A 56144-nucleotide genomic window follows, 5' to 3' on the forward strand; every position below is an offset into this window, starting at 1 on the left:
TCCCCCATGGCATCCACCGCCGTCCCGCGGCAGCGCAGCGCGGCGCAGCGCTGGCGGCGCCGCATCCCCGGCCTGATCATGGCCTCCCCCGCCGTCGCGGTCTTCCTCGCGATGTTCGTGATCCCGATGATCCTCGCCTGCGTGCTGAGCTTCACGAACTGGACCGGCTACAGCCTGAACTTCGACTTCGTGGGCTGGGACAACTACGCCAAGGCGTTCCGCAACCCGCGCTCCCTGAACGCCGCGATCTTCACCGGCGTCATCGCCGTGCTCGGCACCGTGCTGTGCAACGTCATCGGGCTCGCCATCGCCGCCCTGATCTCGGGGCCGGGACGTGCGAACACGCTGCTGCGCACGATCTTCTTCTACCCGTACGTGATCAGCGCGCTGATCATCGGCTTCATCTGGTCCGCGATGCTCGCACCGCAGGGTGCCGTGAACGGGATGCTGCAGGGCATCGGCCTTCCGGAGCTGCCGTTCCTCACCGATCCGATGTTCGCGAAGGCGAGCATCATCTTCACGATCGTGTGGTCGCACTTCGGCTTCAACATGATCCTGTTCCTGGCCGGCATCAAGTCGGTGCCCACCGAGTACTACGAGGCCGCCACCGTGGACGGCGCCAGCCGCTGGCAGCAGTTCCGCTCGATCACCGTGCCGCTCATCGCCCCGGTCTTCACCGTGAACATCGTGCTGACCCTGGTCGGCCTGCTGAAGGCGTACGACGTGATCCTGGCCCTGACCGACGGCGGCCCCGCCGGATCCACGCAGACCATCGTCTACCAGATCCTGAAGGACTCCTTCGCGAACTCCGCGCTCGGCTTCGGCGCCGCCCAGTCGATCGTGCTCCTCATCGTGACGGCCGTGATCGGCCTCGGCGTGACGCTCGTGCGCCGCCGCGCAGACCAGAAGGCGACCGACTGATGGCCACCCCGCTCACCAAGACCCCGCTGACCAGGACCCCGCTCATGAAGCAGAGCCGCAACCGTCCGTCCCTCCTGGCCGGCACCGCGCGGTGGATCGTCCTGGGCGTCTTCGCGATCACGATGCTGATCCCGATGTACACGATGGTGATCAACGCCTTCAAGCCGCAGAAGGAGATCATCGAGAACCCGCTGCTGATCACGCCGCAGAGCTTCACGTTCGACTTCCTGTGGGCCGCCGTCACCAGCAGCCGGTTCAACGTCATCGCCGCCTACGGCGTGACCCTGCTGTTCGTGGTGCTGGTCAACCTGTTCTGCATCCTGCTGTCCGCGCCGGTCGCCTACGTGATCGCCCGCGGCCGCTCGAAATGGCACCTCGGCCTGCTGCTGCTCTTCGTGACCGGCCTGTTCATCCCCGGCCAGGTCACCCTGATCCCGGTGGTGTTCGTGCTCAGAGTGCTGGGGCTGATCAACACCATCCCCGGATTCATCCTGTTCGAGACGGCTGCCACCCTGCCGGTGTCGATCTTCCTGTTCTCTGCCTACCTGCGCACCGTCCCCCGCGACATCGACGAGGCCGCCTCCCTCGACGGCGCGGGCCCCATCCGCGCGTTCTGGACCTGCATCTTCCCGATCATGAAGCCCGTCATCGCCACGATGGTGGTGCTGAACTCGATCGGCGTGTGGAACGACTTCGTCAGCCCGCAGATCATCCTGGGCCCGAGCTCCGGCATCTACACGGTCACCACCGGCGTGTACGCCGCGGTCGGCCAGTTCTCCACCGACTACACGCAGGTGTTCCCGACGCTGCTGCTGGCCGTGCTCCCCGCGCTGATCTTCTTCATCGTCATGCAGCGGCACATCATCGGCGGTCTGGTCGCCGGGGCCACGAAGGGCTGACCATGGCAGACGCGCACCTCTCCTCCCCGCTGCGGACCATCCCCGCCTGGGCCGTGCTGCAGCGCCGGCTGTTCGACGAGATCGAGCAGGCGCGCCGGCTGTTCCGCGACCGGTACACGCTTCCCGACGGCCGCCTGCGCGGTGTCGCCGAGTTCGAGGACCGCGACGGAGTCGACGACCTGTACGAGCCGTTCTTCAACTGGCCGGCGTTCTACCTGCTGGGCGGGCCGGACGAGGCGCTCGCCGACAGCAAGCGCGCCTGGGAGGGCGTGACCGCGCAGCTGACCGAGGCCGGCATGCTGACCGACGAGTACGACAACGGCTACGACTGGTTCCATCAGGGCGAGTCCCTGCTCTTCTTCGCCGGCATCTGCGCCGCCGACCCCGCCGACGAGGCGTACGCCGCACGCGCGCGCCGCTTCGCAGCGCTGTTCACCGACCCGGCGCACGGCAACTACGATGCCGGGCACAACATCATCCGCGCCCCGCACAACGGCGCCCTCGGGGCCCGCCCGGGTCTCGACGACACGGTCGTGCCGTACACCGCCGATCGCGCCGAGATGCGCCCCTACGGCCTGCCGATCCAGGGCCTTCCCGGCATCGACACGTGGGACGACCTGGCCGAACCCGCGAACGCGCTGCGGATGTCCGAGGAGATGCACCGCCGTGCGAAGGGCGACGTCGCGGTGAACCTCGCGGCGACGTCGCTGGCCGCCAACACCTGGCTGTACGACGGCGACGAGACCGCGAGCGCGTGGATCCGCCGCTACGTCGACGGCTGGCGCGAGCGCGCAGGCGCCGACGGCGTCATGTTCGACAGCATCGGCCCCGACGGTGTCGCCGGCTCCCTGCAGGAGGGCCGCTGGTGGGGCGCGCACTACGGCTGGGCGTGGCCGCACGGGTTCCACTCGGTCGCCATGAGCACGCTCATCGGCGCGGTCAACCACGCCCTGATCACCCGCGACGACACCGCGCTCGACCTGGTGCGCACCATGCTCGACGCCGTCCTCGCCGAAGCGCGCCCCGGTTCCGCCGCGGGCAGCACGTACAGCCTGCGCGGCGGCTGGAACGCCCGCTACGGCGCGGCGGCCGAGGACGAGGGGATGCTGGTCCCCTACCGCTACGGCGCGGACGGCTGGTTCGACTTCGGACCGCTGCAGCTGGACGTCCCGGTCTGGCTGTGGTGGTGGTCGCGCACGGATGCCGACCGCGCACGCCTGGAGCGCGCGATCGCCGGCATCCCGGCATCCGCCGACCGCGTCGCCCCGTTCCGCGACAAGGAGGAGGCCGGGCACGAGGCCGGCTGGTACTCCTTCCTCGCCGGCGATCTGCCCGACTACCCGCAGCGGGCGCTGGAGATGGCGCTCGGCCAGGTGGCCCGGCGCACGGCCATGATGCTCGGCGACGCGCAGGACCCGGATGCCGCGCACCTGCACTTCTGGCAGCGCGTGAACCCGGTGGTCACCGAGGTGCTCACGCAGCTCGTCGGCGGCGCGCCGCAGGTGCTCTACAACGGCGGGCTCGGCCACACCGCGCTGCGCTACGAGGACGTCGACCGCGGGCGCCCCGGTCTCCCGCAGGACGTCGCCGCGCTCGTGCACCGGCTGGACGCCGACGGCATCGGCATCCGCCTGGTCAACACCTCCGTCACGCGAACCCGCACCGTTCGGCTGCGGGGCGGACGGTTCGGGCTCGACCGGATCGTCGCCGCCTCCGCGCGCGTCGAGGACGCGAGTGCGTATCCCGGGGCATCCGGCACCTACGCCTCCCCGCTGGGCGCGTTCTCGACCGTCTCCGTCGAGTGCGACGACGACCTGGTGGTCGTGCTCCCGCCGGCGCACGGCGCCGACCTCGACCTGACCATCGCGCGCGCGACCGGTTCGCCGCGCCATCTCACCCCTGCAGCACCCCGCACCACCGAAGGACACGCATGAGCGCCGAACTGATCCGCCCCGACTTCGCACTCCCGGTGCGAGGGCCCGCGTACACCCGGCCCGACGCGGCGCTCGTGGAGGACTTCTCGGCCCTGTCGTCGGCCACCGCCTGCGCCAAGCTGCACCAGCTCGGCATCCGCCGCACCTTCGTCGACGGCCCGGCACCGCTGACCACCGGCAGCCGCGTGGTCGGCTCGGCGATCACCCTGCAGTTCATGCCCCAGCGCGAGGACATGGCCCTGCCGCAGGACGCCGCGGCCGGCGTGGAGCAGGAGTACGCCGAGCGGCACACCGCGCTCTGGCACGTGCTCGAGGCCGTGCAGCCCGGCGACGTGCTGGTCGTGCAGGCCTACGGGAGCCGGTTCTCCGGATGCCTGGGCGACATCCTCGTGCGGTACTTCATCCGCAAGGGCGGCGCGGGCATCGTCGTGGACGGGCGCATCCGCGACGCGGCGCGCATCCGCGAACTGGGCATCCCGGTCTGGTGCACGGGCACCACCCCGCACTACGCCTCGCAGTCCGAGCTCGCCCCCTGGGCGTACGACGTCCCGGTGGCGGTCGGCGGGGCGCTGTGCATGCCAGGCGACCTCGTGATCGCCGACGACGACGGCCCGGTCGTGGTGCCGCAGGCGATGGCCCCCCAGGTCGTGGCGTCGGCGCGGGATCATGAGGAGTGGGAGGTGTTCAGCCGGATGCGACTCGACGAGGGCGCGCGGCTGAGCGACTACTACCCGCTGACCCCCGACAGCCGTGAGGAGTACGAGGCATGGCGTTCCCTGCAGCCCTCCGCCCGCTGAGCGTCACTCCCGGCCTGCGGGACGACGCCGGCCTGGGCTGCGCGCCGATCGGCAACCTGTTCGCGCGGGTGCCCGATGCGGATGCCGTGGCGACCGTCGACGCCGCGCTGGCGCACGGAGTGTGGTATTTCGACACCGCGCCCCTGTACGGCGACGGCGAGAGCGAGCGGAAGCTCGGCCTGGCACTGCGAGGGGTCCCGCGCGACGAGGTCGTGATCGCCACGAAGGTCGGCCGGCAGCTGCTGGACGCCGAGGGCGCGCCCGTGACCGGCGGCGCGAGCGGGGCCTCGTCGGTCGCCGACCTCAGCCGCGACGGCGTATGGCGCAGCCTGGAGGGCTCGCTGGCACGGCTGGGAACCGACCGCGTGGACGTGCTGCACCTGCACGACCCGCTGGACGTCGAGGCGGGCATGGCGGGCGCGATGACGGCACTGGTCGAGCTGCGCGAGCAGGGCGTGGTCCGCGCGATCAGCGTGGGCCTGGGCCGACTGGAGCCTCTGGAGCGCTTCACCGCCGAGGCACCGCTGGACGTGATCATGGAGGCCGGGCGTCTGACCCTGCTGGACCGCACCGCCGAGGAGCGGCTGATGGACCTGGCCGCTTCGCGCGGCATCGGCGTGATCGCCGCCGGGGTGTTCAACTCCGGCATCCTCGCCGACCCGGACGCCGCGCCCTACTTCGAGTACCGGCAGGCGGATGACGCGCTGCTGGAGCGCGCGCGACGGTTGCAGGCGCTGTGCGGTGAGCACGGCGTGAAGCTGGCGGATGCCGCGGTGCGCTTCCCGCTGCGGCGGGGAGCGGATGCCGTGGTCGTCGGCGCCCGCACGCCCGCCGAGGTCGATGCGTTCGTCGCGGGCCTCGCCGCGGAGGTTCCCGAGGAGCTGTGGTTCGCGCTCGAGAGCGCGTGAGCATGCGCATCGTCGACGCGCACGTGCATCTGTGGGACGTCGACGCCTTCGCGATCCCGTGGTTCCGCGACGGGATGGGACTGCCACGGATCTCATCCGTCGCGGAGTACCGACGTGCAGCCGAGCCCTGCGGCGTGGAGGCCGCGGTCGCCGTGCAGGTCGCCGACTCCGTCGAGGAGGCGCGCTGGCTGACGGCCGTGACGGCGGCGGATGCCGTGGTTCGTCGCGCCGTGCTGCAGTACGAGCCGGCCGCAGGGCATCCGCTCGGCGCGACCGCGTTCGAGGGAGCGGATCTCGCCGGGGTGCGGGCGGCCGTGCCCCAGCGCGCGGCCGACCTCTCGGACGTGGCCGGGCTGGATGATCTGGCTGATGCCCTGGGGGCTTCCGGTCGCGTGCTCGAGCTGCTGCTGCGGCCCGAACAGCTCGGCGGCGCCGCCGCGCTGGCATCCCGGCATCCGGACACGGCGATCGTGCTCTGCCACCTCGGGCTGGGGCACGGCGAACCGGACACTGAGTGGCTGGGCGGCCTGACGGCGTTCGCCGAGCGGCCGAACGCGCACGCCAAGTTCTCCGGCCTGCTGTCCCCGACGACGACGGATGCCGGGCTCGCAGACCTCGCGGGCACGGCGCTCCGGCTGTTCCGCGCCGACCGGCTGATGTTCGGCAGCGACTGGCCGATGTCGGCTCGCACGCATTCCTATGCCGACGTCGTCGCCGCCACCCGGCGGGCGCTCCCCCACCCCGACATCGCCGGCTTCTGGGCCGGCACCGCCACGCGCCTCTACGGCTGAGCGTCTGAGACGAAGGGGCGCCGTCAGGCGGGGTCGAGCAGGGTGCCTGCGGCGTGGGCGCGGAACAGGTCGGATGCGGCCTGCGGATCGCCCGCCTCGAGCACCTCGAGCAGACCGCGGTGCCAGTCGGCGACCTCGTGCCAGTCCCCGGTGAACTTCGGGTCGCCGAGCACGTGCAGCGAACGCAGGCTGGGCTCCAGCAGATCCCACATCTTGGGCAGGTAGACGTTCCCGGATGACTCGATCACACCCCGGTGGAACGCGAAGTCCAGCTCGCGGAAACGGGCGAGATCGCCTGACTCGGCGGCCTCGTGCATCCCCGCGATGAGGTCGTCGAGCAGGCCGCGGCGCTCCGCGTCCAGCGCCCCGCACGCGAGCCGGCCGGCGAGTGCCTCCAGCTCTACGCGCGCGACCTTGGCCTGCGCGGCCTCCTCCGCCGAGTAACTGGCGACGAAGTTGCCCTGGTGACGCACGTGAGAGACCAGCCCTTCGTGCGCGAGCCGCTTGAGCGCGTCGCGCACGGGCGCCTGGCTGACCTGCAGCTGGCGCGCCAGCTGCGACTCGACGAGCTGCTCACCCGGGGCCAGCGAGGAGTCCTTGATCATCGCCTTGATCATGGCGTAGATCTGATCCGAGAGCAGTCCCCGCTGCAGGCCTGCTGCGCCCATCACGTCCGTCATAGCTTCCATTGTACTTTCATTATCGACTATCGCTAATGGCCCACGCGGTGCGCCAGGCATCGGCGATGAGGCGCGACGCCTCCGGGAACGGATGCACGCCGTCAGGGGCCAGCTCAGCGGCATCCCGCCCCGCGGCCGCAGCCGTGAGCACCTCGTGCAGCGGCACCAGCTGCGCTCCGAACTCGACGGCGAGCCGCCGGACGGCTCCGCGCTTCTCGTCGAGCTCCTCCAGCCAGCCCCGCTGCTCATCCCGCACCGGAAGCAGATACGGCTCCATCAGGATCAGCTCGGGGTCGAAGGCATCCACGGCGGATGCCAGAAGCCCCCGCAGCGTGTCCTCGAACCGGTCCGTGGGTGTCGGGTCGTCGCTGTCGAACCGTCGCCACACGTCGTTGATGCCGACGTACACGGTGAGCACCTGCGGCGCGGTGGGCATCAGATCCGATGCCCACCGCGCCGCAAGATCCACGGCCCGGTCACCGGCGATGCCGAGGTTGAGCACCTCGGCACCGCCGGCCTGCAGCTCGGGTGCCAGCAGCGACACGTACCCGTCTCCGAACGATCCGGGGTCAGTCCTGTCGCGTCCGGCATCCGTGATGGAGTCGCCGATGAAGCTCATCCGCATCGTGGCACGTCCACTTCCTCCTGCTTGAGCTTGGGGCGGACCGTGATGTTCAGCGTGGTCGTCGCGCCCAGGTAGGCGACGGTCAGCTTCTGCGCGTGATCCGGCTTGCTGCTGTCGAATCCGCTCACCATATCGGCAGTCACCTGATGCTGCGAGGTGCTGCCGTCGCTCCAGGCGACATCCAGGAGCATCCCGGTGGTGTCGAGCGCCTCTCCGCGCAGGTAACGCGTCTTGGGTGCAGCATCCGCCGACCAGCAGATCCCGGCGACGGTGGCGTCCTGCGTCTCCGCACTCACCGAGAAGGTGTTGGTCTTGCCGTAGTGGTACAGGTTGAAGAAGCCGTCGGCGCCGATGCGCAGGTTCGCCCTGGCGTCCCGCACGTTCCACACGGTCTTGCTGTCGACCCTCAGCACCACGCGGGTGCCGCCCTCCTCCGCCACGGCGCCGACCTCGATCTCGTGCGTGCTGCCGGGCGCGATCACCGTGTTGGGGATGACGTCGAGCATGGTCTGACCGGGGGTCCAGCTCTGGAACTCGAACGTGTCCTCCTTCACGATGAACAGGTAGCCGGTGTTGGAGTTCTGCCAGGCCGGGATCCCGGTCTGGTCCGAGCGCACCTGGAATCCGTACCAGCCGCCGTCGAACTTGCCGAAGTCCGCGCGGAACTTCAGCAGCGTCGACCCGAAGCGCTCGGCCTTGTAGCCGTACACGCCCTGCGCGGCGAGCTTCACGCCGTCCGCGTCGACGGTGATCCCGTCAGCGGTGCTCCAGTTCGCGGCATCCGTCAGCTGCCGGTCGAGCCGCACCGTCGGGTAGGCGGCGTCGGCCACGGTGACCTGCACGGATGCGGTGAGCGACGGGTCCGAGACGGAGGTCGCGGTCACAGTGGTCGTGCCGCCCCCGACCGCCGCGATGCGGCCGTCGTCCCCGACCGTCGCGATCGCGGGGTCGGCACTGGACCAGCTCACGCGGGTGTCACTGGCGTCCTCGGGCGCGGCCGTGGCCTTGACCGTGTGCCGCTCGCCGACGTTCAGCGCCAGCTTCTCGACATCCAGACTGATGCCGGTGACCGGCACCCCCGAGAGCGAGAACCCGATGTTGTCGAAGTCGAGCGAGGCGTAGCCCTCGACGTAGAAGCCCACTCGGCCCGCAGCTCCGGGCGCCGGGTCCTTGCCCTCGAGCACGATCGCACCGTTCACGACGATCCGGATCGAGCCGTCCTGCACCGCGATGCGCACGTGCGAGGTCTTCCCGTTCGGGAGCGCCTGATCTGCCGGCAGCACCTTCTCGGCGACGGTCTTCCAGTTGCTGTCGAAGATGTCCCACGTCGGCCCCGCCGCCGCGTTGCGGTAGCGGATGTACCCGCCCCCGTTCTGATTGCGGTTGTAGATGACCAGACCCGAGGTGGCGATGTCGCCGGCGGGCGGGGTGACGTCGAAGTCCAGCACGAACTCGGTGAAGTCGCGCGGGAGCAGGGAGTTCGCACCCTTCACGATCCGGTACACCTTGTTGCCGGCGGAATCGACCTGGATGCTGCGGTTCGGGTCGGTCGGCCAGCCGTTCGCACCCGACTGGAAGTCGGTGAAGTGCAGCACGCCGTCGCCCTCGGAGACGACGACCTCGATGGTCGCCTGCTTCGCGGGGTCGGACTTCGCGGTCGCCGTGATGGTCGTCGTTCCCGGGCCCATGCCGAGCACCAGGCCCTTGGCGTCCACCGTGGCCACGGCCGTGTCGGCCGAGGCGTAGGTCACGGCGGAGTCGGCCGCGTTCCACGGCAGCGGCACGGCGCGCACCCGCGCCTGGTCGCCGGCGTCGATGCGCAGCTGGTCGCTGTCGAAGGCGATGGCCTTCAGCGCCACGGTGTCAGGGGACTGCGACTGCCCGATGTGCCCGGACACGCCGATCTTGTCGAACGCGATCGCCTCGAACCCGGGGACCTTCGAGAAGACCTCGGAGTCGGCCTTGAGTGCGTAGTTGCCCTTGGCTGCGTCCACGAAGCCCGGGTCGGCGGTGGCGACCAGGTTGGTGCCGTAGTTCAGCAGGTTCTTGCCGTCCTTCGCACCCTGGTCGTTCAGCCCGGCGATGGGCTTGCGGTTGGGGTTCCACACCACGTTCTTCGCGAAGGTGCTGTGGTTCGGGTAGTAGTGGTCGTCCTCGAAGAAGTGACTCAGCTCGGGGTACTTCTCCAGGTACGGGGTGCCGACGAAGTCGTTGTTGTCGGCGAACACCTGCTTCCAGGCCGGCATGTAGTCACGGTCGACGACGTTGCCCTCCTGGTTCCCCATCCACTGCTCGTAGTTGTCGTAGGGCACGTAGGCGTCGATGAAGACGTTGTTGCTGGCGTTGATGTAGTCGGCCGATCCGCTCTTGATCGCGGAGTTGCCCATGTTCGCGAACACGTTCTTCTCGATGGTGAGGTCCCACGTGAAGTTGTCGGCGTAGATGCCCTCGACCCCTGCGATGCCCACGCCGATGTCATGGAAGTAGTTCTCGCGGAAGACGTGTCCGCGCTGCTGCGGGGTCTTGCCGGAGTTCATGTAGATCGCGCCGAGATCGTTGAACATCTTGCAGACGTCGTACACCTCGTTGCGCTCGAACAGGTGGTCGTTGCCGTAGACGATGATGCCCGGATGCGGGGCGTCGTGGATCTTGTTGTTCCTGGCGATGTTGCCGACCCCGTCGAACATCACGCCCGGGTTGTAGGCCTTGTGGTAGTACGCGAAGTCGGCGATCTCGGAGTTCTCGACCCGGTTGCGGCCCGGCTCGAGCGTGGTCTTGTCGCCGCCCTGCAGCACCACGCCGATGCCGCCGACGTGGGTGATCCGGGAGTCGGTGACGGCGTGGTCGCGGCCGCCGCGGTTCACGGGGATGCCGTCGTAGGTGTAGCGGCCGGGAGAGTTGATCAGCACGCCGCCGTCGGTGAAGTTGCGGATGTCGGCGTGCGACACCGTCACGTGCGAGCCGCCGAGGATGACGGCCGCCGTGGCGCGCCCGTACTCCATCACGATGTCGTCGAAGGTGACATACGAGGTGTCGTCGGTGCGCAGCATCGGCTCGCTGAGCGTGGTCACCGTCACGGCGCCCTCACCCGAGGTGAACGCCGCGTTGGGCATGAGGTACAGCTTTCCGGCGTCCCGGTCGATGTAGTACTCGCCCGGGGCGTCGAGCTCCTCCAGCAGGTTCTGCGCGAAGTGGAAGTCGGGGAACCAGCTCTTCATGATCCCGGACATCTCGCCGTAGCGCAGCGTGATGGTCTTGGCGGTCGTGTCGATCTTCTCGATCTTGTTGTACGACCACTCCCAGCTGTAGCCGAAGATGCCGTCCAGCCAGACGTCCTTCGCCTGGGTCCAGTACTTCGGGCGGTCGTAGCCGTAGGTGAACGTGCCGCCGCGGTCCTGCAGGTCGGCATCCTTGCGGGTGGGACCGGGATCGATGATGTCACCCATCTGCACGGTGGGGGTCGCGGCGTCGGCGTTGGGCCAGCGCGCGAGCGTCATGCCCTGACCTGCGATGTAGAGCTCCATCGGCGGCGTGGTGCTGACGTCGTTGGCCTTCCAGTAGCCGTGCCGGCTGAGCTGGCCGTAGTCGTTCAGGCCGAGCGCCTTCAGATCGACCTCGAGAACCTTGTCACGTGCGGCGACGTCGACGATGCGGCCGGTGACCGCGCTGTCGGTCACCTTCGCGAAGTCCTCGCGCGGCAGCTCGCGGCCGCCCGTCAGGGTCGCCTGCTCGCCCGGGTAGGAGCGGTAGACGATCGGATGCTCGGCCGTGCCGGAGTCCTCCTTGCCGAGCGCGAACGAGGCGCTGCGGTCGTACTGCCCTTCGCGCAGGAACACGGTCATGCCCTCGGGCAGGCCCGCGCCCGCCTTGAGCTGGCGGATGCGATCGCGCGCGCCTTCGAGCGTGGCGAGCGGCGCGTCGATGGTTCCCGCGGCGGCATCATCACCCCCTGGCGCCACGTAGAGGGCGGGTCCGTCGGCGGCGGATGCCGGGGTGGCGGTCAGCGCCGTCCCGATCACCGCCGCTATGGCGAATGCTGCCAGTGCACGCTTCATCGCGTCTCCGTCTGCTCGTGGTGAGAGTTGCTCTTCATGAGGGTTGCGTCGAGGGGACTGCGCCTCGGGGCCGGCCGGCGACCCGCCCGATCGCTGGGGCGATCGATCGAGAGCCTAGCTAATCGATAATCGCTAATCAAGCATCGATCCGGAGCAGGATCACGTCTTTGAAGCGTCGACACAATTCCTAACGTCTTTTCACATGTTCTCTCGTTACTTGATCGTGACGACGCGAGGTTGACGAAACGGTCGATCACCGGAAACACTGGAAACTCCGCCGCACAACACCCGGATGTCGCGGAGAGCCCGAAGGTCAAGGATGCCCCACTCATGACAGAACTTCTCAATAGTTCACAGCCAGTAGCAGGACGGCGCCCCCGGCGGATGTCGAACGGCATGTTCGCTCTGCTGCTGACGGCACCCGGTCTGGCCCTGCTGGCCGCGGTGGTCGTCTACCCGCTGATCACCGCGCTCGTCACTGCGTTCTTCAAGCAGAGCCTGGTCGTGCCCGGCCGCGAGTTCGTCGGGCTGCAGAACATCATCGACGTGCTCACCGGCGACTTCCCCCGACTGCTCGTCCAGACGATCGTCTTCACTCTCGGCACCACCATCGCGCCGTTCGTGATCGGCTTCGGTCTGGCGCTCGCGCTGAACTCCCGCATCCGGGGCGCGAAGGTGCTGCGCGGCATCATGCTCATCCCCTGGCTGATCCCCGGGGTCGTCGTGTCGTTCCTGTGGATGTGGATCTTCAACGCCAACTACGGCGTGATGAACGCCCTGCTGCAGTCCATCGGCCTCATCGACGACCCGCAGGCCTGGCTGGCGCACCCGGCCACCGCCATGATCGCCGTGATCGTCGCCAAGACCTGGCAGTCGTTCCCCTGGATGATGGTCATGCTGCTGGCCGGTCTGCAGACCGTTCCGCCCGAGCTGCACGAGGCCGCCGAGATCGACGGTGCCGGCACGGTCCGCCGCTTCTTCTCGATCACCGTGCCGCAATTGAGCGGCATCATCGGCCTGGTGCTGCTGCTCGAGTTCATCTGGAACTTCCAGCACTTCGACATCATCTACGTGCTCACCGGCGGAGGACCCGCCGGCTCCACCCAGACCTTCGCCACCGCCGTGTACGAGACCGCGTTCACCGGCTTCGACCTCGGCCACGCCGGCGCCCTCGGGCTGCTCTGGATGGTGCTGCTGATGGGTCTCGTCGTCGTCTACGTCCGATTCTCGGAGAAGGGAGAGAAGCGATGACCGCGCTGCTCACCGAGACGCCCGCTGTGGCATCCGACCGTCCCGCGCCGCAGCAGCTGCGCAAGCCGAAGATGCGCGCCGACCGACGCGCCGTCACGATCAGCGCCTGGGTGGCCGTCGTCGTCTTCGGCGGCTTCGCACTGCTGCCCGTGTACTGGCTGCTGGCGACCTCGCTCACCCCGCGCACCGAGGTGTTCTCGTACCCGCCGCGCCTGTTCCCGAAGCAGATCACGTTCGACGCGTACCTGGCGCTGCTCGACAACCCCGCGCTGTTCGGGTATCTGCGCAACAGCATCATCGTGTCGGTGATCACGGCCGTGCTCTCGGTGATCGTCTCCGCGTACATGGGCTACGCGTTCTCGAAGTTCCGCTACCGCGGGCGCCGCAGCCTGATGTACTTCGTGCTGGCCTCGCAGATGTTCCCGCAGGCCCTGCTGCTGATCACCCTGTACACCGTGTTCTCCGCCTACGGCCTGCTGAACACCTATGCCGCACTGGTGCTCTCGTTCACCACCTTCACGCTGCCGCTGTGCGTGTGGATGCTGAAGGGCTTCTTCGACACGATCCCCGATGACCTGATCGAGGCCGCCCTCGTCGACGGCGCCTCGCGGATGCGCATCATCCACTCCGTGGTGCTGCCCCTCGCCGCGCCCGGTCTGGTCGCCGCCGGCCTGTTCGCCTTCGTGCGCGGCTGGAACGACTTCATCTTCGCGCTGACCCTCGCCGGCCCCGACAAGCAGACCCTGCCCCCGGGCCTGGTGAACACGTTCATCGGCGAGGCCTCCACCGCCTGGCCCGAGCTGATGGCCGCCTCGCTCGTGGTCTCCCTGCCGGTGGCCATCGCGTTCATCGCCCTGCAGCGCTTCCTCGTCGGCGGCATGACCGCCGGCGCGGTCAAGGGCTGACCCCGCCCGCTCCTTTCCCGACACACCCACGCAGAACCCCCTCGAAGAAGAGAGAGAACACCATGTCTCAGAACACCCCCTCCGTCTCGCGCCGCCAGCTCCTGCAGTTCGCAGGCCTGGGAGCCGCAGGACTGATGCTGGCCGGCTGCATGCCCAGCGGCGGCACCTCCGGCGGAGGCGCCCCCGCCGCGGGTGACGCGTTCGCCCCCGGCAGGTTCAAGGCCGCCGACTTCAAATTCTCCAGCTGGTCGCTGACCGAGGAGGCCGCGGCCCCGGCGATCAAGGCGCTCCTGGAGGGCTACGAGAAGAAGAGCAAGGTCGACATCACCGAGGTCTCGTTCCCCTACAACGAGTACTTCAAGCAGCTCATGCTGCAGGTGCGCGGCGGCCAGTTCTCCGGCGCCGCCCACGTCGACGTCGCCTGGCTCGCCTCGCTGGCAGCCCTGGGCAAGCTGCAGGACGTCTCGGCCTTCACCAAGGGCCGCGGCTACACGGCATCCGCGCTGGAGGCCGCGCAGTTCGACGGCAAGCAGTACGGCTTCCCGTGGACGATCGGCGCGATCGGCCTGCTCACCAACTCCGAACTGATCCAGAAGGCGGGCATCGACGAGTTCCCCGTCACGGTCGACGAGTACGAGGGCGCACTGAAGAAGCTCAAGGGCCTCGGCAACGGGCTCATACCCTACGCCGCGTCGACCAAGGCCGCGCAGCTGAAGGACATCCTCATCTGGATGCAGACCTTCGGCAGCGACCTGGTCAAGGACGGCAAGGTCACCATCGGCGACGACGCCAGCATCGAGGCCGTCACCTGGTACAAGTCCCTGTACGACCAGGGCCTGATCGCCGCTGATGTCGACCGCTTCGACGCCCGCTCGCTGTTCTCGCAGGGACGCACGGCGATCTACGACGACGCCCCGGTCGGCCGCAACTCGGTGATCAAGGACTCGCCGGACGCCCAGCTCGGCGAGAAGATCGTGTCGGAGTCGCGCCCGGTGCTGAAGAAGGGCGACACCCCGCGAGCCCTCGTCTGGGGTGGCGCGATCGTGGTGGTCGGCGGTGCGAGCGACGACGCCACGGGCACCGCCGCGGAGTTCGGGCAGTGGGCCACCAGCGATCTGGATGCCGTGCTCGCCGACTACAAGGTGCGCGCGCTGCCGCCCGTGACCGAGGAGGCGCAGGCCTCCGACGAGGTCGCCTCGGACGCCTTCGGCTCGCGCTTCGCGGAGAAGATCACCGCCACCGCCACCGTGAACCCGTTCTGGCAGTTCCCGCAGTACGCGCAGGTCGAGACCGTGGTCGCCGAGCGCGTGCAGGCGGTGCTGGTCGGCCAGCAGAGCCCGAAGGACGCCATGGCCCAGGCGGGCGAGGCCGCGCAGAAGCTGATCGGCTGATGGGCATTCCGGTCACGCGCCGCGCAGTGGCAGGGGTGACGGCGGGTGTCGCCGTCGCCCTGGCCACCGCGCTGGCGCCTGCGGCGAGCGCGGGCGTGCACCCGAGCACGGTCGAGACCGTGCCGGTGACCGTCGACGGGTCCAACCAGTCCGGCTGGTGGAACCCGCTGGCCGTCGTCGACGGCGTCACGTACTTCGCCTACAACGTGCCCGCGGGCACGAACCGCCACGAGGTGCACCTCGCCTCGCGCACCGCGTCGGGCGAGTGGACCTCCGGATGCCTGCGGCTGGCCACCGGCGCGTGCGCGAACTACCTGAACGACAACGGGCACAATCAGCCCTCGGTCGCGGTGGACGGCGCGGGCGAGATCCACGTGTTCGCCTCCATGCACCACGAGGACTGGAACTACTTCCGCTCCACCGTGCCCGGCGACGTCACCTCGCTGGTCGAGGTGAGCGAGGAGATGCCCGACCAGGGCTCGACGATCTCGTACCCGATCACCGCGGTCGGCCCGGACGGCGACGTCTGGCTGATGGTGCGCACCGGGCCCGACGCCCAGGCGCGCCGCGATGGCGTGCTCTACCGCTACGACCTGGACACGCGCACCTGGGCGCGCGAGACCGTGGTCGCCTCGGCGACGAGCTACTCGGTGTACCCCGACGACGTGACCGTCGACGGGAACGGACAGGTGCACCTGCTCTGGGAGTGGCACGCCTGGGCCGCCGGCCCTTTCCGTCACCTGGGCTCGTACGCCGTGTGGAACCCCGTCGCGAAGACGTTCAGCGATGTCGCCGGCGGGGCGCTCCCCACGCCGATCCGGCCGACCACCCCCGGCCCGGTGGTCTTCCAGCCGTTCACCGACGGCGAGACCATGACCGACACCACCCCCGCCGTGCAGACCGCCAAGATGGCGATCCAGGACGGCGTGCTGCGGGGTGTGACGTACCGCTACGCCTCGGGCGACTCGCCCCTGTTCGACCTGGAGTGGGCGACCTGGAACGGCACCGACTGGAGCCGCGAGACGCTCATCGACCCGCCGTCCCTCGGATCCGGAGTCGACACCGTGGCCACGATGGATGCCACCTCGTACGGTTCGAAGACCCGCGTGTACGGCGTCGTGACGCTGCAGACCTGCAACGTCACGCGCAGCCAGGTCGTCATGTTCGAGCGCGCCGACGGTCGCCCGGACTGGGCGATCGAGGCCGTCGGAGACCCGATGGTCGGCCAGCAGCGGCTGCGCGCCGCGACCCGCGACGACGGGACCGATGTGCTGTACCTCAGCGCCCCGGCCACGCCTGGTGGCGGCACGCTGCGCTACGCCGAGGTGCCTCGCTCGGGCCAGAAGCGCGCAGGCGGCTCGCTCGCGGGCATCCTCACGGGCCTTCGCGGCGACGCCGGCGGCGCGAACCTCGCGCGCACCGGCACGGCCAGCGCCTCGTCGCAGCTGCGCACCGACACCGGTCCCGAACGGGCGATCGACGGCAGCTGCGCGGATGCCAGCCGCTGGGTCTCCTCGTCGACGGACGCGCAGCCGTGGTTCATGGTCGAGTGGCCGCAGGCCGCCCCGCTGGATGTCGTGCGCGTGCGCAGCGGCTATTCCGCCGGGGTCCCCTCGGACTCCGTGCTGCGCGACTTCACCGTGCAGCTGCGCACCGCCGAGGGCTGGACGCCCATCGCGAGCGTCGCGGGCAACGTCAGCGGCGAGGTCGTCGTCGACGCGAAGGACCTCACCGCCGATGCCGTGCGGCTCCTGATCACCGATCCGTCCGCCTCCGCCACGGACGTGGCGCGCGTGTACGAGGTCGAGGCGATCGCCGCCGGCTGATCGCCAGGGGCGGATGCCGCACGGCATCCGCCCCTCCCTCCCCCCTTCCATCCCTTCCGACCCTCATCTGAAATCCCAGGAGTTCCCCGCCATGCGCACGCAGACCGTCGAAGCCGACATCATCGTCGTCGGAGGAGGCCTGGCCGGTGTGAGCGCCGCCGTCGCAGCCGCCAGGCTCGGGCGGCGCACCGTCCTCATCAACAACCGCCCGGTGCTGGGCGGGAACTCGTCGTCCGAGGTGCGGGTGTGGGTGTGCGGCGCGACCGCGCACGGCAACCAGCGCTGGGCGCGCGAGACCGGGATCATGGGCGAGATGTTCCTGGAGAACCAGTTCCGCAATCCCGAGGGCAACCCGGTGTACTGGGACGACGTCGTGCTCGACACGGTGCGCCGGGAGCCGAACCTGACGCTGTTCCTGAACACCGACGTCTCCGAGGCGGAGGCGACAGGCCCCGATCACGACCGCCGCATCATCTCGGTGACGGGGTGGACCATGGGGTCCGAGATCCGCACGATCTTCCGTGCGCCGGTCTTCCTGGACTGCACCGGCGACGGATTGATCGGCCGTCTGGTCGGCGCGCGCCACCGCCTCGGCAAGGAGAGCCGCGCGGAGTTCGACGAGGAATGGGCACCCGAGGAGCCGATCCGCGAGTTCCTCGGCTCGACCCTGTTGTTCTACACGAAGGACCTCGGCCACCCGGTCAAGTTCGTCGCCCCCGAGTCGGCGAAGGACATCAGCACCACGCCGATCCCCGCCACCCGCATCATCCGCAGCGGCGACAGCGGGGCGCACTACTGGTGGATCGAGTGGGGCGGCCAGCTCGACATCGTCGACGACAACGAGCGGATCCGCGACGAGCTGCGCTCGGTGATCCTGGGCATCTGGGACCACATCAAGAACTCCGGCGAGTTCGACGCCGACAACCTCACGCTGGAATGGATCGGCAATCTGCCGGGCAAGCGCGAGTACCGTCGTTTCGTCGGCGACCACACGCTGCGACAGCAGGACGTGCTCGACCAGGTCGAGTTCGACGACGGCGTCGCGTTCGGCGGCTGGTCGATCGACCTGCATCCCGCCGAGGGCATGTACGCCACCGGCGCCGGCGCCGTGCAGCGCTTCTCGGACGGCCTTTTCGAGATCCCCTTCCGCTCGCTGTACTCGGCGAACGTGTCGAACCTGCTGATGGCCGGCCGCAACATCTCCGCCACGCACATCGCGTTCGGCGCCGCCCGCGTCATGGCCACCTGCGCCGCGATGGGCGAGGCGGCCGGCACGGCGGCATCCCTCTGCCTGGACCACGGCGAGACGCCGCGGGAGCTGTACGAGAACCACCGCTGCGAGCTGCGTCAGGCGCTGCTGCGCTCCGACTCCTCGCTGATCGGCGTCGCCAACGAGGACCCGCGCGACCTCGCTCGCACGGCGGCCGTGTCCGCGTCGGGCTGGCAGCGCACGATCGCGGCCGGAGCGGATGCCGCGGGGGCAGGAGACGCCGCGCCGCACGTGCTCGCCGAGGACCTCGGGATCGTCGTCCCCGTGCATCCGCTCCTGGAGACGACCGAGCTGCTGCTCAGCGCGAGCGAGCCCACCACCCTGACCGTGGAGGTCTGGTCCACCGGCAAGCGGCAGAACGTCGTGCCCGCGCATCTCGAGCACAGCGCCACCATCGACGTGCCCGCCGGCGACGTCACCTGGGTGAGCGCGCCGACGCCGTTCGCGCCCGAGGCGCCGCAGAACGCGATCGTCGTGCTGCGGGCGAATCCGAGCCTGAGCGTGCACCTGACCTCGCCGCTCCCCGCGGGCGTGCTCACGCTCGTGCACCGGGTGGACAACGACGACGAGAACGTCGAGATCAGCGACGACGGCCTGCTCGTGAAGTGGCCGACCAAGCCGCTGCGCGGCCGCGCGCCGATGTTCCGCGCGCTGCCCGTGAGCGAGGCGCTCGCGCCCGAGCGTGCGGTGTCGGGGTACAACCGTCCCTTCGGCGGTCCGAACATGTGGGCCTCCGGCCCGCTGTCGGGCGGGCCCGCGTGGCTCCGACTGGACTGGGATGCCCCGGTGACGGCCCGCGAGGTGCGTCTGGTGTTCGATGACGACGTCGACGTCTCGCTGATCACGCTGCACCACCACCGCACGCCCGACGAGATCATGCCGCAGCTGGTGCGCGACTACCGCGTCGAGGTGCTGGTCGACGGGACCTGGGTCACGGTCGTCGCGGAGCAGGGCAACCGGCTCCGCCACCGAGTGCATCCTCTGCCTGCGGACCTCGGCGCCTTCACCGCGGCACGGCTCGTGATCGAGGCGACCAACGGCGCGGCCGAGGCGCGCGTGATCGCATTCCGGGTGCAGTCGTGACGGATGACGCTAACGTGAAGTCCACCCGCGTTCCCGCGGGTGACCGTCGCGCCAAGAGGAGACCGAGGGTGAGCACGTCCTTCGACGAGCGGGAGCGCCCGACCGCCCGCTCGACTCCGGGCGCCAGGGCGACCCGCACCGGGCTGATCGCGCTGGCCGTGCCCCATCTGGAGGAGCCGTACTTCGCCGAGCTCAGCTCGCGCCTGGTGCGCGGGGCCGAGGCGCGCGGGCTCGCCGTGCTCATCGTGCAGACCGAGGGCGAGCACAGCCGCGAGATCGACGTCGCCAACGGCCACGGCCTGCCCGACATCGACGGCCTGATCCACATCCCGCGCTCGCTGACCGTCGCCGATCTTACGCGTCGCACCTCCCCCGGCCCCCTGGTGCTGCTGGGCGAGCACATCCAGGTGAGCCCGTTCACGCACATCACGATCGACAACTGCGGCGCGGCGAAGACCGCGACCGCGCACCTGATCGAGGCCGGGTGCCGTCGCATCGCCTTCATCGGACGTCGCGACGCGCGCCCCTCGGATGCCGCGGATCGCCGGCACGCCGGCTACCTCGAGGCGCTGGCGGCCGCGGGCATCCCCGCCGATCCGGCGCTGACCGCCCAGGTCGACGCGTTCACCGCCGAGGAGGGCGAGCGCGTGGCCGCCGAGATGGCGGCAGCCGTCGCCGACCTGGACGGCATCGTGTGCTCGAACGACTCGGTCGCGCTCGGCGCACTCGCCGCCCTCGCCGCACGCGGACGCCGCGTGCCGCAGGACATCGCGGTGATCGGCATCGACGACATCCGCGCCGCGCGCTTCTCGGTTCCGGCCCTGAGCTCGGTCGCGCCCGACCACGATCAGCTCGTCGACGCGACCTTCACCGAGCTGGAGCGGCAGCTGTCCGCACCGATCGGGGCGAACCTGCCCGTGCGGCACATCACGATCCCGGCCCGCCTCGTGAAGCGGGCGAGCACGGCGCGCTGATGACGGTGCTGTTGTCGGTGCCGTGCGGGGCGGGCGGTTCAGTCCGCGACGGCGCGCTCGGCTCAGGCGTGCAGAGCACGCTCCGCGACGGTGCGCTCGGCGATGTCGACGCGGGCGATGTGCTCGGCGAGCCGCTCACGGGCGTCCGTGCCGAGTCCGTCGTCGGTGATCAGCCGGTCGATGTCGCTGAGGTCGGCGATCGTGGTGAGCCCGACGACCTGCCAGCGCGTGTGATCGGCCAGCACGATGACCTCGCGCGCGGCCGCCATGAAGGCGCGATAGGTCTCGGCCTCGAGCAGGTTCATGGTGGTGAGCCCGGCCTGCTCGTCGAGCCCGTGCGCGTCGAGCAGCACCAGGTCGCAGTGCAGCCGCTCCAGGGCGCGCACCGCCACGGGGCCGACCAGCGACTGCGAGGGCGTGCGCACGCCGCCGGTGAGCACGACGGTCTGGGTGTAGGGCGCGTCCGCCCGCTCGGGCGGCGAGAACAGGTCGGACACGGGAAGCGAGTTCGTGACGATCGTGAGATCGGGTACCCGCACCAGCTCGTGCGCGAGGGCAAGGCCTGCAGGACCACCGGAGATGCCGATGGCCATGCCCGGCTCGACCAGCTCGGCGGCGGCCGCCGCGATCGCGCGGCGCTCGGCCGTCGTCGCCTGCATGGTGGCCGGCCGGATACCCGTGGCCGGCACGGCGCGCACGCCGCCGCGCACCTTCTGCACCTCGCCGTCCTCGGCGAGCAGCTCGATGTCGCGGCGCACGGTCATCTCGCTCACGCCCAGCGTGGCGGCGAGCTCCGGCAGGCCCACCGACCCGCGATCGCGCACCAGGGCGAGGATGCGCTCGCGTCGCTCGGTGACCAGCATCCGCTCTCCTTCTCGGGTCGCCACCAGTCTGCCATGCACGCCCGCGCCGCCTCACTCGACACCGCCTCATTCGACGCCGCCCTTCCCGACACCGACAGGACCCCTCTCCGCGCATGACGTACCCCGCCCCCTTCGACGCCTGGTTCCCGGATGCCGCCTTCGACGGCAGCTACGGGTTCACCCTCGACACCCTGCGCGCGGTCGCCCCGATCGCACCCAGGGGCGGCTTCGAGGCGCTCTGGCTCGGATGGCGGGAGCAGGCCCGCTCCGTGGACGCGGCGCCGACCGTGCTGTCGACGTCGACGGTGGAGGGGCGCGCGGTGTCGCTGATCGAGCTGTCGGGCGTCGACGGAGTGCGGCTGCGCGCGTGGAGCGTCGCGCCGCTCGACGGGGCCTCACCCCGGTTGGGCGTCGTGCACGGGCACGGCTACGGCGGGCGGGATGCCGTGGAGCTGCGGCGCGTTCCGGCGGACGCCGCCGCGATCTTCCCCGTGGCGAGGGGCCTGGGCGCCCTCAATGCGGACATCGGCGCCCCGGAGGACCGCGAGGCGCATGTGCTGACCGGTCTCGCCTCTCCGGACGACTACGTGATCGGGCTGTGCGCCCGCGACCTGTGGCTCGCCGCGGACGCGCTCGTGGCGCTGACCGGCGACCTGCCGCTCTACTACGTGGGCGAGAGCTTCGGCGGGGGCCTCGGCGCCCTGGCCGTGCCGTGGGACGAGCGCTTCTTCGGCGCGACGCTGGTCGTGCCGACCTTCGGGCAGTACGACGAGCGACTCGCGGTGCCGTGTCTGGGCAGCGGCGAGTTCCAGCGGCAGTGGGTGCTGCGGCATCCGGAGGCCCGTGAGCAGCTGCGGCCGTTCGACGCCTCGACCGCGGCACTGTCCTTCCGCATCCCGGTGCGCGTCGAGGCCGCGCTGTGGGATCAGAACGTGCCGCCGCAGGGCCAGTTCGCCGTCGCCAACGCGGTGCCGGACGCACTCCTCGAGCTGCACGTCCTCCCCGCCGGGCACGCCGAGTACCCGGGCCTGGAGTCGATCACCGCGGATGCCGTGGCCGGTGGCCTCGCGCACCTGGACCGGGCGCTGGCCGCAGCCGCGCGCCGCTGACGCCCCGCCCGGGCCTCGTCAGCCGACGACGCCCTCGAAGAGCCCGATGTGGTTGCCGTCGGGGTCGACGATCACGGCCCAGGCACTGGTGTCGGTGATGGGCTGCTTCTCGGCGGCGACGGTCGCTCCGGCCGCCTTCGCCGCGGCGATCGTGTCGTCGATGGAGTCGACCTCGACGTACGATCGCGGCTGCGTGAAGCCGTCATCGCGGGGCGCGAGCCCGCCCCCGGAGATGCCGTTCGGGGCCTGCCACATCGGGTAGCCCTCGAAGCCCGGCATCTCGGCGATGTTCCAGCCGAAGAGCTTGCTGTAGAACGCGCTCGCGGCCCCCAGGTCGGACACCGGGATGTCGATGTGGGTGATGTCTCCGTGCGCCATGATCCGATCCTCTCGTCGGTCCTCGTCAGCATGACGGGGACAGTCTGCGCCTCCCGGAGGCGCAGGGCAAGAGAGTCATCCGATCAGACGCGGCGGTACCCGGTGTGGTCGGGGTTGGGGGTCAGCGCCCAGCCGTCGCCGTCGACCGTGACGAGGTTCTTCATGCCCCCGGCATCCGCGATCAGGGCGTAGTCCTGGCCGGCGTCCGCCGCGTAGCAGAACAGGGTGACGAAAGGCTCGTCGCCCACGTTCACGCTGCGGTGGATCCAGTGCCCCGGCACGTTCACGGCCTTGCCCGGGATCAGCTCGATCGCCTCGGACCGGCCGTCGACGGTCTCCAGCAGCATCACGCCGCGGCCGCTCAGGCAGTAGTACAGCTCCGCGCGATCGGCGATCGCGTGCAAGTGTCCACGGGTCACCGCGAACTCCTCGCCCACGCGGCCGGGAAGCAGCGTGCTCGTCCCGGTGATGAGAGCGCCCGGCCCCTCCTGGTAGCGGTGGTCGTCGACCCAGTAGACCAGCTCGTCGGCGCCGCGTTCGGCGACGGACGCCTCCCAGGCGGCCTCGTCGCGGTACACACCCGACATGTCGCCGAGGTGCTTCTCGTAGCGACGCGAGCGTCCTTCGATGCCGCCCTCGGGCGAGATGGTCAGGGTGACGGGGATGTCGAGGGCGGGCATGGTGCTCACGATGGGCCTCCTGATAACTTGTAATTACAGGTATACTCCAAACACCTGAGACCGCACAAAGACAGGCACGGACTGTGATCATCGCGCACGACCTCGGCACCACCGGCGACAAGGCCTCGCTGCACCACGACGACGGCCGGCTCGTGGCATCCGTCACCGTGCCGTACCCGGCCCACTTCGCCGCCGGCGGCATCGCCGAGCAGGACCCGCAGGACTGGTGGGACGCCGTGGTCGGCGCCACCCGCGAACTTGTCGCGCGGACGGGCACGTCTCCTGCCGAGGTCGCCGGCCTGGTCGTGAGCGGGCAGATGATGGGCGCCGTGCTGCTCGACGCCGACGGCGAGCCTGTGCGCCCCGCGATCATCTGGGCCGACACGCGCGCGGGTGCGCAGCAGCGCGAGCTGGAGGCGGCGCTGGGCGCCGAGCACGCCTACGAGCTGCTCGGCCACCGGCTGAACCCCACCTACTCCGTCTCGAAGATCATGTGGGTGCGCGACAACGAGCCCGAGGTCTGGTCGCGCGTGCGCCGCACCTGCGTGGCGAAGGACTTCATCGTGCTCCGGCTCACCGGCCGGCTCGCCACCGACCGGTCGGACGCCTCCGGCACCAACGCCTACGACCAGCTGCACGGCACGTGGTCGGACGAGGTGCTCACGGCGGCCCGCCTCGACCCCGCGCTGTTCCCCGAGATCCTCGACTCCACCGCGATCGCCGGCTCACTGACCGCCGCCGCCGCCGAAGTACTGGGCCTGCCGGCAGGCGTGAAGGTGGTGATGGGAGGAGGCGACGGCCCGATGGCCGCCGTCGGCTCCGGCGTCGTCGCCCCGGAGGACGGCGCCTACGTCTGCCTGGGCACCAGCTCGTGGATCTCGTTCGCAGCAGATGCCCCGCTGCACGATCCGGCGATGCGCACCTTCACGTTCGACAACGTCGTGCCGGGCTCCTTCGTGCCGACCGCCACGATGCAGGCCGGCGGCGCCTCGGTGCAATGGATCGCCGAGGCCCTCTCCCCCGACCCCGCCCGGCCCGACACCGGCCGCCTCACGGCCGAGGCCGCGGCCGGCATCGACACCGAGGACCTGTACTTCCTCCCCTACCTGCTCGGCGAGCGCTCCCCGCTGTGGGATCCGGAGGCGCGCGGCGCCTTCGTCGGCATCGGCCGGCACCACACCCGTGCGCACCTGGTGCGCGCCGTGCTCGAGGGCACCGCGTTCAACCTGCTCACCTGCATCCAGGCGTTCCGCGAGTCCGGTGCAGCGATCGACCGCATCGACGCGGTGGGCGGCGGCGCGCAGAGCGACGCGTACCTGTCGGTGCTCGCCGACGTCTGGGGCGTCCCGGTGCGCCGCCGCACCGTGGTGGAGGAGGCGAACAGTCTGGGCGCCGCCGTGACGGCGGCGGTCGGCCTGGGCCTGGCGGACTTCTCCGCCGCCCGCGCACTCAGCGAGGTGACGGCGGAGTTCACTCCGGATGCCGCGCGCCACGCCGTCTACGCCGAGAGGCATTCCCGCTTCACCGACGCCTACGAGGCGCTGAAGCCCTGGTTCGCCGGAAGGACCCACTGACATGGCCATGATCGCGTGCACCCCGATTCCGGATGCCGTCGCGAAGGTGGTGCGCTGATGGCCGTCATCCTCGTCACCAGCCGCTCGTTCTCGGACGGCGACCTCGACCTGGTCGCCCGCGCCACGCACGCGGGACACCGCATCATGCGCGGGCCGTCCCATCACGACCTCGCCGAGATGCGCCCCCTGCTGCACGGCGCGGACGCCTGGATCGCCGGCACGGGGCCCGTCACCGAGGAGCATCTCGCCGCGGCGCCGAAGCTCAGGATCATCGCGCGCTACGGCGTCGGCTACGAGGCGGTCGACCTCGACGCCGCCGTCGCGCGAGGCATCCCCGTCACCAACACCCCGGGCGCCAACGCGAACGCCGTCGCCGACCACGCCCTGGCCCTGATCCTCGCCGCGCTGCGCACCATCCCCGACGGAGACCGCCGGGTGCGGGCCGGCGACTGGAGTGTGCGCCGCGGCCGCGAACTCGGCGCCGCCACCGTCGGTATCGTCGGATTCGGCCGCATCGGCCAGGGCGTCGCGAAGCGCCTGAGCGGGTTCGGGCCCCGCATCCTGGCATCCGATCCCTTCCTGCCCGCCGACGTGGTCCGCGGGGCCGGGGCCGAGCCCGTCGATCTGGACGAGCTGTTCCGCACCGCCGACGTCATCACCCTGCACGCGCCGGGCGGACAGCGGCTCGTCGACGCCGACCGTCTCGCGGGCGTCCGGCCGGGGACGGTGCTCGTCAACACCGCGCGTCCCGACCTGGTCGACGAGGCCGCGCTGGCATCCGCGCTGCGCGACGGGACTCTCGCCGCCCACGCCGCCGACACCCTCGACGGCGACACCGCCGCCGGCGACAGCCCGCTGCTGGCCGCCGACCTCGCCGACCGGGTGATCGTCACCCCGCATCTGGCCGCCCAGACCACGCAGGCCGTCGACAACATGGGCAGCGTGTCGCTCGACGACGTGATCGCCGTGCTGCGCGGCGACGAGCCCGCCCACCCCGTGAGGAGAATCGCATGACCGCCAGCGACAGCACCCAGCCCAGCGACTACATGGGCTTCGTCGGTGTCACCACCGGCTCCTCGTCGATCATGAAGGTGTTCCCGCTCTGGGCCGAGATCCTCGGCCTTCCGACGCGCACCCTGGTCGGCCACGACCTGCCGATGGACGCCGACCCGTCCGTGTACCGGGCGATGGTCGAGCAGATCCGCGACGACGATCACCACCGCGGGGCGCTGGTGACCACGCACAAGATGAACGTGTTCGCGGCGGCATCCGATCTGTTCGACGAGCTCGACCCGTTCGCCGTCTCCTGCTCCGAGATCTCCAGCATCTCCAAGCGCGGCGATCGGCTGATCGGCCAGGCCAAGGATCCCATCACGGTCGACCTCGCCCTGAACGACTTCCTGACCGCCGACCACTTCGCGCGCACCGGAGCCGAAGTCGTCATCCTGGGCGCCGGTGGGTCGGGCACGGCGCTGAGCTGGGCACTCGCCGAGCGCGCCGACGCCCCCTCGCTCGTGACGGTCACCGCGCGCTCGCAGGACAAGCTCGATCACCTGCGCGAGGTGCACCGCCAGCACGGCACGCGCGAGGATCTGATCCGCTACGTCGTCACGCCGACGCCCGCGGATGCGGACGCGATCGTCGCCGCGGCGCCCGCCGGCTCCGTGATCGCGAACGCGACCGGGCTCGGCAAGGACCGTCCCGGATCGCCGCTGACGGATGCCGTGGTCTTCCCGGAGTCCTCGTGGGCCTGGGAGTTCAACTACCGCGGCTCGCTGGAGTTCATGCACCAGGCGCTCGCGCAGCACGATGCCCGCTCGCTGCAGGTCATCGACGGCTGGCGCTACTTCATCCACGGCTGGTCGCAGGTCGTGGCCGACGTGTTCGGCCTGACCCTCACGCCCGAGGCCGTCGAGCAGCTCGCGGCCGCCGCGGAGTCGGTGCGCTGATGTCCGGGGTGGTTCGCACGGTTCTCGGCGACGTCGATCCGGCGACGCTGGGGCGCGTGAACTACCACGAGCACCTGTTCCAGGTGTCGCCGCTGCTGCCCGGCGACGAACTCGACGACGAACGCGCCTCAGGTCTCGAAGCGGCGTCGCTGAAGGCGAGCGGCTTCGAGACGATGGTGGACGCCACGCCCATGGGGCTGGGTCGCGATCCTGAAGCGCTCGCACGGATCAGCGCCGCCACCGGCCTCGCCGTCGTGGCGACGAGCGGCCGGCACCGGGAGGCGCACTACGCGGCCGATCACCCGACGCGGTCGTGGGACGCCACGCGATTGGCGGCCCTGTTCGCGTCCGACGTGCAGGCCGGGATGCCGGCATCCGACGATGGGATCGACGGCCCCCGTGCTGTCGCCCCGGATGGCGACCCGGTGCGCGCCGGCATGCTGAAGGGCGGCGTCGACTACTGGCGGATCAGCGCGTTCGAGCGCATCACCCTGGATGCCCTGGGCGAGGCGCACCGCGCCACGGGCGCCCCGGTCATGGTGCACCTCGAGTTCTGCACGGCCGCCCACGAGGTGCTCGACCTGCTCGCCGCCGAGGGGGTGGCGTCCGACCGCGTCGTGCTGGCTCACGCCGATCGCGATCCGGATGCCGGGCTGCACCTCTCCCTGACCGAGCGCGGCGCCTTCCTCGGCTACGACGGCTTCGCCCGCCCGCGCACGCGCTCGGACGCCGAGCTGCTGCAGCTCACGGCATCCGTCGTCGCGGGTGGTGGCACCGGTCGCATCGTGCTGGGCGGCGACGTCGCCCGCGCGACCCGCTACATCGCCTACGGCGGCATGCCGGGCCTCGCCTACCTCGGCGAGCGCTACCTTCCGCGTCTGCGTGCCCTGATCGGCGACGAGGCGGTCGACCGGATGCTGGTCGACAACCCGGCCCGGCTGCTCACGCTGTCCGCACCGTCCTCCTGAAGGAGCACCATGTCCGAGCCCACGATCCTGCACGCCACCTTCACGGCCCGCCCCGGCGAGGGCGATCGCGTCGCCGCACTGCTGCGCGACTTCGCGGAGGCTGTCCGCGCCGAGCCCGGCAATGTCGTCTTCGACGCCACCCGAGTGCTCGACGCCCCGGACAGCTTCTTCGTCTACGAGGAGTACGTCGACGAGGCGGCATTCCGGGCGCACCTCGCGAATCCCGCCGGTGGCCCGTTCAACGCGGCGCTGCAGGAGCTGATCGTCGAGCCGTCCTCCGTGCTGACCTTCCTGCGGCGCCTCTGAGGCGGACGCCGCACGCCGACCGCGCGCGTTGCGCCTGCCACCACCGTCCCGATCTGCTGACTCCGTCCCGATCTGCTGATTCGTCCGCCTGTTTCATCCGCAGATCGGGAAGACCTCAGCAGATCGTGCGCGCCACGGGCACGAGAAGGGCCCCTCACCCGAAGGCGAGGGGCCCTTCTGCGAATCAGACGATCAGCGGGTCACTGGTAGAGGACCGCGGAGATCTTCGGGTCGTCCAGGTTGGTGGCGTCGTACCAGTACGAACCGGTGTCGTAGAACTTCTCGACGGACTTGCCGTTCGCGAGGTCGTAGGCGGCCTGCACGACGGTCTTGCCGATGCCGATCGGGTCCTGCGTGATCGCGCCGGCGAGGACGCCGCCCTTGATCGCGTCGATCTGGGCCGCACCCGAGTCGAAGCCGATCGCGGTGATGTCCTTGCTGGTCTTGCCGAGCTCGCTCAGCGCGTTCGCGACGCCGACGGCGGAACCCTCGTTCGTGGCGTAGATGCCCTTGAGGTCGGGGTGCGCGTTCAGCATCGACTTGGTGATGTCGGCCGACTTCAGGTGGTCGCCGTCACCGTACTGGATGTCGACGATCTTGATGTCGGGGTAGTCCGCCTTGATCTTGTCGACGAAGCCGTCGCGGCGCTCGACACCGGTCGAGTTGATCTGCGAGTGCGCGACGATCGCGACGTCGCCCTTGCCGCCGATGAGCTCGGCCATGTGCTCTGCCGCGAGCGCGCCCGCGACCTTGCTGTCGGTCGCAGCGAGCGTCTTGCCGACCTCGCTGTTGCACGGGGCGTCGAAGTACGCGACCGGGATGTTCGCAGAGGCAGCGGCGTCCAGAGCGGGGATGCAGGCCTCGGGGTCGAGGGCCGCGTACGCGATGGCGGACGGCTTGCGGTCGATCGATGACTGCAGCATCTGGAGCTGCTTCTCGATCTCGGTCTCGGAGCCGGGGCCCTCGAAGTTGATCTTGACGCCGAGCTCCTTGCCCTTCTCCTCGGCACCCTTCTTCACGGCCTGCCAGAACTGGTGCTGGAAGCCCTTCGAGACCAGGTCGATCGTCATGTCCTTGGCAGCGGGCTTGTCGCCGCCGCCGGCCGGGGTGTCGCCCTTGCCGGTGGCGCAGCCGGCGAGGCTCAGCACCGTCAGCGCTGCGACGGTCGCGACGGCGATCTTCTTTCCGTACTTCATGTGAAACTCCATCGTTCTGTGATTGTGGACGTTCTCGGGTGGACGTGCGGTGTTCAGTTGGGAAGGGAGGTCGTTCAGCTCTTGCCGCGGTTGCGCAGCGCGTCGAAGAACACGGCGATGAGGATGACGATGCCGGTGAGGATGTACTGCCACTCGGTCTGGATCGACATGCTGCGCAGACCGTTGATCAGCACGCTCATGATGAAGGCGCCGATCACGGTGCCGACGATCGATCCTCGGCCGCCCATCAGGGAGGTGCCGCCGATGACCACGGCCGCGATGGCCTGGAGCTCGTAGCCCGCGCCTGCGGTCGGCTGGGCCGAGCCCAGGCGAGCCGTCAGCAGGACACCGGCGATGCCGATGAAGAGGCCGGCGAAGACGTAGACCCAGATGGTCCAGCGGCGCGTGTTCACACCGGAGAGGCGGGTGGCCTCCTCGTTGGAGCCGATCGCGAACGTGTAGCGGCCCAGCAGGGTCTTGTTCAGCGTGAGGTACGCGATGACGGCCAGCACGACGAAGATGATGACGCCCATCGGGAGGCTCGCGAAGTAGCCGTCGGACGCCGTGAGCACGGGGTCGAACTGGACGATGCTCGTGACCTGCTTGCGCGTCTCAGGGGCGAAGGTGATCGGCTTCACCTCCGAGATGACCAGCGCCAGACCCTGCGCGATCATCATCATCGCGAGCGTGGCGATGAAGGGAGGCAGACGCAGGAAGGTGACGTTGAGTCCGTTGATCAGGCCGATCAGCGCACCGGTGGCCAGCGCGCCGAGCACGCCCACCCACACGGGCAGACCCCATCCGGTGATGAACGTTCCCATCATCACCGAGCACAGCGTCATGCCGAAGCCCAGCGAGAGGTCGATGCCCGCGGTCACGATCACGAAGGTCGTGCCCAGTGCGAGCACGCCGACGAGAACCGTCGACATGAGGATGTTCTCGATGTTGGAGGAGGACGTGAAGTTCGATCCGAAGATCGCGAAGAACACGAACAGCACGATCAGCGTCCCGAGGGCGAGCCCCTGCTGAACCGAGTTGCGCAGAGCCGCGCCGAGGCGGCCCTTCTGGGTGTTCTCGGACACCGCGGTCTGCACGACCGTCGTGGTCGAGTTGCTCATCAGCTGTCCTCTCCGTGGGCTGCGAGATGCATGATCTTCTCCTGGGTGGCTTCCTCGTTGCGGAGCTCACCGGTGACCTCCCCGTTCGCGAACACCGTGATGCGGTTCGCGACGCGGAGCAGCTCGGGGAGCTCGGACGAGATGACGATGATGGACTTGCCCGAGTCGGCGAGCTGCTGCATCAGGCGGTAGATCTCCTCCTTGGCTCCGATGTCGATGCCGCGGGTGGGCTCGTCGAAGATGAGGATGTCGCAGTCGCGCATCAGCCAGCGGGCGATGACGACCTTCTGCTGGTTGCCGCCCGAGAGCAGCTTGACGATCTGGTTGACCGAGGGCGTCTTCACGCGCAGCTGCTGCACGTAGTCCTTGGTCTTCTGCTTGGCCGTGCGGTCGCCCATCCAGCCGAGCGCACCGGCGTAGGAGCCCAGCGAGGCGAGCACCGTGTTGAAGGTGACGTCCTGCTCCAGCATCAGACCCAGCAGCTTGCGGTCCTCGGACAGGTATCCGATGCCCTGCTTGACGGCGTCCTCGGGCTGGCGGATGCGCCGCTCCCTGCCGCCGATCACGATGCTCCCGCCGTCGCGCGGATCCGCTCCGATGACGGCACGGGCGGTCTCGGTGCGTCCGGCGCCCATCAGCCCGGCGAAGCCGAGGATCTCGCCCTGGTGCAGACGGAAGGACACGTCCCGCAGCAGCGACTTGGTGGACAGGCCCTGCACCTCGAGGACCACCGGCTCGGTGGTGTAGTCGCGAGGCGTGGGGCGCGCTCCCTCGTCGATCGCGCGTCCCACCATCATCTCGATGATCTTGGGGATGCTGATCTCGTCCTTCTCCAGAGAACCGATGTATGCGCCGTCGCGCAGCACGCTGACCCGGTCGGCGAGGCGCCGCAGCTCGTCCATGCGGTGCGAGATGTAGACGATGCCGGTGCCCGCGGTCTTGAGCTGCTCGATGAGGGTGAACAGCACCTCGACCTCGGTGTCGGTGAGGGCCGATGTCGGCTCGTCCATGATCAGCACCTTGGCGTTGAACGAGAGCGCCTTGGCGATCTCGACCATCTGCTGCTCGGCGACCGTGAGCTCGCCCACCTTCTGACGCGGGTCGAGGTGGATGTCGAGGCGCTGCAGCAGCTCGGCCGTCTGCTGGTTCAGGCGCCGCTCCGAGACGAAGGGTCCGACCTTCGGCTCGCGGCCGATGTAGATGTTCTGCGCGACCGTGAGGTCGGGCATCATGTTCAGCTCCTGGTGGATGATCGTCACACCGAGCTGCTGGGCCTGCAGCGGACTGGTGAACTCGACCGGCTCCCCCTCGAAGGTGATGGTCCCCTCGTCACGCGTGTAGATGCCGGAGAGGATCTTCATCAGCGTGGATTTGCCTGCGCCGTTCTCGCCGACGAGGACCAGGACCTCCCCCGACCGCACCTCCAGGTGCACGTCCTTCAGCGCCTGCACGCCGGGGAACCCCTTGCTGATTCCCTCCACCTTGAGGATGGGATCGCTCATGCCCGCCTACTCCCTCGGAGGTCGAGGATTCCCGTGGAATCCATTCCAAACATCGGATCAATTGTGCGCGTCCGCGTCGTGATGCGCAAGTTGTATCTAAATGTATCTAACCTCGCCGCACAGCGCCAGACCTGTAATAACAAGTTGGTCACGGTAGCCTCGCCGCCCAGCACAGCCGGATGACTCAGTGCAGCCGGATGGAATCGACGGCGACGAGCTTGTCCCGGATGAATCGGTTCGCGTGCGCGCCGAGCTCCTCGCTGTCGGTCCACAGGTTGCGCCAGATCCCCAGCATCCGGCTCAGGTCCTCCGCGACCACCGCCGACGAGAACGACTCGAAGACGATGGGGCCGTCATAGCCGATCCGGCCGAGCGCCTTGAAGAAGGTGTCGAAGTCGACCGTGCCGGTGCCGAGGTAGCCGCGGTGGCTCTCGCCGATGTGCACGTAGCGAAGACCGGGTGCGGCGTCCAGCACGGGAGCCCCCATATCCGACTCCTCAATGTTCATGTGATAGGTGTCGAGATGGATGCCCAGATTCGGCCGGTCCACCTCCGCGAGGTAGCCGATCGCCTGCCGGGCCGTGTTCAGCACATTGGTCTCATAGCGGTTGACCACCTCGAGACTGACCTGCACGCCCCGGGAGGCGGCATGGTCCGCGACGCGGCCGATGACGGCCTTGCTGCTCGCGAGCCCCTCGGTCGTGACCGGCATCATGTACTTGCGCATCGCCGAGTAGATCACGCCGCAGAAGTGGGTGCCGCCGAGCTCGGCCAGCACGTCGACAGCGCGGATCAGCAGCGCCTCGCCCGCCGCGGCCACCTCGGCATCCGCGCTGGTGATGTCGGTCGCGTCCGAGAGCCCCAGCGAGGCGCTCACCGCCAGACCGTGCTCGGCGAGCGCCTTCTTCGCGGCCTCGACATCGAAGGCGAACGGGTCCATCAGCGGGAACTCGATGAGGTCGAATCCGGCCGCTGCGGTCTTCTCCACCGCCAGGCGGATGCCTGCCGCGTCGAACTCCCCGGTCCAGACCAGGCCATGGCATCCGATGTTCATGTGAGCTCCCTTGCTGAATTGGCACGTTGCAATTTCACGTTGAGGCGACGGTACTCGGGAAGCTTGCAACGTGTCAATACCCGGGTATGGTGACTTTCACCACCCGATTCGAGCGGAGAGGATGCCGGATGCCGGCCAGTGTCAAGGACGTCGCCGCCCACGCGGGTGTCTCGGCCTCCACCGTGTCGAACTACCTCAACCATCCGCACGTGCTCAGCGAGCGGACCAGGGAGCGCGTGCGGAACGCCGTCGCCGAACTCGGTTTCGTGCCGAACGAGTCGGCCCGCCAGCTGCGCGCGGGGGCGGGCAGGACGATCGCGCTGATCCTGCTCGATGCCTGGCTCCCGTACTTCAGCGAGCTCTCCCGGGGCGTCGAGGACGTCACCCGGGAGGCCGGCTGGTCGCTGTTCTTCAGCAACAGCAACCGGGATGCCGCACAGGAGCTGCGCAACATCGACATGTTCGAGGCGCATCGCGCGCAGGGCATCCTCATCTACCCGCTCGGCGACGTGCTCGGCCGGCTCGAGGGCCTGGCGGACAAGGGCATCCGCTCGGTCGTCATCGGCCCCGAGCAGCCGTCGTCGTCCGTCGGCTCCGTGGCGTTCGACGACCGCGGCGGCGGCCGGCTCGCCGGGCAGCACCTGATCGGGATCGGCCGGCGCCGCATCGCCTTCCTCGGCGATCCCCGCACCGTCAGCCAATCCGCGGATCGTCTCGCGGGCCTCCGGGACGGGGCGCCGGATGCCCGGATCGACGTGATCGCGACGGACGGACTCACGATCGAGGAGGGGCTGCTGGCGGCGGAGCGGATCATCGCCGCTCCCGCAGCGGAGCGCCCGGACGCCGTGTTCGCGGCCAACGACATGCTCGCGATCGGAGCCCAGACCGCGCTTCTGCGCGCAGGGATCACAGTTCCCGGCGAGATCGCGATCGTCGGCTTCGACGACGTCGATCAGGCCCGCCAGGCGCTGGTCCCCCTCACCACCGTCCGGCAGCCGGGCTACGAGATCGGCCGTGCCGCGGCATCGGCGCTGCTCCGCCTGCTCGAGGCTCCGAGTGCACCCGCCGCGCCGGTCACGCCCTTCGCCGCCGAGCTGGTCGTCCGGGCCTCGACGGTCGGCTGACCGCCGGCCGGGAACGTTCAGGACGAGGGGTGTCCCACGACGCCCTTGCGCAGCAGGGCGTTGCCGTACTTGCGGGTCTCTCCGGTGCGCACCATCAGGTACGCCCCCTTGGCGACGTCGTAGTACGCGAAGCGCTCCACGAAGCGGGTCGTGTCCAGCGCCGTCCCGGCTGCGGCCATCAGCTCGTGCTGCACGTCCAGCACCTCGGCATCCGCCGACTCCATCAGGTCCATGCCGGGCGCATCGTCCAGCGGCAGCACCGAGCGGATCGCAGCGACCACCTCGGGCGTCGTCGTGCCCGGCAGGTCGATCACCCGCTCGCCCAGCGCCCACGCCGGGAAGTGCGCATCCGCCACGACGACCGAGTCCGAGTGCCCCATCCGATCCAGGTGCAGCAGCAGCTCACCGGTCAGCAGCGGGTTGATCCCCTCAAGCATCCGTCAGTCCTCTTCTCCCTCTCGCCGGCGATCCGAACGGCGTCACGCCGGGATCAGCCCGTCCTCGGCCAGCTCCGCCCAGAGATCGGCGGGGATCTCCAGCGCGGCGTACTCGGCATTCTGCTGCAGCTGCGCGGGTCGGCTGCCGCCGACCACGACCGAGCGCACCAGCTCCGACTGCAGCGGGAACTGGATGGCGGCCGCAGGAAGGGGCACGTCGTGCGCCCGGCAGATCGACGCGATCCGCACCAGCCGGTCCCACAGCTCCTCGGGAAGCTGACCGTACTCGTACCGGCCGTCGCGCTGCGGCTCGCTCTGGGCGAGCAGCCCGGAGTTGAACACGGATGCCGCGACGATCCCCGTCCCGGTCTCCGCGCACGCCGGCAGCACGTCGGCCGCAGCGGGCTGCTCGAGCAGCGTGTACCGTCCCGCGACCATGATCAGGTCGAGGTCGGCCTCGCGCACGGCGCGCGACAGGGCATCCGACACCATCGATCCGATGCCGATCGCTCCGACCAGACTCTCGGACCGCGCCTTCTCCAGCGCGGGGAAGGCCTCGGCGAGCGCGAGGTCGAGGTCGTGCCGCTCGGGGTCGTGCAGGTACAGCAGGTCGATCCGGCCGAGTCCGAGCCGCTCCTGCGACTCGGCGATGCTGGCACGGATGCCTGCCTCGCTGAAGTCCCACTCGCGGCGCAGGTCGTCCGGCACGTGGAAGTCGTTGTCCGTGTCGAGTCCCCCCGCCTGATGCGCCGGGTTCGGACGCAGCAGGCGCCCCGCCTTGGTCGAGATCACGAACTCGTCGCGCGGCTTGGTCTGCAGGAACGCACCCAGGCGCCGCTCGCTCAGCCCGAGTCCGTAGTGCGGGGCGGTGTCGAAGTAGCGGATGCCGGCATCCCAGGCGGCCTCGAGAACCGCCCAGGCCTCGTCGTCGCTCAGCGCGCGGAAGAGGTTGCCGACGTTCGCGGCGCCATAGCCGAGCGCGGGAAGCTCAAGCGACATGCTGCCCCGTCCAGGTGTACTTCGCGATGCTGTCGGCCTTCATCTCCATGCTCGTGCCCGGTGCGGTCGGCGCCATGTACGAGCCGCCCTGGATGTCGGTCGGCACCACGAAGTGCTCGTGCAGGTGGTCGACGTACTCGATCAGCCGGCCCTCGCGAGAGCCGCTGACGGCGACGAAGTCGAACATCGACAGGTGCTGCACGGCCTCGCACAGGCCGACGCCTCCGGCGTGCGGGCACACCGGCACGCCGAACTTCGCGGCGAGCAGGAGGTTCGCGATGTTCTCGTTCACGCCCGCGACCCGCACGGCGTCGATCTGCATGATCTTGATCGCGTCGGCCTGCAGCAGCTGCTTGAACACCATCCGGTTCTGGGCGTGCTCGCCGGTGGCCACGCGGATCGGGGCGACGCCGCGGGCGATCTCGGCGTGGCCGAGGATGTCGTCGGGGCTGGTGGGCTCCTCGATCCAGGCGGGGTGGAACTCGGCGAGCGCGTTGACCCACTCGATCGCCTCGGACACCTCCCAGCGCTGGTTAGCATCGATCGCGATCGGGAAGTCGGGGCCGCACACCTCGCGCGCCTTGCGGAAGCGGCGGATGTCGTCCTGCAGGTCGGCGCCGACCTTGAGCTTGATCTGCGTGAAGCCGTCGGCCATGGCCTCGCGGGCGAGGCGCTCGAGCTTCTCGTCGGAGTAGCCCAGCCAGCCGGGGCTGGTGGTGTAGCCCGGGTAGCCGGATGCCAGCAGCTGGGCCTCGCGCTCCTCACGCCCCGGCACCGCGGCGCGCAGGATCTCAAGGGCCTCGTCGCGGGTGAGCGCGTTGGTGAGGTAGCGGAAGTCGACCAGGTCGACGAGCTCCTCGGGGCTCATGCGGCCGAGCAGCTGCCAGAGCGGCAGGCCCGCGCGCTTGGCCTTGATGTCCCACAGGGCGTTGATCACGGCGCCGATGGCCATGTGCATCACGCCCTTCTCGGGCCCGAGCCAGCGCAGCTGGGAGTCGCCGATGATGTCGCGGAACGTGCCGCCCATGTCATCCAGCAGCGGCTCGATCTCGCGGCCGACGAGGTGACCGGCGAGCGCGTCGATCGCGGCCACCTGCACGTCGTTGCCGCGGCCGATCGTGAACACGAACGCGTGGCCAGCGATGTCGTCCTCGGCGTCGGTGCGCACGATCACGTACGCCGCCGAGTAGTCGGGGTCGGGGTTCATCGCATCCGAGCCGTCCAGGCTCAGCGAGGTGGGGAAGCGGATGTCGCTGGTCTCCAGCGCGACGATACGGCTCACGGGGCTCCTTCGGCGCGTCGGACGAATATGACGCGGACTCTTGGAGTGTAAACATCCGATGTCTATACTGTCAACGGCGGGGTCGCGTCAGCACCCGCTGTCGATCCAGGAGAAGGAGAACCATGAAGTTCGCGCGACTCGGCGAGACAGGAAGCGAGATCCCCGTCGTCATCGACGAGGGTCGCACCTTCGATCTGCGTCCGGTGACATCCGATGTGAACGGCGAATTCCTGGCATCCGATCCCGTCGGACGGACGCGAGCCGCGCTGGACGCGGGCACTCTTCCCGAGCTGGCGGACGCGGACGCCCTGCGCATCGGCGCCCCCATCGCTCGGCCGAGTGCGGTGATCTGCATCGGCATGAACTACGCCGCGCACGCCGCGGAGTCTGGTTCCGAGCCGCCCACCATCCCGATCCTGTTCCTGAAGACGCCGAACACCGTGGTGGGCCCCAACGACGCCGTCACCATTCCGCGCGGCAGCGAGAAGACCGACTGGGAGGTCGAGCTGGGCGTCGTGATCGGCACCCGCACCGCCTACCTGGACTCGCCGGAGGAGGCGGATGCCCACATCGCCGGCTACGTGCTCGCGAACGACGTGTCGGAGCGCGACTTCCAGATGGCCGTGTCCGGCGGGCAGTGGTCCAAGGGCAAGATCGCCGCGGGCTTCAACCCCACCGGACCCTGGCTGGTGCCGGCATCCGAGGTCGACTCGACGAACCTCCGCCTGCGCAGCTGGGTCAACGGGGAGCCGCGCCAGGACTCGAACACCAGCGACCTGATCTTCGACGTGCGCACGATCGTGCACCACCTGTCGCAGTACGTCACGCTCGAGCCGGGCGACCTGATCCTCACCGGCACCCCGCAGGGCGTCGCCCTGTCGGGGCGCTTCCCCTACCTGAGCCCCGGCGATGTCGTCGAGGTCGAGATCGACGGCCTGGGTCGTCAGAAGCAGGAGTTCGTGGCATGGGCGCGCTGAGTCTCGAAGGCCTGGTGGCGATCGTCACCGGCGGAGCATCCGGAATCGGTGCGGCGGTCGCGCGCCGCCTGCACGAGGAGGGCGCGCAGATCGCCGTCCTCGACCGCGACACGTCCGGAGCGGATGCCGCATTCGCGGCGTTCACGGCCGACGTCTCCGACCGCGCGTCCGTCGACGCCGCCGTCGCGGCGGTCGCGGAGCGGTTCGGCCGCATCGACATCGTGATCAACAACGCCGGCATCGGCGCACAGGGCGATGTGACCGCGAACGACGACGACGAGTGGGCCCGCGTGCTCTCCATCAACGTCACCGGCATCGCGCGCGTGACCTCGGCAGCCCTGCCCTGGCTGCGGAAGTCGCCCTCGGCGGCGGTCTGCAACACGGCATCCATCGCCTCCACGACCGGCCTGCCGCAGCGCGCGCTGTACTCCGCATCGAAGGGCGCGGTCTCCGCGCTGACCAGGGCGATGGCCGCCGACCACCTGCGCGAGGGCATCCGCGTCAACGCCGTGAACCCCGGCACCGCCGACACCCCGTGGGTCGGGCGCCTGCTGGACTCGGCCGCCGACCCTGCCGCCGAGCGCGCGGCGCTGAACGCCCGCCAGCCGCACGGCCGCCTGGTCTCCCCGGACGAGGTCGCCGGCGCCGTGCTCTACCTGGTCTCGCCCGCTTCGGGCTCGACCACCGGCACGTTCATCGAGGTCGACGGCGGCATGGCCGCCCTGCGCCTCCGCGCCGAGTAGTCCGCTCCCGTTCGAAGGGCCGTCCCGCATCCGCGTGGCGGCCCTTCGGCGTTCGGGCAGGGTCTGGCCGCGGCCGGTCCGCGCGAGTGTCAGCGGATGCCGTAGAAGGTCAGCGCATTCGACCAGAACAGCGCCTCAGCATCCAGGCCACGCAGCGCCGCCCAGTCGGCGACCGTGCGGAACCAGCGCTGACGGGAGCCCACCACGTACGCCCCGCCTGCCAGGCGACCGGCGTCGATCGAAGACACCGGCCAGTCGCTCCCCCACATCAGCCGCTCGGGCCCGAACGCGTCGAGCGCGGCATCCAGGAACGGCTGCATCTGGGCATCCGTCCACACCCCACCGGATTCGGCGGGCAGGCCGGACAGCTTGCAGAACACCTGCGGATGCTGCGCCAGGGCGCCCAGATCGCGCAGCCAGTCCGGGGTGGGCACGATCGGCGACGACGCCGAACCCACCGCGGGCTTGCCGACGTGGTCGAGCACGATGGGAAGGTCCGGGACGGATGCCGCGAGCGCCGCCACATCCGGAAGCTGGTGAGCCCGCACGCAGGCGTCGAAGGTCCAGCCGCGGCGTGCGACCTCCCGCGCGCCGCGCTGGAACGACGACGTCAGCGCGAAGCCGTCCGGTTCGCCCTGCAGCAGATGCCGCACACCGACGACCCGATCGAAATCGCTCAGCGCGTCGAGCTGCTCATCCGTCGCCGCGCCGCGATCCAGCCGCGCCCCGGCGACGATCGCCACCACTCCCGCGGCGAGCGCGATCGAGTCCACCCAGCGCACCTCGTCGAGGGACTGCGACTCGATCGGGTCGGCCTGCACGAAGATCGCGGCCTCCTCCGAGACGCCGTCGAGCTGCTCCTCGTAGATCTCCTCCTCGGCGAAGCGCCAGGCCAATGGACCCTCGAGCCACTCGTAGGTGAGGACCTCCGGGTCCCACAGGTGCAGGTGGGAATCGATGACGCGCATGTCACCATCCTGCCGGAAACATCGGATGGCTGTGCGAAGATGTGGCCATGGCAGTCACGGATGAGGCGATCGAGAAGATCAAGGCGATGATCGTCACGGGCGAGCTCGGCCCCGGCGACCGGCTCCCGCCCGAGAAGGAGCTCGCGGAGCGGCTCGGCCTGTCGCGCAACTCCATGCGCGAGGCCGTCAAGGCGCTCGAGGTCATCCGGGTGCTCGACGTGCGCCGCGGTGACGGCACCTACGTCACCAGCCTCGAGCCGCATCTGCTGCTGGAGGCGATCAGCTTCGTCGTCGACATGCACGACGACAGCTCGCTGCTCGAGCTGTTCGCGGTGCGGCGGATGCTGGAATCGCAGGCCACGGGCCTCGCGGCAGGCAACGCCACCGAGGAGCAGGCACAGGGCCTCCTGGACGAGATCGGCTCCGTCGACGCGGATGCCGTCAGCATCGACGACCTCGTCGCCCACGACATCCGCTTCCACGGCTCCATCGTGCGCCTGGCCGGCAACGACTACCTGGCGAGCCTGATCGACGGGCTCAGCAGCCAGACGATCCGCGCGCGTGTGTGGCGCGGGCTGACGGAGCAGGGGGCCGTGGACCGCACGCTGTCCGAGCATCTGGCCATCGCCGAGGCGATCGCCCAGCACGACTCGGCGCTGGCGACCTCGCTGGCCACCGCCCACGTCGCCGGCGTGGAGCGCTGGCTGCGCCAGGCGGCGAACGCCTGACGCCCTGTCGGCCCCGTACGACCGGAGCTGTCAGGCGCCCAGGCGCCCCATCGCGGCGTCGAACTCGGCGGCGGAGGAGTCGCTCACGGGATCGTGCAGCAGCGCGTCGAGCACATCGGGCGCGGCCGTGAAGTACGGCACGCCCGCGAGCCGCAGCTCGACGATGTCCTGCGGTGAGCGCAGGCTGGCGGCCAGCACGTTCGTGTCGGTGCCCTCGCACACGGCCTGCATCCGGGTGATGAGATCGGCGCCGTCGAGGCCGGCATCGCGCATCCGCCCGAGGTAGGGAGCGATGTACCGCACCCCGATGCTCGCGCAGGCGAGCGCCTGTGCCACGGAGTAGACGGCCGTCACCAGCACCGAGGCGCCGTCGCGGACCAGGGCGGACGCCGCTGCGAAACCCTCAGCCGTGGCGGGGACCTTCACGGCGACCCGCTGCCCGAGTTCGAGGATGCCGGCGGCGTTGTGCAGGAACGCGTCCCGGTCTCCGCCCCAGGTCTGGAAGAACACCTCCCGCGCGCCCTCCTCGACCCATCGTGCGTACAGCGACGGGATCTCGGATGCCATGCGTCCGCCGCGCTCGAGGATCGTCGGGTTCGTCGTGACGCCATGCACGACACCCGCGGCGAGCAGTCGACCGACCCGCTCGGTGTCGGCGCTGTCCACGTACAGCCGGGGCGCGGTCATCCGGTCTCCTCTCCTGGCCCGGTGACGGGCAGCCCGAGAACCTGTCACTACAGGTCACTCTGCCGATAATGTAATGACAGCGTCCATCTGAAGTCAAAGACGATCGGGAGAACATGACCAACGACCAGCCCGCCCGCACCGGCGTCGTGATCGTCGGAAGCGTGACCGCTGACGTGACCACCTTCTCCCAGCGCCTGCCCGCTCGCGGCGAGACCATCCTCGGCGACCAGTTCACGCTGCTGCTCGGCGGCAAGGGCGCGAACCAGGCCGTCGCCGCGGGCCTGGCCGGAGCCCGCACGAGCTTCGTCGGCTGCGTGGGGGACGACCTGTTCCACGACCTCATCGTCGACGGGCTCAGCGGCGCGGGTGTCGACCTCACCCACCTGCGCACCGTCCCGGGCCCCACCGGCATCGCGCACATCCGCGTCGACGCCTCGGCGCAGAACGACATCGTGATGGTTCCCCTGGCGAACGCTCAGCTCAGCGCCGAGCAGATCGACGCCGCACTCGAGGCGCTCGCCCCGACCACCTCCGTGCTGCTCACGCAGTTGGAGACGCCGGCATCCCTCACGCTGCACATCACCCAGCGCGCACGCCAGCTGGGCATGACCGTGGTGCTCGACCCCGCACCCGCGGCGACGCTGGACGCCGAGGTGTGGCGCAGCATCGACATCGTCACCCCCAACGAGACCGAGGCCACGCTCATCAGCGGGATCGAGGTCACCGACGCCGCCTCCGCGGAGGAGGCCGGTCGCTGGTTCCTGGCCCAGGGAGTGGGCTCGGCCGTGATCACCATGGCGGAGAAGGGCTCCTGCGTGGTGACCGCCGAGGGCACCTCGTTCATCGAGCCCATCCCCGTCGAGCCGATCGACACGACCGCCGCCGGCGACGCGTACGCCGGGTACCTGGGAGCCGCCCTCGCCGAGGGCTGGACGCTCGCCGATGCCACCCGCCTCGCCAGTGCCGCCGGGGCCATCGCCGTGACCCGCCAGGGCGCCTCGCCGAGCCTGCCCCGACGCACCGAGGTCGACGCATTGCTGGCCGCGCAGCAGAACTAGGAGGAGCCATGCGCAAGACGTCCACCACGATCAACCCGGCCCTGTCACGGGTGATCAGCGAGACCGGCCACACCGATCTGATCGTCGTGACGGATGCCGGGCTGCCGATCCCGCCCGGGTCCGAGCGGATCGATCTGGCATACCGCCCCGGCGCCCCCGCGTTCTTCGACGTGCTCGACACGGTGCTCGCCGAGATGGTCGTGGAGGGCGCGACGGTCTCCGCCGAGGTCGCCGAGGCCAGCCCGCACGTGCTCGACGCGCTGCGCGAGCGGCTCCCCGGCATCGAGATCGAGCTGGTGCCGCACGTGGAGTTCAAGCAGCGCACACTTGCCGCGCGCGCCTTCGTGCGCTCCGGCGAGTTCACGCCCTACGCCAACGTGATCCTGCACGCCGGCGTCGCATACTGAGGAGCATGATGACCACGGGGGGAATCGACCGGCTCTCGGCCACACCCATGTACGACCAGCTGCGGCAGCTGATCATCGACCACATCGAGCAGGACGGCCTGCACCCGGGTGATCCGCTGCCCGGCGAGCACCGGCTGTGCGAGCAGTACGGGATCTCGCGCACGGTCGTGCGTCAGGCGCTCGCGCAGCTCGAGCACGAGGGCCTCGTCGAACGGGTCAAGGGCAAGGGCACCTTCGTCGCGCGCCCGCGCACCAGCGAGTCGCTGGTGCACACGCTGGTCGGCCTGTACGACGAGGTCGCGAGCCGCGGCGGTCACGTGCACAGCGACATCCTCCGGCACGAGACCATCGAGGCGGATGCCGAGGTCGCGGCCGCCCTCGAAGTGGAGGAGGGATCGCCGATCGTGGTGCTGACGCGTCTGCGTCACGTCGACGGCGACGCCTGGTCCCTTTCCACGACGTGGATGCCGGAGGCCGTGGGCGCGGTCACCCTGGGCGAGGATCTGCACGAGACCTCGCTGTACCGGCTGCTCGAGGAGCACGGGATCGTCGCGACCAGCGGCGTGCGCTCCGCCGAGGCGACGGTCGCCACCCACGAGCAGGCCCAGCTGCTGGGTGTGAGTGCCGGGTCGGCGCTGCTGCGTCTGCGCAGCGTGAGCCGCGACGCGTCCGGCACCCCGATCGAGTTCTTCATCGCGCACCATCGCGGCGACCGCTCGCGCTTCGAGTTCCAGCTCGGCCCGGAGGCCTCGCGCGGGTCGCTGGTCCGCATCCCCTGAGCCGGGCAGCGGATATTCTCTGAGTCGACACGCGATCGAGGGGGAGACGACGATCATGCGCGAGGAAGACGCACCTGCGTCGGGGGCCGGATACCCGGTGATCCCGCCTGCACCGCCAGAGCCGACGGATGCCGCGCGCACGGCGCCCCCGGGGATGCCGACCGCGCCGCCCTACGGCGCATCCGCCGACGGCGCTCCGGTCCCCGCGCCGCCCACATGGGGTGCCGCCCCACCCACATGGGGCGCCGCGCCGGCGCAGCCCTACGGCCTCCCCGCCGTGCCCGCACCGCCGTACGCGACACAGCCATACGGCGCGCAGGCCGCACCGCCATACGGATCGCAGCCGTACGGATCGCCGGTCGCGCCACCCTACGGCGCCCAGCCGGCACGGTCCTACGGCTCACAACCCGCGCAGCCCTACGGCCTGCCGTCCGGACCGCCGTACGCACCGCAGCCCGCGCCGGGGCGCGGTGCCACACAGCCCGGAAACCCCGCCCCGCAGTCGTACGGCCTGCCGCCGACCCCGGTCTGGGGCGGGCAGCCTTCCCCCGCGACGCCGGCAGCCTCCGGACCGGGCCATCAGCCCGAGCAGGCCTCTCAGCGCTGGCTCACGGCCGTGATCGTCGGCGGGATCGTCGTGGGCGTCGCGATCATCTTCGTGCTCATCCGGATGCTGCTCGTCGGCCCCGCCTACCTGTTCGACTTCAGCTCGGGCCCGGCGCCCGCATCGACGTCGGATTCGGACACGACCGCCACCGGCTCCGGAGAGGACCCGGCTGACGGCGCAGGCTCCTCCACGGGTTCGGCCGCCACGATCGGCGACGAGCTGCAGGCGAAGCTCGATGAGTACCGCACGGCGCGCGACGACGGGTCGCTCTGGCAGAAGATCCCCGACGACGAGTTCAACCGCACGGCGGTGACCGCGTTCCTGTACATCGTCACCGATCTGAAGGCGGCGACGATCTGGGGCGTGACCGACGAGCAGGCCCGGGAGTACACCGCGAAGGTCGCCGAAGTCGAGGCGAAGCTGCTCGCCCAGCAGCCGCTCGGCGAGGACATCCACATCGAACTCGAGACGCGCACGTTCGACTACGACGGCTCCACGGGCGAGGGCGGCTACACGGACAACTGACCCGATCGGAGCGCCCCGCTACGCTCGAAGCATGAGTGAATGGGTCAGTTCCGCCATCCGGGTCCTGGAAGCGGATGCCAACCGCTCCGCCGACACGCACCTGCACCTGTTCCCGCTGCCCGCCGACTGGGGCATCGACCTGTATCTGAAGGATGAGTCGGTGCATCCCACCGGCTCACTCAAGCACCGCCTCGCCCGCTCGCTGATCCTCTACGGCCTGGTCAACGGACTGATCGACGAGGGCACGACCCTGGTGGAGTCCTCCAGCGGGTCGACCGCTGTGAGCGAGGCGTATTTCGCGCGGATGCTGGGGCTCGACTTCATCACCGTCGTGCCGCGCTCCACCAGCCAGGAGAAGATCGACCTCATCGAGTTCTACGGCGGCAACTGCCACCTGGTCGAGAGCGCCGACCAGATCTCCCCCGAGGCTCGCCGGCTGGCAGCCGGCTGCAACGGCCACTATCTCGACCAGTTCACCTACGCCGAGCGCGCCACCGACTGGCGCGGCAACAACAACATCGCCGAGAGCGTGTTCAGCCAGCTCGCCGAGGAGCGGCACCCGATCCCCCGATGGATCGTGGTCGGTGCGGGCACCGGCGGCACCAGCGCCACGTTCGGCCGTTACGTGCGCTACCGTCGCCACGCCACGCAGGTGGCCGTGGTCGACCCGGAGGGCTCCGCGTTCTACGCCGGCTGGAAGGGCGACGCGGATGCCGCAGGCAGCCCGTCCCGGATCGAGGGCATCGGCCGCCCGCGCGTGGAGGCCTCGTTCGTGCCGAGCGTGATCGACGAGATGATCCAGGTGCCGGATGCCGCGTCGGTCGCCGCCATCCGGCTGCTGCGCGAGCGCACCCTGCACTGGGCCGGCGGCTCGACCGGCACCAACCTCTATGGCGCCTTCGAACTGATCGGCCGGATGCACGACGCCGGCGAGACCGGCAGCGTCGTCACGCTGATCTGCGACGGCGGCGCCCGCTACGCCGAGACCTACTACTCGGATGGCTGGGTGGCCTCGCAGGGCTGGGACCTGGCCCCGCACCGCTCGCGCATGGAGGCCTTCCTGGCCGGAGGCGCCTGGTCCTGACAGGACGACGGCCTCGCGACTACAGTGAGCGCATGACCACGCTCATCCTCACGGTCGCGGGAGCGGATCGCCCCGGACTCGTCTCCGCCGTCGCCGATCTCACGGGCGCCTACGGGTGCAACTGGGAGAACAGCAGCCTCGCCGAGCTCGCCGGGACCTTCGCCGGCGTCATCCAGCTGACCGTCGCGGACGATCGCGTCGACGAGCTGCGCGACGCCCTGCGCGGCCTCGACGGGATGCTCGCGGTGACCGTCAGCACCGGATCGGACGCGACCACGGCGCCCGAGGAGCGGCACGTGTCCGTCACGGTGCTGGGCGATGACCGCCCCGGCATCGTCCGCGAGGTGTCCGGCGTGCTCAGCGCGCACGCGCTCAGCATCCGCAGCATGACCACCGAGACCCGCGACGCCGCCATGGCCGGCGGGCGGCTGTTCGAATCCGCCGTGACGGCCTCGGCACCGGCATCCGCCGATCTGGATGCCCTGCGCGCCGACATCGAGAGGCTCACGCACGACCTGCAGGTCGACATCAGCATCCTGTGACCGCGCTGCCGTCACCCCGCATGTGCCACAGTTGTGGGAGCGCCGCCGAGGTGGGTGGCGGGAATGCCGAGGATGCCCATGTCCGATGACCGCGACGCGCGCGTGATCTCCGCCCTCATCGCCGCACTGCCGGACGGCTCCGTCATCACGAACCTCGACTCCCTGCAGGCGTACCGGCGCGACCGCGCGGAGGATCCGGATGCCGGCACCCCGCTCGCCGTGGTGCGTGCGACCACCACGGAGGACGTGCAGGCGGCCGTGCGCATCGCCGCGCAGGAGGGGGTCGGAGTGATTCCCCGCGGAGCCGGCTCGGGGCTGTCGGGCGGATCGTCCGCCGTCGACGGGGCCATCGTGATCTCGCTGGAGAGGATGCGGGAGATCCGCATCGCCCCCGCCCTGCAGATGGCCGTGGTGCAGCCGGGCGCCTTCAACGCGGAGGTCAAGGCGGCGGCATCCGAGCACGGCCTCTGGTACCCGCCCGATCCGTCGTCGCAGGAGTTCTGCTCGATCGGGGGCAACATCGCCACCAATGCCGGCGGACTGTGCTGCGTGAAGTACGGCGTCACCACCGACTACGTGCTGGGTCTGACGGTCGTGCTCGCGGACGGACGCGCGATCACGCTCGGCGGGCCGCGGCTGAAGGATGTGGCCGGGCTCTCGCTCACCAAGCTGTTCGTGGGCAGCGAGGGCACGCTCGGGATCGTGACGGAGGCGACCCTGCGGCTCGTCCCGGCGCAGCGCACGCCGACCACGCTCGTCGCGATGTTCCCGACCGTCGAGGGCGCGATCAGGGCGGTGGTCGACATCAAGGCCGCCATGCGCCCGTCGATGCTGGAGTTCATGGACCGCGTCACCATCAACGCGGTCGAGGACATGATGCGGATGGATCTCGACCGGGAGTCGGCGGCGATGCTCATCGTGCAGTCGGACGAGTCCGTCGAGGTGGCGGCTGCGCAGATCGAGGCCATCGAGCAGACCTGCGGGCTGCACGGGGCATCCGAGGTGTACGCGACCAGCGATCCGGACGAGAGCGAGGCGCTCATCGAGGCGCGGCGGCAGGCGATCCCAGCGGTGGAGAAGCGCGGGGCGCTGCTGCTGGAGGACGTCGGCGTGCCGCTGCCGCACCTGGGCGATCTGATCGACGGCATGCGCGCGATCGCCCAGGCGCGCGGCGTCGAGATCGCCGTGGTCGCCCATGCCGGAGACGGAAACACGCATCCGCTGATCGTGCTGGACCCGACGGATGCCGAGCAGCGCGCCAACGCCGACCTCGCCTTCGGGGAGGTGATGGCGCTCGCGATCGAGCTGGGCGGCACGATCACCGGCGAGCACGGCATCGGGCGGCTCAAGCAGCCCTGGCTGGCCGACTACCTCGGCGACGACGTGCTGGAGCTGAACCTGCGCATCAAGAAGGCGCTCGACCCGCAGAACATCCTCAACCCGGGCGCGATGTTCGGGCCTCTGTGACGACGCCCGGCAGAGGGGCATCCGAGTCGCGGGACCGGGTCAGCTGAGCGCCGAGTTCTTCTTGACCCAGTACTCCGTGTAGGCGACGTGCGCCGAGGCCGCGGACGACGCGGCGACCGGATCCCCGTCCGTCAGCCCGCGCAGGATCGCACGATGGCCGGCATCGGAGTGCAGCTTGAGCTCCGCCGCGTCCTCGGAGTTCGCCATGCGGTATGAGCGGGAGCGCGATCTGAGCACATCGATGAGGCTGGTGAGCGCGTCCTGACCCGCCACGCGCGCGATCGTCATGTGGAACTCGTGGTCGATCCGGGACTGCTCGTCGAAGTCCGTCGTCGCCTCGTTCTCATCGAGGAGTCGCTCCAGCTGTTCCAGGGTGTCCCGGTCGATCCGGGATGCCGCGAGGGCCGTGACATGGGGCTCGAGCGCTCTGCGCAGCTCGGTCAGCTCCAGCACGCCCTCCATGGGCAGCAGTCCGACGGTCAGAGAGAGGCTCCTGATGAGGTCGGCGGCGCGGAGATCGCCGACATAGCTGCCGGAGCCGTGCCGGGTCTCCAGCACCCCGAGAGCGGCGAGCATCCTGATCGCCTCCCGCAGCGACCCGCGCGAGACTCCCAGCTGCTCGCACAGCTCGCCCTCACTGGGCAGCCTGTCGCCGGGCCGCAGCGTGCCGTCGGCGATGAGCGCACGCAGGCCGTGCAGTGCCGTGTCGAGCGCGCTCATGCGTGCCCCTCTCCCCTCGAGCCGGACTCCTGAATTCTGACGGATTTCACCCCTCCTCCATATTTGTATAACAACTTTTGACTTCTGGGCAGACTTCCCTCGCATTCCGGCGACGATTGTGGCAAGGTTGTGCAACAACTTGCTGTAATGACAGATGAGGACCAATGACGGACACCCCCGTTGCCGCCCCACTCCGGCTGAACTCCTTCGCCCGTGCGCGTGATGCGTGGCCCCTGGATCCGAGCATCATCCACCTCAACCACGGCTCGTTCGGCGCCGTGCCGACCCCGGTCGTCGCACACCAGGACGAGCTCCGCCGCCGGGCCGACCGCAACCCGGTGGAATGGTTCCCGCGCATCGGCGAGCGCGTGCGCGCGGCCCGGGAGCGCACCGCGCCGTTCGTCGGTGCCCGCCCCGAGGACAGCGTCTTCGTCCCGAACGCCTCCGCAGCGGCGACCGTCGTCTACAACGCCCTGCGCCTCGAGGCGGGCGACGAGATCCTCGTCACCGACCACGGGTACGGCGCGGTCACCATGGGCGCGCAGCGCCTGGCCCGCCGCTTCGGCGCACAGGTCCGCACGGTCGGTATCCCGCTGTCCGCCTCCGACGATGAGGTCGTGCAGCTGTTCGCCGAGGCCCGCACCGCGCACACCCGGCTCATCGTTGTGGATCAGATCACGTCCCCCACCGCCCGCCGTCTCCCCACCCGGCGCATCGCCGAGGATGCCGCGCCGCACGGCATCCGCACCCTCGTCGACGGCGCGCACGCACCCGGCCTCATCCCGGATGCCGCCGTCGCCGGCGGCGGCGACTGGTGGTTCGGGAACATGCACAAGTGGCCGTGCGCCCCGCGCGGCTCGGCGCTGCTGGTCACCCAGGCGCACGACCGCCAGGAGCTGTGGCCGCTGATCGACTCGTGGGGAGCGCCCGAATCGTTCCCGGGCCGCTTCGACACGCAGGGCACGATCGACGCCACCACGTACCTCAGCACGCCCGCGGCGATCGACTTCATCGAGCAGGAGATCGGCTGGGCGACCGCCCGCGAGGCGATGACAGGCATGGCGGACGCCGGCGCGGAGGCGATCGCCGAGGCATTGCGCCCGTACAGCGACACCGATCCGCTGACGCCGCTCCCCTCGCCGGTGCCGTCGATGCGCCTGATCCGCCTCCCCCAGGGCCTGGGCGCCACACGCGAGGACGCCGACGAGCTGCGCATGCAGCTGCTGGACGAGGTGGGCGTCGAGACGGCGTTCACCAGCTTCCGCGGAGTCGGCTACTACCGCCTGTCGGTGCACCTCTACACCGAGACCTCCGACTTCGAGGCGTTCGTCGAGCGGTGCGTGCCGCAGCTGCTCCGGCGGGCCGGCATCGGCATCCGCTCCTCGGCATCCATCTCCTGACAAACAGACGCAACATCCCACACCCCGATTGAGAGGCACAACATGAAGAAAAGGATCCTGACGGTCGCCGCGGGCATCGGCACCGTCGCCGCCCTCGCCCTGACCGGCTGCTCATCCGGAGGCGCCCCCGCCACCGACGGCTCCGTCACGCTGCAGATGGTCGAGAGTCTGACGAACCCGGCCCGCACCAAGCTGATCCGCTCGATGCTGGACGACTTCCAGAAGGAGAACCCGAAGATCAAGGTCAACCTGGTCTCGCCTCCCACCGAGCAGGCCGACCAGAAGATCCAGCAGATGCTGCAGTCCGGTCGCGGCGTCGACGTGCTCGAGGTCCGCGACATCACGGTCGGGCCGTTCTCGAACAACGGATGGCTGTACGACCTGAAGAGCGACCTCGACAAGTGGGACGGCTGGGGCGACCTGACCGACAACGCCAAGTCCGCATCGGTCGCCGAGGACGGCAAGACCTACTTCGTTCCCTACGGCTTCTACGGCCTGTCGCTGTTCTACCGCACCGACCTGGTGAAGCAGGCCGGCTTCGACGGCCCGCCGCACAGCTGGACCGACCTGCTCGAGCAGGCGTCCAAGATCCAGGACCCGGGCAAGAACATCTACGGCTACGCGTTCCGCGGCGGCCAGAACGCCAACAGCAACGTGGTCGCCGCCATCGAGGCGTACACGATCGACGACCTCAACGTCGATGACGCGTTCCTGCTGAAGGACGGCAAGACGATGTTCTCCGCCCCGGAGGCGCAGCAGGCGGTCGACGACTACTTCGACCTGTTCAAGAAGGCCTCACCGCCCTCCGCCGTCTCCTGGGGCTACCCCGAGATGGTGGCGGGCTTCACCAACGGCTCGACCGCGTTCCTCCTGCAGGATCCCGAGGTGATCGCCACCGTGCAGTCCTCGTCGCTCAAGGCCGACCAGTGGGACACCGCCCCGCTTCTCGTGGGCCCCAGCGGCAAGGCCGCCCAGCCGCTGGCCGTCGCCGGGTGGGGCGTCGCACAGAAGAGCGCCAACAAGGAGGCCGCGACCAAGCTGGTCGAGTTCCTCTCGTCGAAGGAGCCCGCCACGAAGTTCGCCCAGGCGAACAGCCTGGTGCCGATCATCGCATCCGCTGCGGATGACGACTTCTACAAGACCGGCCCCTGGAGCAGTTACGTCACCATGACGAAGGACCCGGAGACCTACGTCAACGTGCGTCAGCCCCGCGGCGTCAGCTGGTGGACCGAGTGGATCCAGAAGTCGGACCAGGACGTGCAGAAGGTGCTGCTCGGCAACATGTCGACGAGCGAGCTGCTGAAGTCCTGGGACGAGTTCTGGACGGAGAAGTACGCGTCCCAGAAGAAGGGCTGAGTCGTGACGAGCACGCACTCGAAGGGAGGCTCCGTCGGCACGGCCGGCGGGGCCTCCCGGCGCCGTCCGTTCCGCTCCCGGCAGGCGCTGACGCTGCTGGCGTTCATGCTGCCCGCGATCGTGTTCGTCTGCTGGTTCACGTACTGGCCGATGCTCCAGGGCGCACGGATGGCGTTCCACGACTGGAACCTGTGGGATCTGACCTCCACACCGTGGGTCGGGTTCGACAACTTCGTCGCGGTCTTCCAGGATCCGCTGTTCCCGCAGGTGGCGTGGAACTCGGTGCTCTGGGTGGTCGGCTCCCTGGTCCCCCAGCTGGTGATCGGATTCCTGATCGCGCTCGCGCTGCGCAAGCGGTTCCGGTTCCGCGGCCTCTACCAGGCGCTGGTGTTCTTCCCCTGGGCGGTGTCGGGATTCCTGATCGGGATGCTGTTCCGCTGGATGTTCAACGCCGAGTTCGGCGTCGTCAACGACCTGCTCATGAAGGCCGGTCTCATCGCGCAGCCGCTGCCCTGGCTGGCCGACCCCAAGCTGGCGATGTTCGCGGTGATCACCGCCAACATCTGGTACGGCGTGACGTTCTTCGCCATCATGATCCTGGCGGCTCTGCAGTCGGTGCCCGACGACGTGCTGGAGGCTGCGAGCCTCGACGGCGCCGGCAAGGCCCGTCAGCTGTTCTCGATCATCATCCCGTACATCTCGGTCACGCTGATGCTGACGATCCTGCTGCGGGTGATCTGGATCTTCAACTTCCCGGACATCATCTGGGCGATGACCAACGGCGGGCCTGCCAAGCAGACGCACATCATCACCACCTGGATGATCGACTACACCCAGCAGGGCAACTACGGCATCGCGAGCGCGATCGGACTGGTCGTCGTCGCCATCCTGTTCGTGTTCTGCGCGTTCTACCTGGTCGCGATGAGGAAGGTGCAGCGATGACCTCCACGATGACGTCTCCGATCAACGCGACACGGCGCCTGACCGTGCCGAACCCGGCATCCGCTCCCCGCGGTCCACGCACGGTGACCGTCGGCGGCGTGGTGCGCGTCGTCGGGCTGGCGCTCTGGCTGATCATCACGCTGTTCCCGCTGTACTGGATCGCGCTGACCTCGTTCAAGGCGCCGGGCACGATCAATCGCTACCCGATCGAGTACTGGCCGAGCGAGCCATCCCTGGCGAACTACGTGAGCCTGTTCCAGGACAGCGCCTTCGGGGTCTTCCTGGGCAACTCCGCACTGGTCGCGCTGACCGCCGGGGCCGTGGCCACGCTGATCGCGCTGCTGAGCGCCTACGTGATCGCACGTTTCGAGTTCCGCGGCAAGGGCGCGGTGCTGATCGCATTCCTGCTGACGCAGATGATCCCGGCGTTCATCGCACTGGGACCGCTGTACTCGATGATGAGCGACCTGGGCCTGGTCGACACCAAGCCCGGCCTGATCCTGGTGTACATCGCGATCTGCATCCCGTTCTCGACGGTCATGCTGCGCGGCTTCTTCGAGAACGTGCCGGACGCGCTCGAGGAGGCGGCGATGATCGACGGATGCTCGCGCCTGGGCGCACTGTTCCGGGTGCTCGTCCCGGTGATGACGCCGGGCATCATCGCCGCGTTCATCTTCAACTTCGTGAACTGCTGGAACGAGCTGTTCCTGTCGGTGGTGCTGATGAACACCGACGAGAACCGCACGGTGCCGTCGGCGCTGAACGGCTTCATCTCGACGTTCAACATCGACTGGGGCTCGATGTCGGCGGCGGCCGTGCTGACCATCCTGCCGACCATGCTGATGTTCGCTCTGGCGAGCCGGTGGATCGTGGCCGGACTGACGTCGGGCGCCGTGAAGGAGTGATGCAGGACTGCCCGGGGGCGCTTCAGGCGAAGCACCCCCGGGCAGTCGGATGCCTCAGACCAGGCGCTCCTTCGGGGAGACCGTGTAGGTGTCCTCGGGGTCGTCGAACACCACGCCGGCGAGCGCGGTGTCGATGGCGGTCATCACCTCGGCGTCCAGCTTCACGCCGGAGGCCTTGACGTTGTCGGCGAGCTGCTCGGGACGCGAGGCGCCGACCAGGGCCGCGGCCACGTTCGGGTTCTGCAGCACCCAGGCGATCGCGAGCTGCGGCATCGTCAGGCCCGCCTCGGCCGCGATCGGCTTGAGGTTCTGCACGGCCGCGAGGATGTCGTCCTGCAGGAAGCGCTGGATGAAGTGCGCACCCGAGTGCGGGTCGGTGGCGCGCGAGCCGTCCGGCACCGGCTGACCGGGCAGGTACTTGCCGCTGAGCACGCCCTGCGCCATCGGCGACCAGACGATCTGCGAGATGCCCAGCTCCTCCGAGGCGGGCACGACCTTGCCCTCGATCACGCGGTGCAGCATGGAGTACTGCGGCTGGTTCGAGATGAGCTGCACGCCCAGCTCGCGGGCCAGCGCGTGGCCCTCGCGCAGCTGCTCGGCGGTCCACTCCGAGACGCCGATGTACAGCGCCTTGCCCTGGCGGACCACGTCGGCGAAGGCCTGCATGGTCTCCTCGAGCGGGGTCTCGTGGTCGTAGCGGTGCGCCTGGTACAGGTCGACGTACTCCACGCCGAGGCGCTGCAGCGAGCCGTCGATCGAGTCGCGGATGTGCTTGCGGCTCAGGCCGGTGTCGTTCGGGCCCTTCGGGCCGGTCGGGAAGTACACCTTGGTGAAGATCTCGAGGCCTGCGCGGCGCTGACCGGCGAGCGCCTTGCCGAGCACGACCTCGGCTGCGGTGTTGGCATAGGTGTCCGCGGTGTCGAACGTGGTGATGCCGGCATCCAGCGCGGCGTGCACGGTGGCGACAGCGGCATCGTCACCCACCTGCGAGGCGTGCGTGACCCAGTTGCCGTAGGTGATCTCCGAGACCTTGAGACCGCTGTTGCCGAGATAGCGATAGTTGACCATGGGACAACGCTATCCCCCTCCCAGCATGGCAAGGGCCGTGCTCTGTCACACTGTTCCCATGTCCACCCTGCCGCGGCTGCTGTACGTCGAGGACGAGGCCGAGACCGCCGCGATCGTCGTGGAGGTGCTCTCGGACGAGTACCTCGTCGACCACGCGCGCACGGGCGAGCACGGGCTGGAGCTCGCGCTCGGACAGCGGTACGACGTGATGGTCGTCGACCGGCGCCTCCCCGGCATGACGGGTGCCGAGCTGCTGCAGGCCGTGCGCACCGCCCACATCACCACCCCGGCCATCATGCTCACCGCACTGGGCACAGTGGCCGACCGGGTGAGCGGCCTGGATGCCGGGGCCGACGACTACCTGCTCAAACCCTTCGACTTCGACGAGCTGCGCGCCCGGCTGCGCGCACTGATGCGCGGGCGAGGGCCTGGCACGCGCCGGGAGATCGGCGACTGGCTGTTCTCCACGACCTCCCTGGTGCTCTACGGTCCCGACGGCGGACGCGTGCCGCTCACTCAGGCCGAGGCCGATCTGCTCGAGCTGCTGACCTCCAGCCCCGAGCACGTGTTCTCGCGCGAGGAGATCGTCGCGAGCCTCTTCCCGGGCGGCTCGGCGGGCACCGTCGACGCCTACGTGCACTACATCCGCCGCAAGACGACCCCCGAGATCATCGACACAGTCCGCGCACGCGGCTATCGCAGCGGGATGCCGCGATGAGCGCCCGCACCGACCACGCCGTCGCCGCCGATCGCGCGCGAGTGCAGCGCTCCGCGCTGCGCACGGGCCTGTGGGTCGGCATCGCATCCGCTGCCGTGGTGACCGCGGTGACGGCCACGATCATCACCGCGCTTCTCACCGCGAGCCGGCCGGGCCCGCGCTCGCACGGCCGGCCAGGCGAGCCGCTCGGCGATCGCATCCTCGACCTCGACGACGTACTGCCCGTCGTGATCGCGATGGGCGTGATCGGAGTGCTGCTGCTGGGCGTCATCGCATGGTACGCGTCGCGCCGGGCATCCGAGCCCCTCGCCGAGGCCCTCGGCGTGCAGCGCGCCTTCGTGGCGGATGCGAGTCATGAGCTGCGCACGCCGCTCACCACCTTGAACAGCCGCATCCAGCTGGCGGAGCACCGGCTGCGACAGGGCGAGGACGTCGGACGGGTGCTGGCCGACATGCGCGCGGATGCCGCGGTGATGGATGCCGTGCTCACGGATCTGCTGCTGGCGGCCGAGACCGCAGGAGGCCGGGAATCGGATGCCACGGCCTCGGCCTCGGTCTTCGAGTCCTTGCAGGACGCCGCCGCCCTGATCGCTCCGCGGGCCGCCGAGCGCGGCGTGCGTGTCGACGTGCAGGCGCCCGCGGATCTGCAGGTGGCCGCCGAGCAGACGGCGCTCATGCGCGCCGTGATCGCCCTGCTCGACAACGCCGTGCGGTACAGCCCGGACGGCACGAGCGTGCAGCTGACCGCGGTCGCATCGGGGCGGCAGGCGCAGATCCGAGTCGCCGATCACGGTCCGGGGCTCGGCGACATGGACCCGGAGCGCGTCTTCGAGCGGTTCGCCCGGTCCACGGCGTCCACCGAGCGACGCGGGTTCGGGCTGGGCCTCGCCCTGGTGCGCGACGTCGCGAACCGATTCGGCGGCTCGGTCGAGGTGGAGCGCACCTCCCCTGCCGGGACGACCTTCCTGCTGACGCTTCCGCGAGCCTGACGACGCCCAAACGGGCCGCAGGCTGGGAATCATCGATCCCCTTCCTATGAGAACGCGCAGGATGCCGGATTCTTGGGGCTTTCTTGGCGGCCGGGCGCGACAGTCATCCCATGAGCGAGAACGACGAGAACACTTCTGTCCCCGGTGAGGCCGCCGACGGCGGCGCTCCCGACACGACGCCGGCCGCCGGTGCCGCACCGGCAGCAGCACCGGATGCTGCGCCGACGGCGCCCGCTGCGGCTCAGACCCCGCCCGCTCCGCCGGCGCCGGGGACTCCGACCGCACCCGCGGTGCCGACCACCCCGATCCTCCCGACGACGCCCGTCGATCAGGTGGCGCCTGGTGGCGCACCCGCCGCGGTGTACCCCGGAGCCGCTGCCGTACCGGTGTCGGCGAAACCGTTCTGGAGCCGCACCGGCACACGCATCGGAGCCGGCGTCGTCGGCGGCGTGGTCGTCCTGATGCTCGGCTTCGGCGGCGGCTGGGTGGCCCACAGCGTGGTGCGCCCGTTCGGCATGCACGAGCAGGCCTGGGGCGGCCCGGGTGGCGATCGTGGCATGAGGCACGACGGCTTCGACGGCCAGCGCGCACCGCGCGGGGGCCAGGGCTTCGGCGACGGCCAGCG

Annotated in this window: 53 protein-coding genes (1 of these 53 cut by a window edge); 36 read left to right on the forward strand and 17 right to left on the reverse strand. The window is 69.9% G+C overall.

From position 1 onward, the window contains the following. Positions 1-6: 6 nt before the first annotated feature. Genes MIAR_RS15750 through MIAR_RS15775 form a run of 6 tightly spaced genes read left to right on the forward strand, consistent with a single transcriptional unit; the run spans position 7 to position 6250 of the window. The gene (locus MIAR_RS15750; protein WP_285638545.1) at positions 7-921 is read left to right on the forward strand and encodes a carbohydrate ABC transporter permease; all 915 of its coding nucleotides are present in this window, start codon (positions 7-9) and stop codon (positions 919-921) included. Further along, positions 921-1820 carry a carbohydrate ABC transporter permease gene (locus MIAR_RS15755; RefSeq protein WP_285637866.1) on the forward strand — a complete coding sequence of 300 codons (900 nt, stop codon included), beginning with the start codon at positions 921-923 and terminating at the stop codon, positions 1818-1820. Before MIAR_RS15750 ends, MIAR_RS15755 begins: the two co-directional genes overlap by 1 nt. A 2-nt stretch (positions 1821-1822) precedes the next feature. Further along, a complete protein-coding gene (locus tag MIAR_RS15760) occupies positions 1823-3754 on the forward strand; it encodes a DUF8034 domain-containing protein (RefSeq protein ID WP_285637868.1) in 1932 nt (643 codons plus the stop codon). Continuing rightward, positions 3751-4551, forward strand: coding sequence for an RraA family protein (locus MIAR_RS15765; protein ID WP_285637870.1), 801 nt, complete (start codon positions 3751-3753; stop codon positions 4549-4551). The genes MIAR_RS15760 and MIAR_RS15765 overlap by 4 nt, the downstream gene beginning before the upstream one ends. Further along, positions 4521-5459: an aldo/keto reductase gene (locus tag MIAR_RS15770; protein ID WP_285637872.1), complete on the forward strand. Its 939-nt coding sequence runs from the start codon at positions 4521-4523 to the stop codon at positions 5457-5459. Before MIAR_RS15765 ends, MIAR_RS15770 begins: the two co-directional genes overlap by 31 nt. Before the next feature lie 2 nt (positions 5460-5461). Further along, entirely contained in the window at positions 5462-6250 is a 789-nt protein-coding gene (locus tag MIAR_RS15775; protein WP_285637874.1) for an amidohydrolase family protein, read from the forward strand. 23 nt (positions 6251-6273) lie between these two features. Here MIAR_RS15775 and MIAR_RS15780 read toward each other — a convergent pair whose 3' ends face one another. Genes MIAR_RS15780 through MIAR_RS15790 form a run of 3 tightly spaced genes read right to left on the reverse strand, consistent with a single transcriptional unit; the run spans position 6274 to position 11610 of the window. Continuing rightward, complete coding sequence (locus tag MIAR_RS15780; RefSeq protein WP_285637876.1) at positions 6274-6930, reverse strand: GntR family transcriptional regulator; 657 nt, start codon at positions 6928-6930, stop codon at positions 6274-6276. 19 nt (positions 6931-6949) lie between these two features. Continuing rightward, positions 6950-7549 carry an SGNH/GDSL hydrolase family protein gene (locus MIAR_RS15785; protein WP_285637878.1) on the reverse strand — a complete coding sequence of 200 codons (600 nt, stop codon included), beginning with the start codon at positions 7547-7549 and terminating at the stop codon, positions 6950-6952. Further along, positions 7546-11610 carry an Ig-like domain-containing protein gene (locus tag MIAR_RS15790; RefSeq protein WP_285637880.1) on the reverse strand — a complete coding sequence of 1355 codons (4065 nt, stop codon included), beginning with the start codon at positions 11608-11610 and terminating at the stop codon, positions 7546-7548. Before MIAR_RS15790 ends, MIAR_RS15785 begins: the two co-directional genes overlap by 4 nt. Before the next feature lie 396 nt (positions 11611-12006). Between MIAR_RS15790 and MIAR_RS15795 the strand changes: the two genes are divergently transcribed. The 6 genes from MIAR_RS15795 to MIAR_RS15820 all read left to right on the forward strand — a co-directional run bounded on the left by MIAR_RS15795 (position 12007) and on the right by MIAR_RS15820 (position 20310). After that, complete coding sequence (locus MIAR_RS15795) at positions 12007-12861, forward strand: carbohydrate ABC transporter permease (RefSeq protein ID WP_285637882.1); 855 nt, start codon at positions 12007-12009, stop codon at positions 12859-12861. Then, on the forward strand, positions 12858-13766 hold the full coding sequence (locus MIAR_RS15800; RefSeq protein WP_285637884.1) for a carbohydrate ABC transporter permease: 909 nt from the start codon (positions 12858-12860) through the stop codon (positions 13764-13766). The genes MIAR_RS15795 and MIAR_RS15800 overlap by 4 nt, the downstream gene beginning before the upstream one ends. Before the next feature lie 62 nt (positions 13767-13828). After that, entirely contained in the window at positions 13829-15157 is a 1329-nt protein-coding gene (locus MIAR_RS15805) for an extracellular solute-binding protein (protein ID WP_285637886.1), read from the forward strand. After that, a complete protein-coding gene (locus MIAR_RS15810) occupies positions 15157-16983 on the forward strand; it encodes a BNR-4 repeat-containing protein (RefSeq protein ID WP_285637888.1) in 1827 nt (608 codons plus the stop codon). Before MIAR_RS15805 ends, MIAR_RS15810 begins: the two co-directional genes overlap by 1 nt. A gap of 91 nt (positions 16984-17074) precedes the next feature. Further along, positions 17075-19336, forward strand: a complete 2262-nt coding sequence (locus MIAR_RS15815) for an FAD-dependent oxidoreductase (RefSeq protein WP_285637890.1) — start codon at positions 17075-17077, stop codon at positions 19334-19336. A gap of 68 nt (positions 19337-19404) precedes the next feature. Continuing rightward, a complete protein-coding gene (locus MIAR_RS15820) occupies positions 19405-20310 on the forward strand; it encodes a LacI family DNA-binding transcriptional regulator (RefSeq protein ID WP_285637892.1) in 906 nt (301 codons plus the stop codon). Positions 20311-20372: 62 nt separating this feature from the next. Here the strand turns inward: MIAR_RS15820 and MIAR_RS15825 are convergent, their stop codons facing one another. Further along, positions 20373-21173, reverse strand: a complete 801-nt coding sequence (locus MIAR_RS15825; protein WP_285637894.1) for a DeoR/GlpR family DNA-binding transcription regulator — start codon at positions 21171-21173, stop codon at positions 20373-20375. A gap of 113 nt (positions 21174-21286) precedes the next feature. Between MIAR_RS15825 and MIAR_RS15830 the strand changes: the two genes are divergently transcribed. Then, entirely contained in the window at positions 21287-22282 is a 996-nt protein-coding gene (locus tag MIAR_RS15830; RefSeq protein ID WP_285637896.1) for an acetylxylan esterase, read from the forward strand. 18 nt (positions 22283-22300) lie between these two features. On the opposite strand, the gene MIAR_RS15835 is transcribed toward MIAR_RS15830, so the two are convergent. Then, entirely contained in the window at positions 22301-22660 is a 360-nt protein-coding gene (locus MIAR_RS15835) for a VOC family protein (protein WP_285637898.1), read from the reverse strand. An 83-nt stretch (positions 22661-22743) separates the two neighbouring features. Beyond that, positions 22744-23340: a glucose-6-phosphate isomerase family protein gene (locus tag MIAR_RS15840; protein WP_285638547.1), complete on the reverse strand. Its 597-nt coding sequence runs from the start codon at positions 23338-23340 to the stop codon at positions 22744-22746. Positions 23341-23423: 83 nt separating this feature from the next. On the opposite strand from MIAR_RS15840, the gene xylB reads away from it, so the two are divergent. Genes xylB through MIAR_RS15865 form a run of 5 tightly spaced genes read left to right on the forward strand, consistent with a single transcriptional unit; the run spans position 23424 to position 28137 of the window. Continuing rightward, positions 23424-24914 (forward strand): xylulokinase, encoded by a 1491-nt coding sequence (gene xylB / locus MIAR_RS15845; RefSeq protein ID WP_285637900.1) that lies wholly within the window; start codon positions 23424-23426, stop codon positions 24912-24914. Between the two features lie 57 nt (positions 24915-24971). Next, positions 24972-25928 (forward strand): NAD(P)-dependent oxidoreductase, encoded by a 957-nt coding sequence (locus tag MIAR_RS15850; protein WP_285637902.1) that lies wholly within the window; start codon positions 24972-24974, stop codon positions 25926-25928. Then, on the forward strand, positions 25925-26863 hold the full coding sequence (locus MIAR_RS15855; protein ID WP_285637904.1) for a shikimate dehydrogenase family protein: 939 nt from the start codon (positions 25925-25927) through the stop codon (positions 26861-26863). Before MIAR_RS15850 ends, MIAR_RS15855 begins: the two co-directional genes overlap by 4 nt. After that, positions 26863-27831, forward strand: coding sequence for a phosphotriesterase family protein (locus MIAR_RS15860; protein ID WP_285637907.1), 969 nt, complete (start codon positions 26863-26865; stop codon positions 27829-27831). The genes MIAR_RS15855 and MIAR_RS15860 overlap by 1 nt, the downstream gene beginning before the upstream one ends. Positions 27832-27840: 9 nt before the next feature. Further along, positions 27841-28137 carry a putative quinol monooxygenase gene (locus MIAR_RS15865; protein ID WP_285637909.1) on the forward strand — a complete coding sequence of 99 codons (297 nt, stop codon included), beginning with the start codon at positions 27841-27843 and terminating at the stop codon, positions 28135-28137. Positions 28138-28337: 200 nt separating this feature from the next. Here the strand turns inward: MIAR_RS15865 and MIAR_RS15870 are convergent, their stop codons facing one another. The 4 genes from MIAR_RS15870 to MIAR_RS15885 form a co-directional block, all read right to left on the reverse strand. Then, positions 28338-29333 (reverse strand): ABC transporter substrate-binding protein, encoded by a 996-nt coding sequence (locus tag MIAR_RS15870; protein ID WP_285637911.1) that lies wholly within the window; start codon positions 29331-29333, stop codon positions 28338-28340. A gap of 74 nt (positions 29334-29407) precedes the next feature. Continuing rightward, positions 29408-30451 (reverse strand): ABC transporter permease, encoded by a 1044-nt coding sequence (locus MIAR_RS15875; protein WP_285637913.1) that lies wholly within the window; start codon positions 30449-30451, stop codon positions 29408-29410. Then, positions 30451-31953 (reverse strand): sugar ABC transporter ATP-binding protein, encoded by a 1503-nt coding sequence (locus MIAR_RS15880; protein ID WP_285637915.1) that lies wholly within the window; start codon positions 31951-31953, stop codon positions 30451-30453. Before MIAR_RS15880 ends, MIAR_RS15875 begins: the two co-directional genes overlap by 1 nt. Before the next feature lie 184 nt (positions 31954-32137). Continuing rightward, positions 32138-33007: a sugar phosphate isomerase/epimerase family protein gene (locus tag MIAR_RS15885; protein WP_285637917.1), complete on the reverse strand. Its 870-nt coding sequence runs from the start codon at positions 33005-33007 to the stop codon at positions 32138-32140. A 128-nt stretch (positions 33008-33135) separates the two neighbouring features. Here MIAR_RS15885 and MIAR_RS15890 point away from each other — a divergent pair, with 128 nt between their 5' ends. Further along, positions 33136-34131, forward strand: a complete 996-nt coding sequence (locus MIAR_RS15890; protein ID WP_285637919.1) for a LacI family DNA-binding transcriptional regulator — start codon at positions 33136-33138, stop codon at positions 34129-34131. Positions 34132-34148: 17 nt separating this feature from the next. On the opposite strand, the gene MIAR_RS15895 is transcribed toward MIAR_RS15890, so the two are convergent. Genes MIAR_RS15895 through MIAR_RS15905 form a run of 3 tightly spaced genes read right to left on the reverse strand, consistent with a single transcriptional unit; the run spans position 34149 to position 36849 of the window. Next, positions 34149-34568, reverse strand: coding sequence for an RbsD/FucU family protein (locus MIAR_RS15895; protein WP_285637921.1), 420 nt, complete (start codon positions 34566-34568; stop codon positions 34149-34151). A 42-nt stretch (positions 34569-34610) separates the two neighbouring features. Beyond that, positions 34611-35567 carry an aldo/keto reductase gene (locus MIAR_RS15900; RefSeq protein ID WP_285637923.1) on the reverse strand — a complete coding sequence of 319 codons (957 nt, stop codon included), beginning with the start codon at positions 35565-35567 and terminating at the stop codon, positions 34611-34613. Next, positions 35557-36849, reverse strand: coding sequence for an L-fuconate dehydratase (locus tag MIAR_RS15905; protein ID WP_285637925.1), 1293 nt, complete (start codon positions 36847-36849; stop codon positions 35557-35559). Before MIAR_RS15905 ends, MIAR_RS15900 begins: the two co-directional genes overlap by 11 nt. Before the next feature lie 122 nt (positions 36850-36971). On the opposite strand from MIAR_RS15905, the gene MIAR_RS15910 reads away from it, so the two are divergent. Both MIAR_RS15910 and MIAR_RS15915 read left to right on the forward strand, forming a co-directional pair. Next, positions 36972-37826, forward strand: coding sequence for a fumarylacetoacetate hydrolase family protein (locus tag MIAR_RS15910; RefSeq protein WP_285637927.1), 855 nt, complete (start codon positions 36972-36974; stop codon positions 37824-37826). Further along, a complete protein-coding gene (locus MIAR_RS15915) occupies positions 37814-38569 on the forward strand; it encodes an SDR family NAD(P)-dependent oxidoreductase (protein ID WP_285637929.1) in 756 nt (251 codons plus the stop codon). Before MIAR_RS15910 ends, MIAR_RS15915 begins: the two co-directional genes overlap by 13 nt. A gap of 89 nt (positions 38570-38658) precedes the next feature. Here MIAR_RS15915 and MIAR_RS15920 read toward each other — a convergent pair whose 3' ends face one another. After that, a complete protein-coding gene (locus MIAR_RS15920; protein ID WP_285637931.1) occupies positions 38659-39537 on the reverse strand; it encodes an amidohydrolase family protein in 879 nt (292 codons plus the stop codon). Positions 39538-39584: 47 nt separating this feature from the next. Here MIAR_RS15920 and MIAR_RS15925 point away from each other — a divergent pair, with 47 nt between their 5' ends. Further along, a complete protein-coding gene (locus MIAR_RS15925) occupies positions 39585-40265 on the forward strand; it encodes a FadR/GntR family transcriptional regulator (RefSeq protein WP_285637932.1) in 681 nt (226 codons plus the stop codon). Positions 40266-40295: 30 nt separating this feature from the next. Here MIAR_RS15925 and MIAR_RS15930 read toward each other — a convergent pair whose 3' ends face one another. Beyond that, positions 40296-40952, reverse strand: a complete 657-nt coding sequence (locus MIAR_RS15930) for a transaldolase family protein (RefSeq protein ID WP_285637934.1) — start codon at positions 40950-40952, stop codon at positions 40296-40298. 113 nt (positions 40953-41065) lie between these two features. On the opposite strand from MIAR_RS15930, the gene MIAR_RS15935 reads away from it, so the two are divergent. The 7 genes from MIAR_RS15935 (at position 41066) to MIAR_RS15965 (ending at position 47421) form a co-directional block, all read left to right on the forward strand. Next, the gene (locus MIAR_RS15935; protein ID WP_285637936.1) at positions 41066-42010 is read left to right on the forward strand and encodes a ribokinase; all 945 of its coding nucleotides are present in this window, start codon (positions 41066-41068) and stop codon (positions 42008-42010) included. An 8-nt stretch (positions 42011-42018) separates the two neighbouring features. After that, complete coding sequence (gene rbsD, locus MIAR_RS15940) at positions 42019-42417, forward strand: D-ribose pyranase (protein WP_285637938.1); 399 nt, start codon at positions 42019-42021, stop codon at positions 42415-42417. A 5-nt stretch (positions 42418-42422) separates the two neighbouring features. Continuing rightward, positions 42423-43196, forward strand: a complete 774-nt coding sequence (locus MIAR_RS15945; protein ID WP_285637940.1) for a GntR family transcriptional regulator — start codon at positions 42423-42425, stop codon at positions 43194-43196. 55 nt (positions 43197-43251) lie between these two features. Further along, positions 43252-44328 carry a hypothetical protein gene (locus MIAR_RS15950; protein WP_285637942.1) on the forward strand — a complete coding sequence of 359 codons (1077 nt, stop codon included), beginning with the start codon at positions 43252-43254 and terminating at the stop codon, positions 44326-44328. Positions 44329-44359: 31 nt separating this feature from the next. Beyond that, a complete protein-coding gene (locus MIAR_RS15955) occupies positions 44360-45412 on the forward strand; it encodes a PLP-dependent cysteine synthase family protein (protein ID WP_285637944.1) in 1053 nt (350 codons plus the stop codon). A gap of 32 nt (positions 45413-45444) precedes the next feature. Then, positions 45445-45954 carry a glycine cleavage system transcriptional repressor gene (locus MIAR_RS15960; RefSeq protein WP_285637946.1) on the forward strand — a complete coding sequence of 170 codons (510 nt, stop codon included), beginning with the start codon at positions 45445-45447 and terminating at the stop codon, positions 45952-45954. 78 nt (positions 45955-46032) lie between these two features. Then, positions 46033-47421 (forward strand): FAD-binding oxidoreductase, encoded by a 1389-nt coding sequence (locus MIAR_RS15965; protein WP_285637948.1) that lies wholly within the window; start codon positions 46033-46035, stop codon positions 47419-47421. A 39-nt stretch (positions 47422-47460) separates the two neighbouring features. Here MIAR_RS15965 and MIAR_RS15970 read toward each other — a convergent pair whose 3' ends face one another. Then, positions 47461-48141, reverse strand: coding sequence for a FadR/GntR family transcriptional regulator (locus MIAR_RS15970; RefSeq protein ID WP_285637950.1), 681 nt, complete (start codon positions 48139-48141; stop codon positions 47461-47463). A gap of 164 nt (positions 48142-48305) precedes the next feature. Here MIAR_RS15970 and MIAR_RS15975 point away from each other — a divergent pair, with 164 nt between their 5' ends. Genes MIAR_RS15975 through MIAR_RS15990 form a run of 4 tightly spaced genes read left to right on the forward strand, consistent with a single transcriptional unit; the run spans position 48306 to position 52744 of the window. Then, positions 48306-49541: an aminotransferase class V-fold PLP-dependent enzyme gene (locus tag MIAR_RS15975; RefSeq protein ID WP_285637952.1), complete on the forward strand. Its 1236-nt coding sequence runs from the start codon at positions 48306-48308 to the stop codon at positions 49539-49541. A 42-nt stretch (positions 49542-49583) separates the two neighbouring features. Continuing rightward, on the forward strand, positions 49584-50897 hold the full coding sequence (locus MIAR_RS15980; protein ID WP_285637954.1) for an ABC transporter substrate-binding protein: 1314 nt from the start codon (positions 49584-49586) through the stop codon (positions 50895-50897). A 3-nt stretch (positions 50898-50900) separates the two neighbouring features. After that, positions 50901-51839: a carbohydrate ABC transporter permease gene (locus tag MIAR_RS15985; RefSeq protein ID WP_285637956.1), complete on the forward strand. Its 939-nt coding sequence runs from the start codon at positions 50901-50903 to the stop codon at positions 51837-51839. Beyond that, the gene (locus tag MIAR_RS15990; protein WP_285637958.1) at positions 51836-52744 is read left to right on the forward strand and encodes a carbohydrate ABC transporter permease; all 909 of its coding nucleotides are present in this window, start codon (positions 51836-51838) and stop codon (positions 52742-52744) included. Before MIAR_RS15985 ends, MIAR_RS15990 begins: the two co-directional genes overlap by 4 nt. A gap of 54 nt (positions 52745-52798) precedes the next feature. Here the strand turns inward: MIAR_RS15990 and MIAR_RS15995 are convergent, their stop codons facing one another. Further along, positions 52799-53812 carry an aldo/keto reductase family protein gene (locus tag MIAR_RS15995; RefSeq protein ID WP_285637960.1) on the reverse strand — a complete coding sequence of 338 codons (1014 nt, stop codon included), beginning with the start codon at positions 53810-53812 and terminating at the stop codon, positions 52799-52801. A gap of 58 nt (positions 53813-53870) precedes the next feature. Here MIAR_RS15995 and MIAR_RS16000 point away from each other — a divergent pair, with 58 nt between their 5' ends. From MIAR_RS16000 to MIAR_RS16010, 3 genes are all read left to right on the forward strand, one after another. Beyond that, positions 53871-54530, forward strand: a complete 660-nt coding sequence (locus MIAR_RS16000; RefSeq protein ID WP_285637962.1) for a response regulator transcription factor — start codon at positions 53871-53873, stop codon at positions 54528-54530. Beyond that, positions 54527-55519, forward strand: coding sequence for a sensor histidine kinase (locus MIAR_RS16005; protein WP_285637964.1), 993 nt, complete (start codon positions 54527-54529; stop codon positions 55517-55519). Before MIAR_RS16000 ends, MIAR_RS16005 begins: the two co-directional genes overlap by 4 nt. Positions 55520-55629: 110 nt before the next feature. Then, positions 55630-56144 carry the 5' portion of a hypothetical protein gene (locus MIAR_RS16010; protein ID WP_285637966.1) on the forward strand. It continues 91 nt past the right edge of the window, so only the first 515 of its 606 coding nucleotides appear in the window; it begins with the start codon at positions 55630-55632; the stop codon falls past the right edge of the window.

The organism is Microbacterium arabinogalactanolyticum (genome assembly GCF_030268005.1).
Classification (GTDB): Bacteria; Actinomycetota; Actinomycetes; order Actinomycetales; family Microbacteriaceae; genus Microbacterium; species Microbacterium arabinogalactanolyticum.

Bases quoted from the DNA above. Each gene is read 5' to 3' on its own strand.
- MIAR_RS15760 (WP_285637868.1), top strand. From the start codon at position 1,823: ATGGCAGACGCGCACCTCTCCTCCCCGCTGCGGACCATCCCCGCCTGG.
- MIAR_RS15840 (WP_285638547.1), bottom strand. From the start codon at position 23,340: ATGCCCGCCCTCGACATCCCCGTCACCCTGACCATCTCGCCCGAGGGC.
- MIAR_RS15910 (WP_285637927.1), top strand. From the start codon at position 36,972: ATGAAGTTCGCGCGACTCGGCGAGACAGGAAGCGAGATCCCCGTCGTC.
- MIAR_RS15945 (WP_285637940.1), top strand. From the start codon at position 42,423: ATGATGACCACGGGGGGAATCGACCGGCTCTCGGCCACACCCATGTAC.
- MIAR_RS15785 (WP_285637878.1), bottom strand. From the start codon at position 7,549: ATGAGCTTCATCGGCGACTCCATCACGGATGCCGGACGCGACAGGACT.
- MIAR_RS15755 (WP_285637866.1), top strand. From the start codon at position 921: ATGGCCACCCCGCTCACCAAGACCCCGCTGACCAGGACCCCGCTCATG.
- MIAR_RS15835 (WP_285637898.1), bottom strand. From the start codon at position 22,660: ATGGCGCACGGAGACATCACCCACATCGACATCCCGGTGTCCGACCTG.
- MIAR_RS15815 (WP_285637890.1), top strand. From the start codon at position 17,075: ATGCGCACGCAGACCGTCGAAGCCGACATCATCGTCGTCGGAGGAGGC.
- MIAR_RS15960 (WP_285637946.1), top strand. From the start codon at position 45,445: ATGACCACGCTCATCCTCACGGTCGCGGGAGCGGATCGCCCCGGACTC.
- rbsD (WP_285637938.1), top strand. From the start codon at position 42,019: ATGCGCAAGACGTCCACCACGATCAACCCGGCCCTGTCACGGGTGATC.
- MIAR_RS15850 (WP_285637902.1), top strand. From the start codon at position 24,972: ATGGCCGTCATCCTCGTCACCAGCCGCTCGTTCTCGGACGGCGACCTC.
- MIAR_RS15765 (WP_285637870.1), top strand. From the start codon at position 3,751: ATGAGCGCCGAACTGATCCGCCCCGACTTCGCACTCCCGGTGCGAGGG.
- MIAR_RS15975 (WP_285637952.1), top strand. From the start codon at position 48,306: ATGACGGACACCCCCGTTGCCGCCCCACTCCGGCTGAACTCCTTCGCC.
- MIAR_RS15875 (WP_285637913.1), bottom strand. From the start codon at position 30,451: ATGAGCAACTCGACCACGACGGTCGTGCAGACCGCGGTGTCCGAGAAC.
- MIAR_RS15935 (WP_285637936.1), top strand. From the start codon at position 41,066: ATGACCAACGACCAGCCCGCCCGCACCGGCGTCGTGATCGTCGGAAGC.
- MIAR_RS16005 (WP_285637964.1), top strand. From the start codon at position 54,527: ATGAGCGCCCGCACCGACCACGCCGTCGCCGCCGATCGCGCGCGAGTG.
- MIAR_RS15880 (WP_285637915.1), bottom strand. From the start codon at position 31,953: ATGAGCGATCCCATCCTCAAGGTGGAGGGAATCAGCAAGGGGTTCCCC.
- MIAR_RS15800 (WP_285637884.1), top strand. From the start codon at position 12,858: ATGACCGCGCTGCTCACCGAGACGCCCGCTGTGGCATCCGACCGTCCC.
- MIAR_RS15865 (WP_285637909.1), top strand. From the start codon at position 27,841: ATGTCCGAGCCCACGATCCTGCACGCCACCTTCACGGCCCGCCCCGGC.
- MIAR_RS15750 (WP_285638545.1), top strand. From the start codon at position 7: ATGGCATCCACCGCCGTCCCGCGGCAGCGCAGCGCGGCGCAGCGCTGG.
- MIAR_RS15950 (WP_285637942.1), top strand. From the start codon at position 43,252: ATGCGCGAGGAAGACGCACCTGCGTCGGGGGCCGGATACCCGGTGATC.
- MIAR_RS15920 (WP_285637931.1), bottom strand. From the start codon at position 39,537: ATGCGCGTCATCGATTCCCACCTGCACCTGTGGGACCCGGAGGTCCTC.
- MIAR_RS15860 (WP_285637907.1), top strand. From the start codon at position 26,863: ATGTCCGGGGTGGTTCGCACGGTTCTCGGCGACGTCGATCCGGCGACG.
- MIAR_RS16000 (WP_285637962.1), top strand. From the start codon at position 53,871: ATGTCCACCCTGCCGCGGCTGCTGTACGTCGAGGACGAGGCCGAGACC.
- MIAR_RS15965 (WP_285637948.1), top strand. From the start codon at position 46,033: ATGTCCGATGACCGCGACGCGCGCGTGATCTCCGCCCTCATCGCCGCA.
- MIAR_RS15925 (WP_285637932.1), top strand. From the start codon at position 39,585: ATGGCAGTCACGGATGAGGCGATCGAGAAGATCAAGGCGATGATCGTC.
- MIAR_RS15895 (WP_285637921.1), bottom strand. From the start codon at position 34,568: ATGCTTGAGGGGATCAACCCGCTGCTGACCGGTGAGCTGCTGCTGCAC.
- MIAR_RS15955 (WP_285637944.1), top strand. From the start codon at position 44,360: ATGAGTGAATGGGTCAGTTCCGCCATCCGGGTCCTGGAAGCGGATGCC.
- MIAR_RS15890 (WP_285637919.1), top strand. From the start codon at position 33,136: ATGCCGGCCAGTGTCAAGGACGTCGCCGCCCACGCGGGTGTCTCGGCC.
- MIAR_RS15805 (WP_285637886.1), top strand. From the start codon at position 13,829: ATGTCTCAGAACACCCCCTCCGTCTCGCGCCGCCAGCTCCTGCAGTTC.
- MIAR_RS15900 (WP_285637923.1), bottom strand. From the start codon at position 35,567: ATGTCGCTTGAGCTTCCCGCGCTCGGCTATGGCGCCGCGAACGTCGGC.
- MIAR_RS15855 (WP_285637904.1), top strand. From the start codon at position 25,925: ATGACCGCCAGCGACAGCACCCAGCCCAGCGACTACATGGGCTTCGTC.
- MIAR_RS15995 (WP_285637960.1), bottom strand. From the start codon at position 53,812: ATGGTCAACTATCGCTATCTCGGCAACAGCGGTCTCAAGGTCTCGGAG.
- MIAR_RS15885 (WP_285637917.1), bottom strand. From the start codon at position 33,007: ATGAACATCGGATGCCATGGCCTGGTCTGGACCGGGGAGTTCGACGCG.
- MIAR_RS15790 (WP_285637880.1), bottom strand. From the start codon at position 11,610: ATGAAGCGTGCACTGGCAGCATTCGCCATAGCGGCGGTGATCGGGACG.
- MIAR_RS15780 (WP_285637876.1), bottom strand. From the start codon at position 6,930: ATGACGGACGTGATGGGCGCAGCAGGCCTGCAGCGGGGACTGCTCTCG.
- MIAR_RS15930 (WP_285637934.1), bottom strand. From the start codon at position 40,952: ATGACCGCGCCCCGGCTGTACGTGGACAGCGCCGACACCGAGCGGGTC.
- MIAR_RS15795 (WP_285637882.1), top strand. From the start codon at position 12,007: ATGTTCGCTCTGCTGCTGACGGCACCCGGTCTGGCCCTGCTGGCCGCG.
- MIAR_RS15830 (WP_285637896.1), top strand. From the start codon at position 21,287: ATGACGTACCCCGCCCCCTTCGACGCCTGGTTCCCGGATGCCGCCTTC.
- MIAR_RS15775 (WP_285637874.1), top strand. From the start codon at position 5,462: ATGCGCATCGTCGACGCGCACGTGCATCTGTGGGACGTCGACGCCTTC.
- MIAR_RS15770 (WP_285637872.1), top strand. From the start codon at position 4,521: ATGGCGTTCCCTGCAGCCCTCCGCCCGCTGAGCGTCACTCCCGGCCTG.
- MIAR_RS15810 (WP_285637888.1), top strand. From the start codon at position 15,157: ATGGGCATTCCGGTCACGCGCCGCGCAGTGGCAGGGGTGACGGCGGGT.
- MIAR_RS15825 (WP_285637894.1), bottom strand. From the start codon at position 21,173: ATGCTGGTCACCGAGCGACGCGAGCGCATCCTCGCCCTGGTGCGCGAT.
- MIAR_RS15870 (WP_285637911.1), bottom strand. From the start codon at position 29,333: ATGAAGTACGGAAAGAAGATCGCCGTCGCGACCGTCGCAGCGCTGACG.
- MIAR_RS15970 (WP_285637950.1), bottom strand. From the start codon at position 48,141: ATGAGCGCGCTCGACACGGCACTGCACGGCCTGCGTGCGCTCATCGCC.
- MIAR_RS15990 (WP_285637958.1), top strand. From the start codon at position 51,836: ATGACCTCCACGATGACGTCTCCGATCAACGCGACACGGCGCCTGACC.
- MIAR_RS15915 (WP_285637929.1), top strand. From the start codon at position 37,814: ATGGGCGCGCTGAGTCTCGAAGGCCTGGTGGCGATCGTCACCGGCGGA.
- MIAR_RS15980 (WP_285637954.1), top strand. From the start codon at position 49,584: ATGAAGAAAAGGATCCTGACGGTCGCCGCGGGCATCGGCACCGTCGCC.